The sequence below is a fragment of the Capnocytophaga sp. oral taxon 878 genome, assembly GCF_002999135.1.
In the GTDB taxonomy this organism is placed as follows: Bacteria; Bacteroidota; Bacteroidia; order Flavobacteriales; family Flavobacteriaceae; genus Capnocytophaga.
This window is the reverse complement of the sequence record NZ_CP027229.1, coordinates 1,947,672-1,997,500: the sequence shown is the minus strand read 5'-3', so window position 1 is coordinate 1,997,500 and position 49,829 is coordinate 1,947,672. Positions and strand designations below refer to the sequence as shown.

The following is a 49,829-nucleotide window of genomic DNA, read 5'->3' as shown; positions in this document are numbered from 1 at the left end:
CTCTTGAGACATCGGGAGGGGGAGATAAGGATACTATTGAAAAGTCTTTTTTTAATAAAAGTGTAGCGGATAGTATTATTCTTAAAAAGGCAAAAGAGGACACTCTTTTTGAGCTTGTAGAGCGCTTTCGGGGGACTGATTTGGACTTTGAAGTAACTACTAAAGCTGATTCGCCTTATGAGACAAAATCGGTGGTGAAGGTTAGGAAATTCTTTGATGATACGGACTATTACGCTATTATTTATACTGATATTATGGGGCTTAATGCTATAGATGTTTATCAGTTGAAGGAAAGGAATATAGTACATAAGGTTACATCGGAATGGGGGCTGGCTTTTTCTTCGGATACTATTTTTGATGTGAATGGTGATGGAACTAAGGATTTTTTGGTGAATTACTATCCTCTTTCGGGATGTTGTAGGAGGAATTGTTATGCTATTTATCTTTCGCCTGCTACTACAAAGAAACTGATTACAGAGGCTATTGATTTGGTAAATCCTACTTTTTATCCTGAGGAGAAGATGGTAAGGGGGGTAGAGTATGGGCATCCTGGTGAGGCGGGGCTTTATAAATACCGCTGGAAAGGTGAGAAATTGGATACTGTAGAGTATATTTATCCTGATAAAACTACTAAAGGAAAGACGTTTATTAAGACTGCTAAAGAGGCTTATTTACCTGATAGGAGTGAGGGGTTGCCTATAAAGGCTCTTCCTAAAGAATATGAAATGGTAGAGGAATTGGATTGGTTTCTTCTGTATGGTAAAGGTGTTTTTGATGAGCGTTAAAACGGGTTATGATGTATATTTAATATTATAAAACTCCCCAAGACTTTGTGCTTTGGGGAGTTTTTTTAACTATAAGGTTTGCTTTTTATCGGTTACATTTTTGGGTAGGTCTGTAACTGTGAGGGTGAGAACACTGCCTGTGATACTGCTTTGGGCAGTGGTGGCTGTGTAGGCGTACTGAATTCCTTCTTTTGTTGCTTCGCCTTCCTCAATGAGGGTACCGTTACTTTGGTGAAGGGCTACCTTGACTGATTGCACTGAGAAATCATCGAGGAGGGTGAAGTAGAGCTTGTTACCGATAGCCCCGTGGTAGTGGCTTACATCTATGTGATGTACTACTGGTGGGGTGAGATAATCGGTGATGGCGGCATTATAGGCGCTCATTAGCTTTCTTTTTACCTTGGGTGCTGCCTGATAGAGTGCTTTTTGAGCAGGGGAAGCAAGTACTGTTTTGGCGTATAATACTGCCTCTTGGAACTTACTACGTAGCTTGAGTTGCTTTTCGGTAGGTTGTGCCTGTGTAGGGCGTGGAAAGCGTGCTACGATTGTTTTTTTGCCGCGTTGGCGGAATACGATGGTTTTGCCGACTTCGCCGCGGAAGTCCATTGTTAAGATGTTTAAACTTTTAGCCATTTTTTTAATTTAATTTAGGGGGTAATGGGAAAGAAGCAAGGGGCGGTGCGCGCATTGTTGCCTATTACTTGTTGGCCATTACCTTTGTTTGACGGTGCAAAGTTGCGGCGTTTTTGGTTTGTGGACAAATAGTTGTACCACGGTGGAACAGCGTTGTAAACCTAGAGAAGGATAGTTGCCTAATTATCAATTAACAATTACTAATAAGATAAATAGAAGAATCTTTTCAGGTTGGACGAGTAGAGTTGGCAAAAGTAAAAGAGAATGGAAAACTTTGCTAAATATGAGGTAAAGTTTTGTAACTATTTATTTTTTTAAAGTCTTTACAAGAATTTTTTTATCAACATTTTAATAAAAGAATCTAAATTTTTCCCTTCTTTAATTATTGTTTGAGGAATAACGCCTCTATAATCTCCAGAGATAGAGATTTCATTTTCTTTATCTTTTACGGATAATATTCCCTTTAAAATAGGTTCTATTTTACTACCAATATTAGAAAGGATAGAAATTCTATCAAATATCTCATTTATATCAGAAACCTTATATCTTTCTTCTGTGCCAACTTTATAATTAGTCATATCTACACAACAAAGAGAATATTTTGTTTGATTTTCAACAGCTCTTTCCATTTGTAAAGAACTCATAGTGATTGAATTTCTACTATCCCAACGAGATTTTACTTCAATATAGTAGATAATCTCACCTTTGTATTTTATAGTAATATCTTGACCACCTTGCTCTTCTTGTACCTTTACTTCAAATGTTTTTAAATCAACTTTAATTTCTTCTCTTACTAATTTTTCTATATGTGTTCCTATTGTTTTTTTAAATAGAAAGTCATTTTTTTTATACTCTTCTTCTTCTAATAATTGAGTGCCTAATTCAATTATTTTTTCAAAATTATCTTTTTTAGATAATTTACCTAATAGAGATATTTTATCTGGTTTTAATCCTATGATAGAGAATAAATCTTCTTTTGTTTCACTATCTGAAATACGATCTAACATTATTGAAGCTTTTTTGCTTTCAATAATAGGGAAATATTTTTTCCATTCGGGATTATCTGAAATGAGTTTTATAATTTCTAAGATCTGTTTAATATAAGGTGATTGATTAATATTAGTATTATCTTGTATCTTGAGTAAACTTTCTATTTCTTGACCCAAACTTTCAGAAGTTTTTTCTTCTTTATGAGGTAGAAAATCTTTAAAGTCATTATGTATTAAAAAATTTCTAATGGGATATTTAGGTGTATCAGAATTATTCTTAAAGATCTCGTCATATAAGTCTTTTAGTTTTTCAGATATATTATTATCAATTTTCAAGTTAGTTCCTGTGCATAAATCAAATTGCTGATTAGGAAATATTTTAAAAGTGGAAATAATATCTTTAAAATCAGAATAAGTATATGCGCCAGACTCAGATAACTTAGTTAGAAAGTTAAAATTTGATTTTATCCACTCATTATTTTTTTTATTTAACTCGTATATAAAATTGCGTAGTAAACATTTTAGAGCTGTTAGCCACCAGTTAGAACCATCATCAGAAAGATTTCTAATATTTATAATAGGTTGCTTTAAGCCAAAAAAATCATTTATAATAGATAGTAAATCTGCCCGTATCCCTTTTGATGTATCAGGGAAAATAGAACAATATTTTATCATAGCACTTAAAGTTTCAGAAGCTAACGGAAAATTGTTTTCTGATTTGTAGTTTTCAGCAATTTTAGCATTTATATCTTTTACAAAATCTTTTCGTTCATACGAATCTAAATTGAGTTCGAATTTAAAATCTTTTGCTAAGAATTTTTTTGATATATCAGGGATTATAACATTAGCAATATCTATTAATACATCATCAATGTATAAGCACGATTTTAATTGTGATTGCTGACAAAAATCATTCTTGATATTGGGTAGTATTTTATATTGATTGAAAATCTCTGTGTGATTATACTTATTTAAATATGTATAGAAGTTTTTTAAATCTTCTTTCGTTTCTTCATAGAAACTAAGTGTCTTAGATTTTTCAATCTCCTTGGCTATTGAAGTAATGTCTATGAAGTTTAGTGTTGTATCTTCCCATTCTGTAATATACTTTGTCCACTCTTTTACAATGTGCTTTTGAGGAATTTTATTTTTCCAAAACAAATTAACAATAGTATAGATCGAATTGAAATAAGCGTCATCTTTCAGTAATTCTTCACTAAAGAAAAAAGTATCTTTAGGGCATTTTTTTTCTTCATTAGTTTCTACTATAGGATAAGATTTGAAATTATTTACCCATTTTTCTTTTAGCTCTTTAAAATATACAGAGAGTATAGAGTTATTAGGTATATTGGTGTTGAAGTTGATTTTTGATAATAAATGTATGTTGTCTATTTCATTACATTGTTCTTTTATGAAATTGCTAATTATATCAAATGCTAAGTCTAATATATCTTTGTTATTGGCTTCTTTTTCCTGTGTTTGGTCGTTATTGCTTTTTAAATGTATTCCATCTCTTGGTTCTGTTGGCGCAAATAGTTTCGAATGAACAATAAAATTAAAACCAAAGTTTTCTGTACCTATTAGAGGATAGTATAGAAATAATTTAGCCAATTTCGGATCAAAAGAAATAGCTTTATTGGGATTTTCTAATGGGAGAATTACTGTTAGTTTGTTTTCTGTATCAGATATAGAGTAGATTCTTTGTTCTATACTATTAATCAGAATGGGAGTAATTTTTATTGTATTCTCAAAGTATTCTCTGTTTTTTTGGAATATCGTTTCCTTTTTGTTTTTATCAATTACAGTAACTTTTATCAATTTGTCATTCAAAGACATTACGTAAGGTAGCGCTAAGTTTAGCTCATCAATTACCTTTTCTATATTTTCTTTTTCTAAATTAGTAGTTGCTAAATATTTAAATGTAGTAAATTTAGATGGTTCTTCTTTGGCATCATTTATATCAATTAAGTCAAAAGCTTTTTCTTGTTGTATTATTAGTTTTTCAATTAATTCGTCAGAATCTTTTGCTGTTCTATCTATTTCAAAATCATCAAAACAGACATAATCCTTCTCTTTTTTTAAAGAACCTGATAGTAATATTTTCTTTCCAAAAGAATGTGTAGTTATAAAACCTGTTCCATATTGTCCTACTTCATCATCATTATTTTGAAAACTTTTTGAACTTACTTGTTTTATTAAACTATTTAATGTAGTTGTAGTAAAGGGTTTCCCATTATGTTGAAAAATAAGAGATTTATCAGTAATAGATATAATGATTTCACAATTCTCAGAAACATCAACTGCATTTTGGAGTAGCTCCCAGATAGCTCTTTTAGCATCACTTTCATTTAACTTTTCAAAACCTTGAATAAGTTTGTTTGCATGTTGCTTCATATCTATACGTGCAGCTTCCTTTTTTGCTTTTTCTTTTGCTTCACTCATAGTTTTAAGAAGTTTTAATTGTGGGATAAGAATGTATTTTTAAATACTATGTTTATTTGTTGCCTCGGATTACGCTTAGGGTTTGCTGGGTGATTCCTAAAAGGGAGGCGATGTGCCCTAAGGGGGCGCGAAGAAGAATTTGAGGATAGTTTTTTAGTAGTAAATTATAACGTTCTTGGGCGGTTTGAAATTTGAGAGTGTAGAGTCGTTCGGTGAGTGATTTGATAGCTGAAACGAGTAATAAGCGCATTAATCGCTCGAGTTCTTGGTGCTCATTGACTACGCGCTCTACCTCGGGGAAAGTGGCTACCCATACGGTGCTTTCTTCTAAGGCTTCTAAAAAGAAGGGTGAGGGCTGACCATAATAAATGTTTTCGACTGGTAAATAGAACATCTTTTCCATAAAGAAATTATGGGTGATGTCTTTTTTTTTCTTGGTGTAATAGGCGCGTAACAATCCTTCCTCTACATAAAACAGTTTTTGCGAGTGGCTTTTTGCTTTTAGTAGTAGGTCGTATTTTTTTACCTCTTGGCGTACAAAGAGATTGTGTACCAAGGGGGAGAGTGTTTCTGTAGGGATATGGGTTTCGGCGTTTAGATACGCGACTAATTCCATTGTGCTATTGCATATTTTTAGCTTCGATGCTTAGGGTAGCGTGAGGTACGGCCATTAGTCGGCGTTTATCAATTAACTTACCGGTTACGCGGCATATTCCGTAGGTTTTGTTTTCGATACGGATAAGGGCGTTTTTGAGGTCGCGTATGAACTTTTCTTGGCGTATAGCAAGGGCTGTATTTTCCTCTTTACTAGTGACTTTAGAACCTTCTTCAAAGGCTTTGAAGGTAGGCGCAGTGTCGTCGGTGCCATTGTTGGCGGTGTTCATATACGAGCTTCGGATGAGCTCAAGGTCGTGTTGAGCCTTTTTTATTTTTTCTTCGATAAGAGCTTTGAACTCTTCTAAATCTTTGTCGGAATAGCGTACTCTGATTTCGTCCATAGTTGTTAGTATGTTAGTTATTAAGTTATTAGATAATGTATCTTTGTTTTTGGGGCGTAAAGATACGATAATTTTTGAAAAGTGCAAAATTTTTTAGGGGTGTATGTTAGGGGACAGGTGGAGATGTAATGTGGGGGGAGGGTGCGTACTGGGTGAGGTAAGAGGTAAGAGAGGGTGGGAGGGGTTAATTTAATTTGGCTATTTCGGTGAAAAACAGTACTTTTGCAAAAATAGATAGATTGGTTTAACAGGTTGGACTGATGAATGAGGGTCTGACGCTTTAACTTTTAAAAATAAAATGAAATTCAATATAGTTTCGGATTTTGCGCCTACGGGCGATCAGCCAGAGGCAATAAAGCAGCTGGTAAAGGGTATTGAACGTGATGAGAAATACCAAGTATTACTGGGTGTTACGGGCTCGGGGAAGACTTTTACTATTGCTAATGTGGTGGAAAAGATTCAGCGTCCGACGCTTGTATTGGCACATAATAAAACTCTTGCGGCGCAGCTGTATTCGGAGTTTAAGGCTTTTTTCCCAAATAATGCTGTGGAATACTTTGTATCGTACTATGATTACTACCAACCGGAGGCTTATATTCCTACAACGGGTACGTATATTGAGAAAGACCTTTCGATAAATGATGAGATAGAAAAGCTGCGGCTGAGTACCACTTCGGCATTGCTTTCGGGGCGTAGGGATGTGCTGGTGGTTGCCTCGGTATCGTGCCTTTACGGTATTGGGAACCCTATTGAGTTTCAGAAAAACGTAATTAGCATTAAGCAAGGGGATGTGCTACCGCGTACTAAACTGATGCACAGGCTAGTGCAGAGTCTTTACGCTCGTACTACGGCTGACTTTAAACACGGTAACTTCAGGATAAAAGGAGATGTATTAGATGTGTTCCCGGGGTATGATGACAATGCTTTTCGGATTCATTTTTTTGGTGATGAAATTGAAGAGATAGAGCAGTTTGACCCTATGACAAACAGGATATTAGACCACTATGAGACGCTTAATATTTACCCTGCTAATATGTTTGTTACATCGCCAGATATATTGCAAAAAGCGATATGGAACATACAACAAGACTTGGTGAAGCAGGTAGAGTTTTTTGAGGCTTCGGGTAAGGGGCTTGAGGCTAAGCGGCTGAAAGAGCGCACGGAATTTGACTTGGAGATGATACGAGAACTGGGTTACTGCTCGGGTATTGAGAACTACTCACGCTATTTGGACGGTAGAGAAGCCGGTACGCGTCCGTTCTGCCTTATAGATTATTTTCCTGATGATTTTTTGATGGTGATAGATGAGAGCCACGTAACGGTATCGCAGGTGCATGCTATGTACGGAGGAGACCGCAGTAGGAAAGAGAACCTTGTGGAATACGGATTTAGGTTACCTGCGGCTATGGATAACCGTCCGCTGAAATTTGAAGAGTTTGAGGCGCTGCAAAACCAAGTGATTTACGTGAGTGCTACGCCGGCAGATTACGAGCTACAACAGACAGGAGGAGCTTATGTGGAGCAAGTGATACGCCCTACGGGCTTATTAGACCCAGAAATAGAGGTGCGCCCAAGCAATAACCAGATAGATGACTTGGTGGAAGAGATCCATCTAAGGGTAGAGAAAGATGAGCGGGTGCTAGTGACAACCCTTACCAAGCGGATGGCAGAGGAGCTAAGTAAATATCTTGCGCGCATAGGGGTGCGATGCCGCTATATTCACAGTGATGTAGATACCTTGGAGCGAGTGGAGATTATGCAAGACCTGCGCAAAGGGCTTTTTGATGTGCTTATAGGGGTGAACCTTCTGCGTGAGGGGTTGGACTTGCCAGAGGTATCACTTGTGGCGATTTTGGATGCTGATAAGGAAGGTTTCTTACGTTCGACACGTTCGCTAATCCAAACGGTGGGACGTGCCGCGCGTAACGTGAACGGGAAAGCGATAATGTATGCCGACAAGATAACCGATAGTATGCAGCGTACCATAGACGATACGAACTACCGGAGAGAAAAACAAATGAACTACAACAAGGCTCATAACATAGAGCCTAAACCGCTACAAAAGAAGATAGAGAATAGTTTGGCTAAAAGTGTGATAAGTGAGGTGCATTACGACCCTACTTTTGCTAATAGACAGGCGGCAGAGGAAGAGGCTAAGTACTACACTGATGAACAGATACAAAAAGAGATACAACGCTATAAAAAACTAATGACTGAGGCCGCTACAAGTCTTGATTTTGAGAAGGCAGCAAGCTATAGGAATGAACTCAGGAAATGGGAAGGGCTTTTAGGTAGGAGTTAGGGGATAGGAGATAGGGGGTAGGAGATAGGGTGTAGGAGTTAGGGGATAGGGGTGAGAAAAATAGGCAGGAAATGCGAAAAGAGTGAGAAAAATGTAAGAATTGGGGGATTTTGTTGCGGATTTGGCAAAGTGAAAGATTAGGTATTTAGAGGCTGATTATCAGGTAGCTAAGGCTTATACTTCGTTTATAGTTCGTTTATCCTTCGTTATTCGTTCGTTTAAAGTAGGTAATAGATAAGAGATAAGAGGTGAGAGGGCAGGGGTGTAATGGGTTGATTATCAGTTGAAAGGAGTTAGTAGATAGGGAATAGGGTGGGGGAAGGGATTTTTGCATTATTCGCAATTTGGGGAAGAGGTAAGAGGTAAAAGATAAAAGATAAAAGGGGGGATGTGATAAATTTGGAGGCAGGGCAGATGTTTCCCCAATATATAATTGTGGAATTTGAACTTATTGTAGGGCAAAAGAATAGGAAGGGTTTGGGCTGAGAAGGAGAGGTGAAGATTTTGGTAATTCGGGGAAAAGTATTAATTTTGCTTTTCGTAGGGGGAAGGTGTTGTTATGAGATTAGTAATGAAAGCAATACCGACTTTGTAGAGAATAGAAAAGGACTGTTTTAGGGAGCAGATGCAAGAGGGAGAGGAGGATTAAAACAGGCAGAAATTGGTAAATTAAACGTGATATTTTAAAACTTATAAATTGAAAAAATTAGTACTTCTTTCAATATTATCAGGCGCATTATTGGCAGGATCGTGGGTGACCTACGGATTTGCAGCGCTGATATTTATAGCCTTAGTGCCCTTATTACTGGTAGAGGCAAAGATTAGGCAAGACTATAAGCATACTAAGCGCAAGGTATTCGTCCTTAGTTATTTAGCTTTTTTGGTATGGAATATTCCTACAACTTGGTGGATATGGTATTCGACCGAAGTGGGGGCTGTATTTGCCATACTTGCTAATACCTTGCTGATGAGTATTACCTTCCTTCTATATCACATAGTGGCCAAAAGGATGCAGCGCAAAGTGGCTCTCATCTTCTTGGCAGTGATATGGATTTCATTTGAGAAGTTTCACCTTACATGGGATGTATCGTGGCCTTGGCTGAACCTTGGTAATGTGTTCTCGGAGCAAGTTACGTGGATACAATGGTATGAGTATACGGGGACTTTTGGCGGTACTTTGTGGGTTTGGATAGTGAATATTGTTGCTTTTTTGGCTGTAGATAGCTATCTGAAGACTAAAAACAGGAAGCTATTGGCGCAAAAAGTAGGCGTAATGATGCTTTTGGTGGCTGTTCCTATTACTATTTCTTATTTTATATACGCTAACTATACTGAAAAGGGCAAGAAGACTGTAACTGCTATCGTTTTGCAGCCTAATATCGACCCTTATGATGCTAAATATGCCCTTACCAATACTCAAGTTGCAGACTTGTTGGTAGAACTTTCGGCAAAAAAGATGGATAAGGATGTAAACTTTATCATTACACCAGAGACTGTTTTTGCTGATAATATCAAACTACACGAGTTGTCGGAAAAGATAGAAATACAGCAGTTACGCGCTTTTACGGCTCGGTATCCGCAGTTGAATTGGGTAGTAGGTACGGCAATGATTGATTTTGTGACAGATAAAGCACTCACGACTTCGCAGAGTAATTATCTGCCCAAGTACGGGATATGGTATAACGATTACAATTCGGCATTTTTGCTAAATGGAGAGACACAGGAGCTTCCCTTATACCATAAAAGCAAGCTGGTAGTAGCGGTAGAGAATTTTCCTTATCAGCAAATATTAAAACCTATTTTGGGAGAAACGCTTATCAACTTAGGAGGGACAGTAGCCCTTAAAACGACTCAGGCAGAAAGGACTGCTTTTGCGGGAGTACATACCGAAGGGAAAGCGGCGCCTATTATTTGTTACGAAAGTATTTATGGGGAGTTTGTGACTGATTACATAAAGAAAGGAGCGAACTTTTTGGCGGTACTTACCAATGATGCTTGGTGGCGTAATACCCAAGGACACAAGCAGTTACTTAGTTATACGCGTTTGCGTGCTATAGAAACCCGTAGGAGTGTAGCCCGCAGTGCCAATACGGGTATTTCAGGCTTTATTAATAGTAGAGGAGATGTGCTAGAAACATTGCCATACGACACGCAAGGCAGCTTAAAAGGTACTATTGCGCTGAACGAAGAGATTACCTTTTATGTGGCAATGGGAGATTATATAGCCCGCATTAGTTATTTTTTGAGTTTTTTTATCTTCTTATATGCAGTATTGCGCAAACGTAATAGTTTTTAGCATAGAGAAGCTTTAGAGAGCCTCAGTTTATAAATAACAGAGGTTAAACCGTTAAATTATTCTTAATTAGTTATTAAATTTTAGCTAAATAACATAAGGGAGATTTTGAGGTAAAAGAAGGTTTTTGAAATTGAAAAATATTGATAATAAGGGTATTAAGATTGTGGCATTATTTTTGTTTTAAGAGATTGATAACATAGGGAGAGGGATGAGTTATGACCTGTATTTGGCTGTAATAGTAGTTTTTTGTACTTTTGTGCGATTTATAGAGTTCAAAAGCAAGACTCTCAGTAACAATGTAGCAATGTTTTTTTTAATTTTGAAAAGAAAAAATGAAAGTAAAAAGTTATTTTATTCATAGTTTTCTCACGGTATTGGCCTGTGTAGCAATGCTTAGCAGTGGATATGCCCAAACACAAGGGAGGCTATCGGCGGCTAAGTTAGGCTTCCAAGGCTATGCTTGTCCGCGTGCCACTTTTAATAGTTTTACTTTGTCTATTTCGTGGACGCCACCTTTTGCGAATGCAGATAACAAATTCATTGTAGAATTATCGGATTCAAATGGTGAGTTTGGTGCGAATCCTACAGTATTGCAAACAGTTAGCAATAAGAATTTCACTAGTACTGTGCCAGTAAGTTTTAGTTTTCCAAACAATACACAAGGCAAAAAGTACAAAATACGTGTGCGTAGTACAAGTCCGGCGCAAGAGAAAATAGCGACTTGGGAAATAGATAACGGAGGCGGCAATAAGCAAACAGGTGAAGAGATAGAGGTTTATTATCAGGCAATTAGTTCACGTATTACAGTAGCTCCTACTAATGTAACACTTTGTCCTGGACATACACAAGAAGTGAAGGTAGTGCCATCGACTAATAACCCTAAGCCAGATAATTACAAATATAAATGGTTCAAACAAAAACCAGCAGGCTCGACAGGAAGTGATGAGCTGTTGGCAGAAGATGCTGCGCCTACTTTTACGGTAAGTGAAGGAGGAGTATATTATGCAGTTGTAGATTATGGTACTAAATGTTCGGGCTCAACTAATGCACGTTCAGCTAATATTACCGTAGTAATGTCGGGTAACCAAACGGTTACTTTAAGTAGTTCGGCTACGGCAGTTTGTACTAATGAGAATATAACCCTTACAGCTACGCCTCCTATATCGGGCAGTAAATATTATTGGTATAGAGGAACAACCAAGTTAGGAGAAACAGATGTAAATACTTATACAGTTTTGGCCCCTGACAACTTGGCTGGTGAATATTATGTGCAAGTGGGTAGTGGAGGTAATTGTGATGTAAAATCAAATAAGGTAAAAATAACCCGATCAGATAATATAACTGCAAGTATAAGCACTACAGGAGGTAATGTGTTAATGCCAGGGAAAACACGTGTTTTCACGGCAAGTACTACAGCCCAAGCTCCTACTTATAAATGGTTTAAAGATGGTAATGAGATAAGCGGAGAGACAGGAGCAACTTATACGGCTAATGCAGCAGGTAAGTATAAAGTAGAAGTAACACAAGGAGGTAGCTGTGCAGCTACAGTTACTTCACCTGAACACGAACTTACGCAGCCAGATAACTTCAAGGTGAGTATTAAAACTAAGAGTGCTTATGAAGACTGTGTTTATGACAGAATAACTCTTACAGTAGATAAAATTACTGCTCAGGTAGGGAGTAATGAACTAATAGTAGACCCTTCGGACTACTCGTTCTTTACTTTCCAATGGCAGGCAAACACTACAGGAACCTATGCTAATGTAGGTACTAATACTCACGAGATTACTCTTGATAAAGCTCTTGATAATGGTAAATATCAATTAAATACTACGGCTCCTAACTATGGTGCTATACCAACATCTAATGAAATAAGTGTTTTGTTGAAAGATACTAATGCATTACGCATTAATGGAGGAACAACAGAATTAGAATACTGTGAAGGCTCGGTTACTCTTACTATAACTACGGGAGCTAATGCCTCATCGACCTATACTTGGTATAAGGATAATGTGCAAATAGCAAAAGGAGTGGGACTTACTAGTTATAATACAGATACATCGGGGGTATTTCACGTAAGTGTAGATGCTAACAATGGTGGTTGCCCAGCAACTTCAAGTTCGATAGTGGTTAAAAAAAACACTGTAGTAGCGCGCTGGGTGGAAGATATTAAGAGTAAGGAAATATTTTTTGTAGGGAAAACTAATGTGTTGCAAGTATCTACTAATATCGAGACACCTACTATTGAATGGACAAAGAATGGCATTGTACTTACTGGTGAGACTGGTAGGAGCCTTAATATTACTACAGCACCTACTTCGGTGGATATTTATCAGGCAAAAGTTACTGATATGGGTACTTGTGGAAAAACTATTACCCTTCCACCTGTCTATTTTGAAACAATAGCTGATATACAGAGCTTGAAAGTAGGTACTTTAGCTGTATCGGCAGCTGATTGTGAAACACGTTCGGCAACTACACTTGAATTGCAACGTATTGTAGTAAAACTAAGCAGTACAGGTGAAGAAGTAGAAGTTAAGAAAGCTGATTTCCGTTACTTTAGTTTGCAATGGACAAAAGATGGTAATGACTTAATAGGCGAAACAGATTCCAAGTTGGTAGTATCACGTGAAGGGAATTCTGACTCGGCTAAATATGCTGTGCGAGTAATATATAACACGACTATTATTAAGGTATCTGACCCTAAAGTGATAGCTTTCACTCCAATTCCTGATTTTGAAATATCAACCAGTGAAGGTACTAAAGGTACTGCCTTTTTATGTACAGGAGGTACTATTACTCTGACAGTAGCTGCTGATAGCTTTGACCCTACCTCATCGGTAGCAGATAGTTTTTCATATCGTTGGTACAAAGTAACTAGTGCAAACTACCATAATGATACCTTTTTAAATAGTGAATTACCTACAGTGGTAATTAACGAAATAGGTGAGTACTATTTAGAGATTAACAATGGAGGTTGCCCTAAACGCGCTCATATAAAGATAGAGAACTATCGTACTGGACAGTTAAAAATAGTACAGATTACAACAGCAGGTACAAAAGGTAGAGAGATAACCCAACATAGTTCGGCACGTGAGCGAAAGATTGATGTGAATGTAGGTCAGCAGTTGGTAGCTGAGGGAGGTAATAACTTTGTATGGGTTAAGCCAGATGGTACCTCATTCTATGGTAATACATTAAATATTACTTCAAAAGATATGATGGGTGCTTACACTCTGAAAGAAGAATCATGTGCATCCGCAGGTACTAATGAGTTGCCTTTTGAGCTTAATGTATTCGAGGTAAAAGCTATTCCTAATATTGTAACTCCTAATGGAGATGGTATTAATGACACTTGGTTAATACCTGATGAGTATTGCAAAGCTGGTGTGAGGGTAACTATCTATTCGCAAGAAGGGAAAGAAATATTTTCGACCACTAATTACCAAAATAACTGGCCAGATGTTAATGCTTATAAAGAGTTAGGCAAACGTTCATTGTTCTTCATTTATGTAATTGAAGGCGATGGAGTAGAAAAGCAGAAAGGAGTAGTTACCTTACTAAAATAGCATACAATGAAGAGAATACTATACATATTAATAATTGTGTTAGCTTTGGGCAGCAATGCTTTGTGGGCACAAAGTGAAGGGAACTACTTACCTTATGAATTGCCAGGGCATACGGCTGTGAAGTACAATACTTACCTAATGAACCCAGCTTTTCCTATTTTTGGAAAGAATGAGCAACAAATTACGTTTTTTCATAAAAACCAATGGATGGGGTTCAAGGAAGATAAATTTAATACCTTTGGCTTATCATACGGTAAGAAATGGGGAGGTGATGCTGGTAAGAAAAATGTATTGGATGATGGAAACAATATGTTTCACGTAATGGTGTTCCAGCGTACAGCCTCGATATTTGCAAATACAGGTGTGCTGGGGAACTATGTGCACCAAGTAGAAGTATCGGATGATAATTTTTTGCGATTGGGTATTAATGCTGTTTTTGCTAGAAGTAGTATTGATAAAGGGAGAGTTCGCACTAATGTGAATGACCCTTTGATAGAGAATGCTAAAGGAGCTAGTATGGTTAATATACAGCCTGGTTTTGATATTAACTTTGGTAAACTACATTTTGGTATTACTGCTGAAAACTTATTAGATTATTCATTTTCGGCAGGGGAAATGGCAGTGCCTTTTAACGAAAAATCGTTTACAACTCATGCTATGTACCGCCATTATTTGGATAGTAATAGTGACTTTTTGGAGGATGCTGTATTCACTGTTTTGGCTAAAGGCAAAAAGAGCAAGGATAATTTTCAATTGGGCGGGCACTTAATGCTTGACGCTAAAATGGGATGGGCTTATGCTGGTTATGACCAAAAATATGGTGCTTTTGGAGGCTTAGGCTTTAATATAGGGACTCATTTTAGTGTGGGATTTGGCTATGAACAAAGTATAGCTAATTATGTAGCTGAGTTGGGAGGTAGCTATGATGTAGTATTATCATACCAATTTGGAGGCAAACACCATATTAAGCCACCTAAAGCTCCATCGACTCCGCCTTCGGCTCCGCCAACTCCACCAACTCCGCCACAACCTAAACCAACAGTGGCAACGCCAACAACTACTACTGCTACACCTACGACACCACCACAACCGCCTAAGAAGAAGACGGTGCTCCAGGAGTTGGAAGGGCGTATGAGCTTGGTAGTAGACAATATAGCTAACTCGGGTATTCCTGAAGGACACTATGTGGTAGTAGGGGTGTATAAAAACCCTAGAGGAGCTTTTGAAATGCTGAATAAGATTAAACAAATGGGCATTAAAGCCTTTACCTTTAAGCATCCGGAAAACTTAATGACTTATATTTATATTGAGAAACCTTTTCCTACCCGAGGAGAAGCTGGAGAAGCCTTGATTAACTTGTTACGCAAACCAGAGTTCTATAACTCAAAAGTTTGGGTACTGAAAGTAGGAAAATAGATTTTTCATAAAATTAGTATTTTATATTTGCAAAGGGCTGTTAAAGTTTCGGCTTTAACAGCTCTTTATTTTTTATTGAATATTTAAAAAGGGCTTATGTGCTTGCTATAGAGGAAATAAGCGCTTATAAATTCGAATAATATGATGATAAAACGTTTTAGAACATTTGGCGTAGCAGTTTTGATGCTGTTACTATTACAGGCTTGTGGTACGAGCCATACGCGCTATGCTAAGCATAGAACTACTTCTAAAAAGGTGGCAAAAACTTCGGTTGGTACTGTAAAAGTAGGGGCTTTTAAGAGTAATGTGGCTGCTAGCTATTACCACGATAAATTTAACGGGAGAAAGACTGCCAGTGGGGCTGTTTTCAGCAATAATAATCTTACTACGGCTCACCCTTCTTTGCCTTTTGGTACCCAACTAAGAGTGACTAATAGGGTGAATGGTAAGCAGGTGGTAGTGACAGTTACCGATAGAGGTCCTTTTACCAAAGGACGTGAGCTTGACCTTAGCAAACGTGCTTTTATGAGTATTACGGATGATAAAAATAAGGGGGTGCTGCAGGTGGATATTGAAATTTTGAAGTAAGAATTTTCAGAGGAGGAAAGAGATAAGAAATAACAGGTAAAAAGCTGATTGTGAGAGAAGGATGATTATCCTTCTCTCATTTTTTTATGTTTGGAGGGATACTTGGTTGCAACTATTGGAGTAGCTAAGAGGTAAGAAGGGCTTGGGGGAGGTGTGGGGAGAAAATTGGGTGATGATGAGAATTATGAGCCTTTTTGCTTTTTTTGTTGTGAATTTAGCAAAGAGAGGGTAGGGAGGTGGGGTGCTTGATAATCAGCAGGGTAAGGGTTATCCTTCGTTTATATTTCGTTTATCCTTCGTTATAGGTTCGTTTAAAGTAGGTAAGAGATAAGAGGTAAGGGGTAAGAGAGTGGGGTGTAATGGGCTGATTATTAGGTAAGAGGTAAAAGGTAAGAAGTAAGAGAGTGGAGGTGTTTTTTTTTGAGATATTGGCAATGAAAATGCGAAATAGATGAGAATTCTTTATTTTAAGGGGTATGGTATAGGGGAGTATGAGCTTATTTAGCTGTTGGGGCTTGCTGATTGTGTTCTTCTTTTCAAGATAGGTGTAATGGAGATTTTTCTGACGGAGGGAATGTGTTGTATTTGAGCTGTTTTTGTTAATAGGCGTACTGTTTTTTTATTTTGGTTTCGGGGGAGAGACAGAAGGTGTATAGGCATATCAAGAAGAACCACTCTAAGGGTTTCATTAGTATGTAGGTGAGGTTGGAAGCCCAGGTGCTTTTTATTTTCTTGGAGAGGTCATAGCCGTACTTGTCATAATTGCGGCGGATGAAGCGATGTAGGGTAGGGGAGAGGTCGGTTATGAGTTCTTCAAAGGCATTGGCTATTTGCAGTTGCCGGTTAACGATGATGGGCTGTCCTGCTCTTTTTCCGTATCGAAGGGGTTTCACTAAAGAAGGGCTTCCGCAGGCGGCGACGGTGCATAAATAATGGCTTTGATGAGGGAGGTGAGGTGGGTGGCTGTGCTTGGAGAATGCCCACGTGGTGGTTTCGGTGAGTCCTTTGCTTATGGAGTTATATTCTTGCCCAAGAAGCATAAGTATAAGGGTGATTATGACAAAGACAGGGAGCACTAAAATTATGGATAGCAAGAAGGTTTTGCCTATATTGGTTTCGATGTGGTTGAGGGTTTGTGCAGCTATGCCTATTCCGATTATAAGGCTGAAGAGGGGGAAGAAAAGCATAATGTTATTGGCTAATTGAGCGATAAGTAAGCCATTGAAAATGAATCCTATATATAATATGCATAGTGCAATAGCTAAGGGTATTGGGGGGATGGAGGCTTTGCGTATCCAAAGGGTATAGAGGGCTATTTGATATAGGAAAAAGAATGTGATGTAGGTGAGTGAATGTTTTGAGGCTATGAATTTATAACCGGTATCAAGCGGGTCGATAGGCTGGGTATAATCGGCAGAATGGGTGTAGAAAAAGAGGCAGAACCACAGGAAAGATAACAAGTAGAACCCTGCGATGATTATTTGCCATAAGGGTGCTTTGTGAAGGCGGTGTATATATATGCCTATGATGAAAAAGGCTGCTATAAAGAGTATTAAGATGAAAGGAGCTATCATTTAATTATTTTTTAGGCTGTGAAATGAGATTGGCTACTTGGCTTAGTATTATAGCAGTGGCGGTGGCTACATTTAGGCTTTCGGTGGCTTGGTGCTTGCTGAATTGGGGGATGGTTATGGCGTGGTTGGAAAGCTGTTGTATTTGGGCAGAAATGCCATTGGCTTCATTGCCCATAACAATCACACAATCGGTAGGGAAGGGGGTAGTGTAGAGGTTTTCGCCCTGTAAAGTGGTAACATATATGGGTAAGGAACAAGTAGCGAAGAAACCTGCTAAAGGCAGGTAATGTACCTTGACGCGGGAGAGAGACCCCATAGTGGCTTGTACTACCTTTGGATTGTAACAATCGACAGTTTGGGTGTTGCAAATGATTGTTTCGATACCAAACCAGTCGGCAAGGCGTATGATAGTTCCGAGGTTGCCAGGGTCTTGGATATTGTCTAATGCTAAGATGATGCCTTCTTGAAGAATGCCTTGTAGAGGGGGTTGATGAAATACTGCGAGTCCTTCATCGGGGTTTTGGAGGAGGCTAATTTTCTTTAATTCTTCGGCAGAGATAGGGATGAAAGATTGCTTAGGGAGTTCATTACTAAATATTTCGGTGGCAGCTATAAGTTCGGGTTTGTATCCTGCGCGGAGGAATTCGAGGATGCTTTTTTTCCCTTCTACCAAAAAGAGTTTAAGCTCATTTCGGTATTTTTTTTGTTGTAATTTTTGAATTAATTTTGTTTGATTTTTGCTAAGCATAAAAATATTTGTAATTTTGAGCCCTAAAATAAGAGCTTGTGAGATACTATTTTATTAAAATATTAATTATCAGTATACTATGTGTATTTGTTATAGGGTGTGATGCTACTAAGCGCGTGCCTGAGGGGCGGCATTTGCTTAAAGAAAATACAGTACAAGTGAATGGTATTAAGACTGATGATGCAAAGATAAACAATTTTGTGATACAAAAGCCGAATTCATATATTTTAGGGATGCCGCTAAGTTTGTATATTTATAATTTAGCTAATCCTAAATCGGAACAGGAATTTGCTTTTTGGCTTGATAAACATCCGAGATGGCATCATTTTTTGACTAAGGTTTTATCGGAAAAGCAAGTAGGTAGGTTACAGAAATCGTTTTTAGTATCGGGTATAGACCATCAGTTACAGAAGATAGGCGAGGCTCCTGCAGTGCTTGATACCGCTAAGGTGCGCCGTACAACAAAGCAGCTGGGAGCATATTACCGCAGTATAGGGTATTTTAATACAAAAGTAACGGATAGTATTTTTGTTTTGCCACAAGAAAATAAGCGGCTTGCAGAGGTGAAATATTATATCACTTCGGGAGAGCAATATAAGATTGATAGTTTGAAAACACGAATTACTTCACCTGAAATTGATTCGATATACAAGTTACATTTAGGCAAAACGCTGTTGAAGTCAGGGAATCCTTACAGACTTACAGATTTTAGTGCAGAGAGAGCACGGCTGTATGAGTTGTTTAGGAATAATGGTTTTTATACTTTTCAGCAGAGTTCTATCAACTTTGAAATAGTACGAGATACAGTAGCGGCGCAAAAAGACCCTTATCTGCAAGTTACTACAGATATAGGAGACCTTGTAGAGCGTGATGGAGATGTGATTACAACTAAAAAATACAAAGTACACCGCATTAATAAAGTACGATTATATACTGATTATGAGAATGGAATGGATAAATCTGCACTAGACTCATTGGAGTATCGTGGGATGTTAATTTATTATAAAGGGAAATTGCGTTATCGACCTCGTGTGCTAGCTAATGCTACGAGCTTGAAAGCAGGACAAATATACTCGGATATAGAGCGTGGTAATACTTATAGGCAGTTTAATAACTTGAGAGTATTTCGTTATCCGAATATGGAATTTAAGTATCCACCTAAAGATACTTTGCAGAATAGATTAGATGCGAATATTTATTTATCGTCATTAGATAAGTTTTCATTGCGACTTACAAATGAAATTAAAAGGTCGGAAATTGAGGCTATAGGTTTTGGTGTAGGTACGTCATTTGCTGCACGTAATGTGTTTGGAGGAGCTGAAACTTTAGAATTGAACTTGCAAGGTACTTTTGCTTCGCAACCTACACTGAAGGATACACGTTTTTTTAATACATCAGAAGTTAGTGGTGATTTACGTTTTATATTTCCTTCCATTCTTTTTCCTTTAAATACGCGGAAGCTAATACCTTATTATATGACTCCACAGACTATATTACAGGGAGGTATGAGTTATCAAACAAATATAGGTCTTGATAAGCGCACTACATCAGGGGTATTACGTTATGTGTGGAACCCACGTAACCAAAAGAATAAAGTTATTTTTGATTTGGCAAATGTACAATATGTAAATAATATTAATCCTAATAACTTCTTTAGGGTATACCAAAGTACCTATGAACGGTTAAATGATATAGCTAAAAAATACAGCTTAAGTACTGATTATGTAGATAACAAGGGGAATTTAACACCTTCAAAAGGAGCTATCAATTTTGTCAAAGATATATTAGATAGACAAATCACTTTACAAACAGAAGATTTAATACCTTTTTTAGGTATTTTAGAACGCTATAATCGCCTTACAAAAAATGACTTTATAGTATCAACTAGTTTTACATATATCATCAATAGTAAATCACAATTTTTTGAGCGTAATTTCTCTCAATTTCGTATTAAAGCAGAAACAGCAGGAGGACTGCTTAATCTCTTAGCAGCCGCTAAGAGTAATATAGTGAAAACAGATAATAATAAAAATAAGATTTTTGGAGTAGAATATGCTCAATACGCTAAAGGTGAGTTAGACTTTATTAAGCACTGGCCTATAGGGAAAGAGAGTTCAATTGCATTTAGGTCATTTTTTGGTATAGCTATTCCTTATGGAAATTCTGATAATATACCTTTCTCTCAAAGTTACTTTGCAGGAGGTACTACTGATAATAGAGGTTGGAAAGCATACCGTTTAGGACCAGGCTCAAGCCCTTCTATGTTAGATTATAATGAAGCAAATATGAAAATAGCACTAAATTTGGAATATCGTTTTCCTATTATAGGGGCTTTTAAAGGCGCTTTATTTACCGATGTAGGTAATATATGGAATGTTGCCGATAATACAGAACTTGAAGTTTATAAGTTTAAGAATTTATCATCATTAAAAGATGTAGGACTAAGCACCGGATTTGGCTTGCGCTATGATTTTAACTTCTTTGTAATACGTTTAGATATGGGTATCCCTACCTATGATCCTTCCGAGTCCGAGGGCAGTCGTTGGATAAAGAAATTTAAAATTAGTGATACAGTCTTTAACTTCGGTATAAATTATCCTTTTTAAAAGGGCAGATCATCTTCCTCAATCCAACTCGCGTATTTTGGGTAGTTCTCCGCAATGCGTTGTATCATAGCACGTTGTTCTTCACTCACATCTTTGATTTTTTTAGCAGGAACGCCAGCATAAAGGCTACCACTTTTAATATGTGTATTAGGGGATACTACAGCTCCTGCAGCTACAATACTACCACTTTCCACCACACACCCATCCATTACAATGCTTCCCATACCAATAAGCACATTATCTTCAATAGTGCAACCATGTACAATAGCATTATGCCCTACCGATACATTACTTCCAATAACAGTAGGATGAGTATTATAAGTACCATGAATTACCACTCCGTCTTGAATATTCGTATTATTACCTATCCTAATACTATTCACATCACCACGAATAACAGCATTATACCATACAGTACAATTATCTCCTAATTGCACATCCCCTGTAAGGGTCACATTTTCAGCAAGAAAGCAACCTTTCCCAAAGGCAGGTTGCTTCCCATTAACTCGTTTTAGTAACATTTCTTCAGTTTGTCTATTATATCTTGTAAGCCATTCATCTTAATCTCAAAGGCAGTAGCCAAAAGCATCCCCAACTTACCTTTCGGGAAGCCCTGAGAGCTAAACCACTCCAAATAGTATGAGGGCAAATCAGCTATCATAGTACCTTTATATTTTCCATAAGGCATTGGGGTAGTGATTATTTCTTTCAGAATTTCAGGATTCATAATAGCTTAGTCTTTCCCAAAAGGCATAATATACTCTTCTATCCCAATCTTCTAATTCGCTAGCTTCACACGTTTTTTCTCTTCATTCCTCTCAATCTTATGATTAGGGCGTGTCCACTTAGGGTTCTCTCCCAAAGAATGATACTGTGAGTCCTCAGCTTCTACAGTTTGAGGTTGAGGGTGCGTCTCAAAAGGCTTCTGAATACGCATTCCTAATACCCCCAACATTTGCATATCCTCATTAATATCAGGGTTAGGTGTTGTAAGTAACTTATCCCCAGCAAAAATAGAATTAGCACCAGCAAAAAAGCATAAAGCCTGACCCTCTTGACTCATCTGAGTCCTACCTGCCGAAAGGCGTACTTGTGACTGCGGCATTACTATACGTGCCGTCGCTACCATACGCACCATTTCAAAAATATCTACCGGCTTACAGTCTTCCAAAGGAGTCCCCTCTACCGGCACCAACGCATTAATAGGAACCGATTCAGGTTGCGGATTAAGGGTCGACAAAGCCACCAGCATCCCTGCACGGTCTTCCAAAGCCTCTCCCATACCAATAATACCACCACTGCACACCGTAATATTCGTCTTGCGTACATTATCAATCGTCTTTAAGCGGTCTTCATAACTACGCGTCGAAATAATCTCTTTGTAATACTCTTCCGATGTATCAAGGTTATGATTATAAGCGTACAACCCCGCCTCAGCCAAACGCTGCGCTTGGTTTTCAGTAAGCATACCAAGGGTACAACACACCTCCATATCAAGTTTATTGATCGTGCGCACCATCTCCAATACCTGTTCAAACTCAGGACCATCCTTCACATTACGCCAAGCAGCCCCCATACACACACGCGATGCCCCAGCCGATTTCGCCCTCAATGCCTGTGCCTTCACATGAGTCACACTCATCATATCAGCATTCTCTATCTTCACCTCAGTCTCATAACGAGCCGATTGCGGACAGTAAGCACAATCCTCCGAGCATCCCCCAGTCTTAATCGATAGCAAAGTCGATACCTGTACCGAGTTAGGATCATGATACTTCCGGTGTAAGGTCGCCGCCTCGTATAATAACTCCATTAAAGGTTTATTATAAATCGCCATAACCTCTTCTTTTGTCCAATTATGGCGCGTTTCAGCCTTGTTGCAGCTGCAAGTATGTTGAGATTCACACATAGTTTTTCCTTCTTTATTTCGGCGGCAAAGGTAAGAAACTTTTCTTAATTAGCAATCCCCCACACACAATTAATTAGCCCCATCACACCCCAAACACCATCCACACCCCACCCACCCCAAATCCACCAACCAACTCCCCCCAATAATATGCACACCCTAATGCAAACAACCCCTTAGCTTGAACGAACGAATAACGAAGGATAAACGAACTATAAACGAAGGATAGTCTGCGAGCTGGCACAGCTCAGTATGTCGCGAAGGATAGTAGCCACCACCACCATCTCCCTAAGCATCAATAAAAAAAAGAGAAGAACAACTGTTCCCCTCTCACTATCACATTTTTATCTCTTATCTCTTATCTCTTATCTCTTATCTCTTACCTCCAAACAATGCCTCCCTTCTTTAAATCTGTAACTCACATCCAACTGATAAGCATCCCCAATCGATTTTACAATCGCCAACCCCAAACCAGTAGAGTTAGCATCCTGCTCACCCTTATGAAAACGCTTAAAAATACGCTCCACATCCAAAGGCAAATGATCCTGTGAAGAATTCTGCACCTCAAACCGATCACCCCTAATCACAACCTTTATTTCACCCCCCTTAGAGTTATATTTTATAGCATTACGCACCAAGTTAGAAATAAGTATCGCAGCCAAATCCTTATTCATTTCCACCCTGAAATCCTGCAAAGCATCCACCTCCACCCTCAGCTCCTTATACTCAATAAGGTCAGTCAAGTCATCCAAAATAGCCGTAATAAGCCCCTGGAACGATACACTCTCAGTCTCCTTATACTGGTGATTTTCAATCCTTGTAAGCATCAATAACGATTTGTTCAGATGAGTCATCCGCGTCAGTGATTGCTTTATCTGGCTAAGTTGCAGCAGCTGCCCCTCACTAAGCCCCTCATCAGTCATCAGCAGCTCCAGTTTGCCAAGCGTAATAGCCAAAGGCGTCTGAAGCTCGTGCGAAGCATTCTCAATAAAAGCCTTCTGCTCGTCAAACATCACCTCATTTCTCAGCCACATCTGCTGTATATTCTGGTGCAGAATATTAAACTCCATCACATCCGTAGTAATAGGCTCTAATTGCTGCCTACTCCCCACCTTATACTGCCTAATAGCAGTTATTATAGCCTGAAAAGGCCTCCATATCTTCCTTATAAGCAGCAAGTTAATAAGATAAGTCGAAAGCACCAAAACAGCATACAGCACCCCAAGGGCTATAGCCAAATTCAGCAGCACATCATCGTCCAAAAGCTCCTTACTATAACTCTCCTCCTCATAAATAACCTCTTCATAAATATAGATGCCCACCATTAACGTCCAAATAATTAAGATAAGCAAAAAAGCCAGAGTAAGGTACCTCAGCGTATAGTTTTTCAGTGATATTTTCATTATCTTACACCAATTTGTACCCAATGCCATACACCGCTTGGAAGTCAATTTCGGCTTGGGCTGTTTTAAGTTTTTTACGAAGATTTTTAATCTGTGAATAGATGAAGTCAAGGCTATCCACTTGGTCAATATAATCACCCCATACAGCCTCAGCAAGAGTTGTTTTCTCCACCAAGCGCTCAGGGCGAATTATAAAATAATACAATAAGTCATATTCTTTGCGGTTTAAGTTCAGCAGCACATCACCTACTTTCACAGTACGAGTCTCAGGGTACAAGCATACATTCTTAAGCTGTATAACCTCTTCCCCCTGTTGGTTCTTCCGCCTAATGATTGATTTCACCCTTGCCAGAAGTTCCGAAAGATGGAACGGCTTAGCCAGATAGTCATCCGCCCCCTTCTCTAAGCCCAAAACCTTATCATCTACCGAGTCTTTCGCCGATACAATAATCACCGAATGCTTTTTCTTCATAGCCTTCAGCTCATCAAGCAGCTGCATACCACTCCCACCCGGCAGCATAATATCCAGCAATACACAATCGTAATCATAATCTGCAAGTTTTGATAACCCCAAATGATAATCTTTAGCTGTTTCTACCAAAAAATGTTCCTGTTCAAAAAACTGACGCAAAGTAAGCCGCAACTCCTTCTCGTCCTCTATAATTAGTATTTTCAAAACCTTACTCCTTATCTAATTTCTTATCTCTTATCTAATCTTATACCCCACTCCTACCGAAAAACTCAAATACACACTCGTAGCATCCTTAAAGTCAAGGTACGGATTATAACTATCACTGCTAATATCACTAATACTCCCCGAAAACCTACCATCAGCCATAAAAATCCACTTCCTCGTCTCCCACATCACACCTCCACCTAAGTGAAAAACCAACTGTGTCGAGTTAAAATACCTACTAATATCCGTCCTAGCACTCTTTTGTCTTTCCGAATAAGTAGCTCTCATCAAGAACTTAGGGCCTACACCTATCTGCCCAAATCCCCTAAAAGGATTATTCCCTTGTATATGAAGTAGCATTGGCATTTCAATACTATTAAATCTGATAAAGTGTCTATCACCTCGTTCTAAGTTTTCATTTTCCCTTTGAAAAGAAATAGCCTCTTGCTTATACATAAGTTCAGGCTGAAAAGCAAAATGTGAAGCAAATCGCACATTAGCAAATACCCCTACATTAGGCAGTATAAGTTCAGGAAAGTACTCTACATTATAATTCCCCCCCGATTTTACATTAGCAAAAACATTAAAGGTAAGAAAAGGGTCATTCCCCTTCACTCCTATAGCCGTTTGTCCATAGCCTATAGTTGCAAGGCTGGCCACTACCAAAGTAATAAAAAACTGTTTCATAAATAGTATATTTTAGTTATAAAAAAAAATTGACAATTAATAATTAACACCAATATGTTAATCCTTAATTGTCAATCATTTAAAAAAAAATAATTGTTTTATTAGAATTTGTATGCTATTTTAATACCAAGGTTAGGCTCTATAGCCCAGAATTTACTATCATCTTTCACACCTTTACCAAAGTTACGTGCAATATTAGCATAAGGGGCAATAACAAAAGTATCGTTGTAATTCCATTGGTAACCAGCTCCAATACCTACGATAAAGCTATCCAAGCTAGTTTCAGTATTGTCAGCATATTTAAATTTACCAAAACGTTGTTTAATAAAAGGATTTACATACGGTCCTGAATTGCCATCCAAATCAAAATAATAGTTATAACCTAACTTCACACTGTTAGCACTGTACTTTTCACCATTCTTTTTAGTGAAGAAAGAGAATCTATCATTTATAAAAATCTCTCCCTCAATTGATTGATTGAAAGCAAAAAAGTGTTCATACCCCAATTCTACTGAGGCTAACCATATAACATTAAGCACGTTAAGGTTTACTTGGTGCTTAGGAAAATCGTCCTGTGCAAAAGTCTTCACTGATGCAAAAAGGAGCATAGCGGCTAAAATAATTCTTTTCATTAGTCTTCTTAGTTTAAAAATAAGTGCAAAGATACTACTTTTGAGTAAATATGCAAAAAAAATCACAAAAAAGTTACGATAAGCCGCTTATTACACCCTCATCATCTATGTCCATACCCTCAGCAGCTGGTACACTGGGTAGTCCTGGCATGCGCACCGTATCCCCCAGTATCGGAATTACAAATCCAGCCCCCGAAGCAAATTCAAACTCTCTTACCGTTACTTCAAAATCACTAGGCCGTGCCAATAATTTCTCATTATCACTAAGTGATTTTGGTGTCTTTACCATACAGATAGGCAATTTGTCAAAGCCTAATTTCTTTATCTGTTTTAGTTCACTTATAGCTCTATTACTGTAATGCACCTTCTTAGCGCCATATATCTTAGTAGCTACGGTATCTATCTTCTCTTCTATACTTGCCTCATTGCTATACAAAGGTTCAAAGTGGCTTTCACCGCTCTCAGCTATAGCTATTACAGCGTGAGCAAGTTCCTCAGTACCTTTACCTCCTTCACTAAAACCTTTGCTCACAATAGCTTGCACACCTTTTTTAGCACATATCTCTTTTATGTAGGCTATTTCTTCCTCGCTATCGTTAGGGAAATAGTTGATAGCTACTACAGCTTTAAGCCCGAATAGTTGTACATTCTCAATATGTTTTTCCAAATTGGCAATACCCAGTTTCACTTTTTCCAAGTCAGGAGTATTGTATGCTTCCTTTTTAGCTCCTCCGTGATGTCGCAAGGCACGGATAGTAGCCACAATCACTACTGCATCAGGAGCCAACCCTGCCGAGGTACATTTTATATTCAAAAACTTCTCTGCCCCAAGGTCTGCCCCAAAACCAGCTTCGGTAACTACATACTCTCCCAATGATAATCCCATCTTGGTAGCCAGAACAGTATTTGTACCTTGTGCAATACTAGCAAACGGACCGCCGTGTAGTATAGCAGGGTTATTCTCAAGGGTCTGTACAAGGTTAGGTTTAATAGCCTCTTTTAGTAGCAGAGCCATAGCTCCTACCACCTTCAGGTCTCTTGCAAACACAGGAGTCCCATCAAATTTCTTCCCTACATAAATGTTCCCTATACGCCTTTTCAAGTCCGAAAAACTCTCCGATAGGCATAGTATAGCCATAATCTCCGAGGCCGGTGTAATATTAAATCCATCTTCACGAGGTACACCGTGGGTATGTCCTCCAAGGCCTACTACTATATGGCGTAGCGCACGGTCATTCATATCCATTACCCGTTTCCATACTACAGTACGTGGGTCTATACCTATGCTGTGTGTCTTGCTATGTATGTTATTATCTATTACAGCTGCCAATAGGTTATTAGCCTTCTCAACAGCCGAAAAGTCTCCCGTAAAATGCAAATTAATATCTTCCATAGGCACTACTTGTGAGTATCCTCCACCAGCGGCTCCTCCTTTTATTCCAAATACAGGCCCTAATGAAGGCTCACGCAGTACAGCTATAGATTTTTTACCTATCCTATTCAGTCCTTCTGTAAGTCCTATGCTCACTGTAGTTTTACCTTCTCCTGCAGGGGTAGGGGTAATGGCAGTAACAAGCACCAGCTTGCTCTTTTTCATCTTCTCAACATTGATGAGGTCTAACAGAAGTTTCGCCTTATATTTACCATAAGGGTCAATATCGTCCTCATTAATATTCAGCTTCTTAGCCACCTCTTTAATAGGAAGCATCTGTGCCTTTTGGGCAATTTCTAAGTCAGTCATATAACAATTAATAATTAGCAATTATCATTTACTATTTCTTTCCCCCAAACACTATACAAGTAGGCTTATCTACATTAATATTTATCAAGGTATCTGTCAGCATTCCACTTGTCTCATCTCGCCTAAAAACTTGTATTTTATTATCATCACGGCAGGCTACCAGCAGGTATTTACCATTGGGGGTAATTGCAAAATTGCGGGGGTGTACACCCGTCTCTTGGTATCCTACTTTCTTTAAAGTTCCTTTCTTAGGGTCTACAGCAAAGATGGCAATACCATCTTTCTTCAGCCTATGTGAGGTATATAAGAAACGCCCATCAGGACTAATATGTATATCAGCACTGCCGCGCCCTCCGCCTTCATCTGCCATTATCCGTTGTACTTCTTTCAGTTTGCCATTCTTATAGCGCAGCACCACACATTCGCCTCCTAATTCATTTATAAGATAAGCATAACGCCCATCTTTACTAAAGGTAAGATGCCGTGGCCCTTCCCCATTGCTCATACGATACGCAACTTTTATATCATTCAGTATTTTAACACCTTGGGGGGCTTTCCTTTCTTTATAACGAAATCTATACACACAGTTTTTCCCTAAATCAGTAACCAGCACATATCGCCCCTCAGGGGTAGGGATAATACAATGGATATGAGATACACTTCCGTGCGAAGCCTCTATGAAAGCTATGTGTTGCACCTCCGCTCCCAATCTCCTTTCAGCATCTAATCCGAAAACACTGATATCGCCTCCCGTATAGTTAGCTGTGATCACGTAGTTATTATCACTTACTATATGGCAAGGGTCGGCACCTGCCTGTGGCAAGGCTTCTTTAGGAACAGTACTTTGAAAAACAGGCTTACTCCAAACCATCCTGTAATCTTTCAAGTCAAATGAATAAGCTCCCTGCCTCCCATCACTGTATTCACTCACAGCATACAGCCTATTCCCATCGGCCGATAGCGTCAAGAACGAAGGGTTTCCAGCCGCTATTACATCCAATAACTCAAACTTCCCATCTTCCTGATTAAAATGATAACTATAAATCCCTTCCGATTTTCCTCCTTCTGTATAAGTGCCTACAAACATCGTCAGGCTATCACCCTTCCAATGTTGCCCAAAGGTATGCCAACTCAGCATCCATAGCACCCCAAATATAACACTGCGTATTTTCATTATTTACTCTAATTATTGTCTAAACTCTCTCTCCCTTACCTCCCCAACACATTAAGAATACTGCCAAAAACCAGCCCTTATTTCTCCCGTTTGGTTATGTTTGTACAGGTAAAGTGCCCCGTAAGCAAACACATATTGTTTAATATTCCCTTCATCTTCCTCACAATCTAAATATCCCTCCTCATTAATTACCACAAAAAATGAATAGTCATCTCTTTCTATTTTCTCCCAGTAAAAAAGTTTGTTCTGTATAAAGAAGGGCTCCCCACCTACTTGTATAAAAGTAAAATCATCTTCCTCTCCTTTACTCCTGTATTCACTTACCGATAAAATAGCCTCACCTATCTCCTCCAATCGCAAGTCCTTCCTATTGCCCATCTCCGAAAAATCATGTTCAATAACCCTTGTCGCCATATCAGGATAAATACTGTGGTCTATACGCTCGTCAAAGTCCTTAGGTGTAATAACCGATAGCATCTTCTCCGGTTTATCTGGGTGTACAAAAGTAATGTAAAAACCATACCCCTGCGGTATCTCATCTTCAATAATTAAGGGCGGACATCCACCCAACCGACCCTTAATTTCAGGGTTATAAGCAATACAATCAGCAAACCGTGCCGCCATAGTAATCCAACTTTAATAATTAGGTCGCAAAGATAATAAATAATTAGTAATAACCAATGAGCCCATAGCAAAAAAACACACACCTCAACACCTCCCTATCTCTCCCACCTACCTTTTATGATTTTTTCATCTATTTTTCATTTTTATTGCCAATCTTTCAATTTTTCCTCCCTACACCCTCTTACCTCTCACCTCCTATCTCTTACCTAATAATCAGCCCATTACACCCCACTCTCTCACCTCCTATCTCTTGTCTTTTACCTACCTTAAACGAACCTATAACGAAGGATAAACGAACTGTAAACGAAGGATAGTCGTCACCCACCTGATTTCCAATCACTTCACACCCAACCCCTCCCTTTGCCAAATTCGCAACCAAACTGCCAAATCATTGCATTTTCCTCATCTCCCTTCTCCTCTTTTGCCAATAAAAAACCACAGTGTTCGCATTAAAAAGAACAACATAATGATGCCCTCCAATGCAAACGCCGTGGCGTGTAATAATTGTATGATAATGAAAGGATGTTTATATCCAAAAGCAATCCCTATCCCCCAACGCCTACTTCCCCCAATCTAACTCCTAAAATCCCTAAAAAATCCAATAGTACGTTCTATCTGCTTTTTCAGGCTACTCTCTTCCCCTTCAGCCATAAAGCTGAGGTAATCCTCAAAAAGCTCCGAATGCCTCTTAAGCTCCTTCTTTTTCCATAATGAAGTAGCCAAAATAAGCTCAATAGCCAATATCTTCTCTATATTCTTCACTACTTGCTCACATTTAATAGCCGAACTGCCTCCCATCCCCTTAATATCTATCGTCTTTTCAAATAAAATAGGGCTTTCTATACTCGCAGGGGTCGATAACCTACGGTTTTCATTCAATATACCCTCAATAATACGCTGGAAAATAGGATAATCCACCTCCATCTCACTCTCTTGCTCTATATTGGTAAGCAGGTAAAACACTCGTCGCTCTGCTATATTACCTAGGCTCGTAAGTGTAATGGCAAGAAAATCCATCGCCAATGATAGCGGTAAGGTATGTGAGTTACCCCCAAAAATAATCTCTTTAGTTTCTGGGAAAAGAATAGGATTATCAGTAACCGAGTTCATCTCCGTCTTAATCACCTTGCGTATCGCCCCTATCGATTCACGCACCGCACCGTGTATTTGCGGTATCGATGCAAAAGCCTCTGGCATAGCTGGAAAAGCCTCTGGGTGCTTCGCTACACTGCTGTCTTTCAGTAAGCAGCGCAAGTGCTCTGCCGTCTCTATCAGCCCCTTATGCGGGCGCACCACTTGCATAGCTTCCGAAAAAGCCGATAAGTTCCCCCCAAACACTTGGGTCGAAACCGAGGCTACAAAGTCCGCCCACTCCACTATCCGTAATGATTTTGCAAGATTGTACACCCCATAAGCAGTAGTCAGCTGCGTGCCATTTAGCAGCGCATCAGCCTCACGCAGCTCCAAGCTCAGTGGCTCCCAGCCATATTTAGCTTCCAGCTCCTGTGCCGAATAGATTTTGTGCTGCACACACACCTCCCCCTCACCAAAAAGTGGCAAAGCAAGGTGCGCCAGCGCAATCCTCTCATCAGGTATATCTTTGGAGTACACCACCGGTAGCACTCCCTTGTTGTAAAAGTCTATAAGCCGTTGCACCAACGCCAAGCGCACCCCGCTAAAACCGTATGAAAAAGATTGTATCTTTAAAAAAAGCATCAGCCTTACAATCTCATTAGGAATGCGCTCCCCTATACCACAAGCGTAATGCCGCAACATATCCTGTTGCTTCTCATCCAGTTCCGCTATCTTCAGATTCCCATTTTCGTCAAAAAAACTATCATCAATCAGTTTGTGTAAGTCCGCCGTATGGTTTTTAATATGCTCGTCCAAAAACCTGTGACAAGTCTCTATATTGTTCACCGCTTCTTCCGATAGCCTTAGCTGCGTATCTTCCTCAATAATGGCAATAAGCTGCTCCAGTAAGAGGACATCGTTCGAGATGTAGTGTTCCATAAAAGGTTATATTATTGGTTACAAATGTAAATTATAAATCATAGTCAATTTAAAATAGCAGCCAATGCACCCAAGCATCACGCCCTATTTAGTATCCATATCGCTCCCCCCAAAGTTTCTTTAAGTGTTCACGCAGCGCATTCTCTCGCGGGTTGTCCGAAGGCTCATAAAAAGTCTCCCCCTGTAACTCATCAGGTAAATAATCCTGATAAGCAAAGTTCTCTTCATAGTCGTGAGCGTATTGGTAGTCTTTCCCATAGCCCAGTTCTTTCATCAGTTTAGTAGGGGCATTGCGCAGGTGTATAGGTACCGATAGGTCTCCCGTTTGTTTCACTACCTGTTGTGCCTTGTTTATAGCCTTATAGCTCGCATTGCTCTTCGCCGATGATGCCAGATATATAGCACACTGGCTCAGTATAATACGCGCTTCAGGGTAGCCAATAGTAGTAACCGCTTGGAAGGTGTTATTAGCCAAAATCATAGCCGTAGGGTTTGCATTCCCTATATCTTCCGAAGCCAAAATAAGCATACGGCGCGCAATAAATTTCACATCTTCACCCCCTTCTATCATTCGTGCCAACCAGTATACAGCCCCATTAGGGTCACTCCCCCTTATCGATTTGATAAAGGCCGAAATAATATCGTAATGCTGCTCACCGGTTTTGTCATATAGTACAGTATTTTTTTGTACAAGGTGCAGCACACTCTCATTGGTAATCACCACCGGTTGTCCTTCAGGGGTAGCGTTTACAATAAGTTCAAAAGTATTAAGTAATTTGCGTCCATCTCCCCCCGATAGGCGCAAAAGGGCTTCAGTCTCTTGCAGTTCTATAGGCTTAGTCTTTAGCACCACATCTTGGCGTATAGCATTCTGCAATAGCTCTTCCAAGTCTTTGCGTTCAAAAGCTTTTAGTATATACACTTGGCAGCGTGATAATAACGCCGGAATTACCTCAAAGCTCGGGTTTTCAGTAGTCGCCCCTATAAGCGTAATCCAGCCTTTCTCTACCGCTTGCAGTAGTGAGTCTTGTTGTGTTTTGTTAAAACGGTGAATTTCATCAATGAATACAATGGGGTTTTGTGTACTGAAGAGTCCCCCACTTTGTTTGCTTTGCTCAATTACCTCTCGCACCTCCTTAATCCCCGAACTGATAGCACTCAGGGTATAAAAAGCTCGCTTGCTTTGGTGTGCAATAATATTTGCTAAGGTAGTCTTGCCTGTACCTGGTGGTCCCCAGAAGATAAGAGAGGGTAATAACCCACGCTCTATTTGTTGGCGCAAAGCGCCTTGCGCACCTACCAAGTGTTCTTGCCCCACATATTGTGCTAAAGTAGTGGGACGCATACGTTCTGCTAAAGGAGAATTCATTATTATAACAATTAAGTTAGTATGTAATCAGCTCTTGTCTTCTAGTTATCTATCTATCTTGTGATATTAGCCCCCGAAGCCGAGCCTACTCCTACTACCTCATCATAAAGGGCTCCAGGAGCACGATAGTACACAAGTACAAGGTAGGTGTTTTCTGTTTGGTAAAAGTTACCTCCTATCTCGTTAAAATCAATAGTATTACCTGCTTTAGTAGCAAACTTGTAGTTGTAAAAACCCTGTTTAAGAAGTATTTTCCCCTTAAAAAGCCCATCACTCTCATCATAAGTAAGTTTGTAGGCATCAGTAAGCTCATAATTACTGAACTTCCCATACACATACACTTCCTTATTCCAAAAAGATGATTTACCTTCTATGGCAAAATGTACCAAAGTGTAATCAGCTTCATTAGCAGCCTTGTTGCCATTTAGGGTAGTAACCAAAAAGTCGCCATTAATATCAGGGTAATAAGTATAAACGTTGTTAGCCCTACTCACATTGGTAAATAGGTAGCTATTCACCCATTTATCACGATAAAGCCGTGATATCCCCGAAGCAGGCACCCTTATGTCTTTACTGTCAAAGTAAAAATACTCATTCCCTCCCCAAAAAGCCGTTTCTCGGTCATAGCGGTACACAAGGTCATTACCCATTACGTATTGGGGTTTAGGGGCAGTAATAGCAGTATCCCAGCGGTAGTTTTGTAGTATAGCTACTTTCACTGCCACATTAGGGTTATCAAGTCTAAAATCTTTCTGCTTAATAGTGAATTGCACCACTTGTTGGGTATCAAAATACTGCAAATCCCTAGCGCGTTTCACTTCGGCCAGTACATTTACTTGTGGGGTATATATTACAAAGCGACGTGAGAAGAGTTCAGTACCATAACTATCAGTAATACTAATAATATAATTGCCGCTAAGGGTAAGTTGGGTAAGTTCATTGGGTAAGGTAAGTTGGTAGTGTGAATAGCTTTGCAGCGTACCGTATGAGTTGCTTTCCGGTTGCAGCGGCTGGTTATCTATCCCTTTAAGGTATTCACTCTTTAATAAGCTTGAAACCGACCAGTCTGCATTGCAATGCGTAATTTTGTAGTAATAAGTCTCCTCATTGCCCCCAAGGTCGTCAAATTCTAAGCTAAAACGCTCATTGCGCCTCACAATAGGAAATTGGTTTTTATCATTTCCTTCAGCCTTGAAGATAATTGTTTTAATATAATCCGGTGGCGTTTTCTCTACCAGCGGTTGTGCTTGCATTGCCAAAGGAAGCAGAAGTAAAAAGAGGATTTTTTTCATAATATATAGTGTTTATTTTTGTGTGTTTCAAAACTCTCTCACAAGTCACTCACATTCTCACACCGATAAATCTCTATTAACAGTTCTAAAGTGTACAAAATGGCAACTTGCGCTCTTGTATCAAAACATCAATGCTTATAATATCGTTATTCATTTTTGATTTTTACACCGTTTTTGTAATATATCTTAGTAGGTTGCATATCATTATCAGGACCTTCAATAAGCCAAACACCGTGTGGTTTGTCCTGTTTATAGTACCCGCTCTCTATAATACTTGTATCATAGGAGTACCTCCAAAAACCGTGTTTTTTCCCATTCTTATAATATCCTTGTACTCCCTTTGAAAAAGTAGACTCTGAATAGTATCCGTGCAATTTTCCATTCTTGTAATTCTCTACTTTTTCTATAATTAACTTTTCAGTATAGGCTCTAAAAGTAAGCAGGGTATATGTGTTTTTCCCTGTTACAGTTTTTACAACCAATTCGGTTAGCTTTCCTTGTTTTGTTTTAAAACCATATTGGTTAGTATCTACTGTTATAGTATCTCCAGCATCAGGATAATACCTATGATATTGTTCCTTAAAATCTTGTCCAAAGGTGTTCAGATATATGAATAAAGATAAGATGTAACATATGTTATACTGCATAGTATATTTTGAATAATATTTTAGTTATTCTTTCAATTTTTCAACTACTACTTGCTGGTAGATTTCACCTTTTACAAAAATCGAAAAAACTAAAGCCGTTGCTATTACATCTCTTTTAATATGTAGCTTTTTCTCTTTACCCATTCGCTCTATAAAAGCGGCGTTTTTCTCTAAAACAACTGCCGGCAAAGAATCTTTTTCTTGTATAAATAAGTAAGCTGTAGTATCCATCCCTTTTTTGCGATAATAGTTATGTACTTTCCTCTTTATTTTTTTAGGCAGAAAGCGGGCTACTGTATCTAAAAGGAAAAAATTATCTCCTTTCTCTCCATAAGGATAAAAACTCGCTTTAAATTCTTTTCGGGTATAATGAATAGAATCTATTTTATAAATATCTATATCAGTATAAGTGTAATAATCAGTATAACAAGATTTACAAGCATAAGTATTATCTGTAAAAGTAATGCAATGTTTTTCTTGTGAGTACAAGAAAAAGGAATAAAAGTATATAAAGGCAATAAGGTATTTCACTTTATAATTTGTCATTTATCAATAGGTTTTACATCCTTAATATAGATAACATCTTTTTGTCCTTTTGTCGAAATAAAAGTGTATTGTATAGCCGAAAAAAGGTAAGTCTGATTAGGATGTATCTTTTTATGCATTAGTTTCAAAGCCCGAAAATAGAACTCATTCTCTTCTTGGCATAAATGGAAACTTTGCCGTACTTTTCCTGTTATTCTTTCAAATCTTCTATTTCCTAATATTTTTATAGCACCATCATAATCTTCTATCAGTATAGGGGTAGGTTTGCTTATCACAGGATCCATACGGTCAAGAAATTGCTGAGCAGTAGCTATAAAAGAAAACGTTCGGGTTGAATAGGAAAGCATATCTCCTTCTAATTTTAAAGCAGGATGATCCCGAAATCTTTCACCATTAGTAGCTGTTACCCATTGCTCTCTTAGGCTACGATCATAATTTTCAGTGTTTTGTGCCAAAACACTTATATTGAAAACGGAAAATAGTATTTTTACCCAAAATCTCATTTGTCTATTACCATAAAGTTATAATAGTCTCCTGTACTAAGTTCTAATATTTTAAAAACTTTAACCTTTAAAAGAACATTCAGTTGTTCATCACCCTACTGATACCTTCACTACCTATGCTCTATTTTTCTCCAAACTTATCCTTATAGGTATAATCTTGGTCTAAAACAATCCTTCGGAAAGTTTCAGGATTATATTCACATACTTCCCATAAAGTTATAAAGTCTTTAGTTTTATCATCTTGAATTTTTATTTCATATATGAGATACATAGAGACATCTTCTTTTGTATTGAGATAGTACTGATAGGCTTTTTGATAGTTTTCTTCTGAAAAAGTCCCAAAGCAGGAATCGCCTACAAAAAGTTTATCTTCTACTAAAAATAATTCCTTTTTGCTATCACCAAAGACATCAATCTCATAATACTTTTCTCTTTCTGCCTTTCTTACTTCTGTACAGCAAGACGATAAGAAAAGTATCGTCAAAAGAAACATTAATCTGTTTTTTATGGCTGATGAGGCGGTCATAATGTAAATATATATTGAAAACTTAGCAAAAGGTCGTAGCACGACTCGCTATTAGAGACTTTGGCAAAGTGTAGTGATGCTCATCGTTTTAGTTATCAGACAAGTAGGACTTGTCGGACGAATCAATTGCAAATAAATAAGTTTATTTTTATGTGGGCGAATTACCTCACATACTCAGCTGCGCCAGCTCGCTGACTTTACCCCTACGGGGTTTTCATCACTATGGTATCGCCAGAGAGATAGAAAATAGTGTCATTCTTTTCCTCTTTTATATAGCTAATGTACTTTTTGTCAGTAAATAGCGTGTCAACCTGCAAACTATTTAATAAAGCGCTATCACTTTTTAGTTCTGATAGGGTGTATTCCAAAAAACCATTGACTCTATTGTACAAAACTTTTTTCAACTTTCCTTTCTTATCATAGTATGAAATCGTTTTGATATTCAATTTTCCGTAATCGCTTTCTATAAATCCCATTGGGTTATAGCTGTATTTTTCAGTTACTCTTTCAGTAGAAATAATTTGAAAATCAGTGTTTTTGACACTGCAATTTGCGAATAGCAAACCGATAATTACACGAATCTTGTTAAGTGCTTCATTTGATATAACGTGAGTTTGATGTAAGGATAATCATTCTTTTATAAACTCATAATGTTTCATTATCAGATATTCTTCCTTGTTTTTTGGTTTGCTCGTCCATTCATCTTTTCTGAGAAAATAGTGAATTGCTTTTGTATCGGGGAATTTATCAGAAGAGGCTAGAAAATCAGCTGCTTTATACGATATTTTTGCATATTCCATTATAGCAAGAGTATCGTTGTCTGTTTGTTTACTATTTGCAGGCACTCGTTCATTGATTCTATAAAACCCAGAAACCGTTAAAGAGTCATTAGGTGCTATATCAAAAATAGCATAACTATATCGCCCTTCTGCTGTATTGCTGCCATTAAAAAACACAAAAGAACAACTTTTGCCTCTATTTTCAAATAAATCATACCAAAATACTATAGGCACACTTAATATTTCAGCATAACTATACAAGGGATAGCGTTGTTTTTTGTATTCCAAATAATAATGAGGGTACTTTTCATTCACTGTTAGCGTTACTAAATCTTCTTCACAAGTAGGTTTTTCAGTTGATTTATTATCATATTCTGAGTGCCACGATAAAACTTCACTGATGTAAGTCGTATCTTTAGTTACTTCTTTATTTTGCCCTGAAACTGAAACTGTTTTTTTGCAAGCTATGGCTATGCAAACTAGTAAGAGTATTGTGGATAATCTATAAATCATTTGACTTAAGCACTTTAATTAATAAATGATAGGCATTTTTTCTTTCTTCCAAATTTAACATTTGGTTACCATTAACTACTTTTGTTACAGCTTTTATAATTTCATCTGTTTCCCTGTTATTGCTGTTTTCAATAATTTTATTTATTTTTCTACTATCCCAATACCAACCTCCTACATCAGCTGCTATTTCAATATCTTTTGCTACTAAAGAATAGTCTTCTAATACTTTGGATTTTTTATCATCTCCTATATTAGACTCTGCATATTTTTTATAGTTGCCTTTAAGAGATAGGTGTATAAATCCTCTTCCTCTATAAGGATCATAGCTTGGAGTATATGAATTATCTTTTTCAATTGTACTTGTAAAGTATTGTGTTTCTATAAATATTTGAGCTAAAAAAATGAGCTTTTTCCTCACAAGTATCAATTTTATATTTTCTAAAAATTTTATTTAGATTTTTACTAAAAAATTAAGATTCTCAAAAATACAGAATCTCTCTCCATTACTCAGTACTATATCAATACAAATATCCTCAATTTGATAATGCTTATTTCTCTCTGTAAACAAAGTTAAGCAAGAAAGTAGAAATAGGATCAGGAGCTTTTTATAACAGATAGTGTTTATTTTTTATTTCTCTTTTCTAAGGTTTCTTCAAGGAAAGGCAGATCGCTTTCTATATCATAGTCCAAAAACAATTCAAGAGCTTTTACATCAAGGTATTCTTTAGGAAGTTCTTCTATAGGTTCACCATCTTTTCGTTCGGGGTATTCTCCTTGCTTTTTGGTTCGTATAAAAGTTTTGCCATTAGTGGTATAATCAGGGTAGATGTATTCCACTACTTCTATTTTATTACCTACCCATTTCTTTTTATATAGTCCTGCCACTCCCGGAATTTCTGTTTCTACCCCTCGTATTACGCCTTCTTTGGGATAAAAAGTAACGTTTTTAAACTTATAAGGAGTAGAAAAGGTTTCAGTTTTAGGGTCAAATAGGTAGATGTAGGAAGGGTCATAATTGATGCTCAAATCATTTATCCCATCACCATTAACATCAAATATAGAGTCTTGTAAGGCAAAGTCTTCTATATATAATAATTTCTTTCTAAAAGTGCGCTTACCTTCTATTTTATACACTTCAATGAACTTCACTCCTTGCAAAGGTCCTACTTCAATACCATCAATATGAAGCAAAGCATAAGGTTGGTTGTTAAAAAACTTACCTGCTTTAATAAAGGTTTCAGCCATTGAAGAGCTGTCTTTGAATATGTATTTGTACTGCAAATCTTCTCCTTTATAAAGTGAATCAACCTTTTCTAGTGCATCTTTTATAACAGATCCAAAATAAGGGTCAATATCTTCCTTGCTCCACCCCCCAGCTACAGTTATATTAACGCTCTCTTGCAAAACAGTTATATCTTGTTCATCACTTGTATTTTTAGTTTCACAAGCCACTAAACAAAATCCAATAAAGTATATGTAAAGAAATTTTTTCATATTTTCTGAATCTAATTAATAGAAAAACTTACTAAGAGCATAGGTAATCTTATTTGTGTTGATATAAAACTTTATTTCCAACTAATGTTACTTTTGCTTTATTTTCATAGAAATGATTTATATTCTCTCCTCATAATACAAATATTCTCAGTCTAATATTGCTTATTTTTATCAATAAAGGAAGTTAAGTAAGGGAGTTGAGGTAAGAAGGGGAGTTATCTCATAATGGATAGTGTTTATTTTCTGTCTTTTAAGATTAATTCAAGGAAAGGCAATTCGCCACCCCATTCTTCATATCGCAAGAACCAATCTTTCTGGTCACGGTATTCTTCAGGGACTTTTTTGAGAAGTTCCCCCTCTTTTCGTTCAGGATATTTACTTGGAGTTTTAGTCCGTATAAAGGTTTTGCCTTTGGTAGTGTAATCAGGGTAGATGTATTCTATATCTTCTGTTTTATCGCTTTTATCGCCTACCCATTTCATCTTGTACAAACCTGATATTCCTCCAAAACCTGCCTCTACTCCTCGTATTATTTTTTCTTTGGGGTAAAAAGTAGCGTTATCAAACTGGTAAGCAGTAGAAAATTTTTCGGTTTTAGGGTCGAACAGATAAATATAGATAATGCTGGAACCAAAAGCACCTGTTGTCCACCAATCTATATTAAAATCATTGATACCATCGCCGTTGGCATCGAAGATAGAATCGTGTACGGCATAAGTGAAGTCTTGTATATACGAGAGTTTCTTTCTAAAAGTGCGGTTTTTTTCTATTTTGTACACTTCTACTAACGATTCTATTATCCCATCATCAATATGAACCACTACATAGGGTTGGTTGTTAAAGAACTTACCTGCTTTGATAGTAGTTTTTGCTATGCTGTCTTGAGAAGTGTAAGAGTATAGCCAATTTTCTTCTCCTTTGTAAAGAGAATCCACCTTTTGCAGGGCATCTTTCACAATAGCAACAAGCTCAGGGGTAGGATCATCAGTTACCTCGTTTTCAAAATTGAAAGAAGTGAGCGTTTTAATGCTATCCTGCAGGATAGTAATGCCTTCTTTTTCTTGTTTATCCGTTGTGGAGGTATTTTTACAAGCGGATAAAGCTAAGAGAGTGAATGTTATGTAAAGAAATTTTTTCATATTTTGAGAATTTACGAATTTATGAATTTGCTAATTAAGTGAGTCGGCAGTCCCATTACATTATTATAAGATCCTTCAATAGCAGTTACCCCTATATGCCCTATCCATTCTTGTATGCCATAAGCCCCTGCTTTGTCAAAAGGCTTATATTTTTCAATGTAGTGTGTTATTTCCTTATCATTGAGTTCTCTAAAAGTTACTTTAGTAACACAATGATGTGTTTCTTTAGCTTCATTAGTAGTAAAACATACCGAGGTAATCACTTCGTGCGTCTTGCCAGAGAGTGAACGTAACATCGCAAAGGCATCGGCAGCATCTTTTGGCTTGCCAAGAGCTTTGCACTCGTGCCACACAAGGGTATCTGAAGTCAGCAGCACGCAGTTAGGAGGTATTTCTCCTGCAAAAGGCGTTGCTTTCAGCTCCGCCAAATAATCAGTAATTTGCTCGCGCTGCAAATGGGAAGGATAGGTCTCTTCTACTGGTTTAATCACTACTTCGTAGGGTATATCCAATTCTTTTAAAAATTGCTGCCTACGCGGTGACCCCGAGGCTAATATAATTTTTTTCATTCAATGATTTTTTTCAGTAGTATTGTTTTTTAATTAGGTAAAAGCACCCTATTTATAGCTTCCCCCTACTGATTAATATAAAACTTCTGTCCCGAATAAGGCTTCATATATTCGTGTTCAAGACTCTTTTCTAGCATCTGCTGTTCAAGGTCACAGCGGTACACTTCACCTTTTAGGTATTTTTCAATCATTAGCGAGGCTATGGGCCCAGCTACACGGGCACCGTAGTAACCATTCTCCACAAATACAGCAATTGCTATTTTGGGGTCTTCCACAGGTGCAAAAGCTACAAATATTGAGTGGTCTGTAAGTTGCATTCGCTTCCCATTTACCCTGATGAAGTTCTCAGCAGTTCCGGTCTTAGCAGCTATATTTATCCCATCTATTTGGGTGCGACGTGCAGTACCTGCCAAGTATGCCATATTCATCCCTTTAATTACAGGGTCAAAGTGCTTAGAGTCTATAGTAGTATGCTTAGGTACGGTATATTCTTCAAAAGGGGTTTGTTTGTTATCTATCTTTTTTACAATATGAGGGGTGTAGAAATAGCCTTTATTGGCAATAGCAGCCATTACATTAGCCAATTGTATAGGGGTAGTAAGTATCTCACCTTGCCCAATAGCGTTAGAAATATTAGTAGTACCGCTCCATCTATTAGCTCCGTATACCTTGTCGTACAAAGCAGTGTTAGGCACTTTTCCAGCACGTCCTGTAGGTAAGTCCGATCCCAGAAATCCTCCCAACCCAAAACTGCGTACGTGCGCATTCCATTTGTCCATGCCTACTGCCGAGGTGCTTTTCATATCAATAGCACGTTTATAGGTATTAGCAAAATATGCATTACATGATAATGCTATGCCATATAATAGGTCATTAGAGCCTCGTCCGCAGTGGCAACGCATAATATGTCCACCATAACGATAACCTCCACCACACCCAAATACACTTTGTGGGGTAATTACGCCTTCTTGTAGTCCAATAAGGGCATTTACTACTTTAAAAGGTGATCCAGGAGGATATTCTGCTAGCAGAGTCCGGTCGTAAAGAGGCTTAGCTATCGAGTCATTGTAAAGGGCAGTATAGTTCTTAGAGCGGTCACGCCCTACTAATAAAGCAGGATCAAATGAAGGTGCCGATACCAAAGCAAGTAACTCACCAGTTTTAGGTTCAATAGCCACAATACCACCGTGCTTTTTCTGCATCAGCAGTTCGCCATAAGCCTGCAAACCTATATCTATTGTTAGCTGCAAAGGCTGCCCCATAATAGGAAGGGTATCTAAAGCACCGTTTTTATACCGCTCAATAGCAGCATTGTGCTTGTCTTTTTGGAAGTATTGTACCCCTTTCTTTCCCCGCAAAAATTCTTCGTATTGTTTCTCTACTCCGCTGCGTCCTATCAGTTCCCCTGCAAGGTAGTAAGGGTTTTTCTTCAGCTCCCATTCGTTCACCTCGCTTATGTATCCCAGCACGTTGCCAGCATTATGAGTAAGATAGCTGCGTAACATACGTTTCTGTATGTAAAAACCTTCAAACTTGCGCAGCTTTTCTTGTAACACAGCATAATCATCTTTTGATAGCTGATGCACTATTACCGAAGGTTTCTTGCGTGAGTAGTCACGGGCTTTTTGTAGTCGTTGTTTAAAATCTTCTTTGCTAAGTTCCAGTAGGCTACTCAGTTCAAGGGTATCCAGATGTTTTACCTCAGCAGGTATTACCATCACATCATAAGCCGGCTGGTTGGATACCAATAGCTCCCCGTTGCGGTCGTAAATATAACCGCGCTCAGGGTAATCGTATACTGTTTCAATAGCTATGTTATCAATGCCCGAAGTATTCTCATCGTGAAACACTATCTGCAAAAAGAACAACCGTAACAGTATTACAACCGCTGTGATGATAATTATAGATGGTAATAGGTATTTTCTCATTTCTTTTTCCCGCTAAACAAGTAAATGAATAGCACACACACTATAATAGTGAACACCGATGCCCCTACAATTTTCACTAAGGTAAGTAACAAATGATTGAAGTTAAATACCTCCAAAAAGTAGAACAATAGGTGGTGTAACACTACCATCATTGTGGTATAGCTAAGTACTTTGGTAAAAGGATACATAAATAAATCTAATTCCTGATACTCAAAATTCTTGCCAAAAACAATATGTAGTATAGGCGATCGCAAATAAGCTATAAATACACTACACGCAGCGTGCAACCCACCAGTATTAGAAAAAATATCTATACAAAGCCCTAAGAAGAACGCCAATAGCAGGTAAGGGGTTTTATTCTCTCTATAAGGTGCTACCAACAAAAAAACAATATAGATCATCGGGTTTACATAACCCCAATAAGCTATATTGTTGAAGATAAGCCCCTGCAAGAGCACCAACAACACAAACAAAAATGTATTCTTTACTAGTGGGTGATTCATTTAGGGTTCTGTTTTTCTAATTCATTAATCGCCTTACGGTCGGTATCCTCTATAATATACACGTAATCAAGGCTCGCCATATCAGCAAAAAGAAGCACATCTATCAAGAAAGTATTATCTAGCTTGCTCTTCTCAAAATGCACTATCTTGCCCACAGGCAAACCCTTCGGAAAGATGTTGGACATCCCTCCCGTTACTATTGTATCGCCATTCTGTATAGGTACTATATTAGGCACTTCCAGTAGTTGTACTACATTCACTTGTTTGGTATCCCAGCGCAATGATCCAAAATGCCCCGTGCGCTTTACCATTACGTTCAGTGCCGATTGGGTGTTCAGCACGCTTTGTACTGTTGCAAAGCGTCCCGATGTGTTTTCTACAATTCCTACTATCCCTCGCGGCGAAACAACTCCCATATCCTGCTTCACTCCATCGGCAGTACCTTTATCAATAGTCAGATAATTCTTGTTCAGCCTATAACTATTTTTAATTACATTAGCTTTGAACACCTTATACTTCACACTATCAGCTTTCACAAAGGCCAACGAGTCCGCCAATGGCACTTGTTTCAAGGCTTGTTCCAATAGCAGCACTTGTTTGTGTAACTGCCTATTCTCTTCCGCCAAATGCTCATTCTCACTGCGCAAATGAAAGTATCCCGACCAGTAGTTGCCAAAAGCATACAACTTGCCAGTTACATCATTTGCCGAGTTGATATAAACACTCTGAGGGTAATAATTACTTCTGAAAACCAAACCAATAGCCACTATAAACAGCCCCAAGAACACAAAAAAGTCCCTCGTCCGTATAAAGAATTGTATGATTTGATTCATCTTCTATCTCTTACCGCTTTTCTCTTACTTAAGTAAAATACTTTTGAATTTATTAATATTCTTCAGCGTAATCCCAGTACCACGCACTACGGCACGTAATGGGTCTTCAGCCACATACACAGGTAAGTCTGTTTTTAGTGAAATACGCTTGTCCAAACCGCGTAGCATAGCACCACCACCGGCCATATAAATACCAGTGTTATAGATATCAGCAGCCAGCTCAGGCGGGGTTTGTGATAAGGTCTCCATAATCGCATCCTCTATACGAAGGATTGATTTATCCAGTGCCTTCACCATTTCACGGTACGATACCTGCACCTGCTTTGGTTTCCCAGTAAGCAAGTCACGGCCTTGTACCATAATATCTTCTGGCGGAGCGTCCAAATCTTCTGTCGCTGCACCCACTGTAATCTTTATATTCTCAGCAGTACTTTCGCCTACATACAGGTTGTGTTGCGTACGCATATAGTGTACAATATCCGAGTTGAATATATCCCCCGCAATCTTAACCGATTTGTCGCACACTATCCCACCAAGGGCAATCACAGCTATTTCAGTCGTACCACCCCCTATATCAATAATCATATTACCTTTAGGCTGCATAATATCCAGTCCTATACCTACAGCCGCAGCCATAGGCTCGTGTACAAGGTAAATATCCTTACCGTTCACTCGCTCGCATGATTCCCTTACAGCACGTGTCTCCACCTCCGTAATGCCCGAAGGGATACACACTACCATACGCAATGAAGGTGAAAAGAAGCGTTTCTTAAGCGCCGGGATACTCTTAATGAGCATGCTAATCATCTGTTCCGATGCATCAAAATCCGCAATTACACCATCTTTCAAGGGGCGTATAGTACTGATGCTCGGGTGTGTCTTCCCTTGCATTAACCGCGCCTCTTGCCCTACGGCTATAATCTTTTTAGTCGTCCTATCCAATGCTACTATCGACGGACTATCCACCACCACTCTATCATTATGGATAATAAGCGTATTAGCTGTACCCAAGTCAATAGCTATTTCTTCTGTCAAGAAATCAAAAAAACCCATATTTCTAATTGCTATTTAAAAATCTTATAAAATCAGTTTAAGTGTAAAACACTTCTATTCGTGGGCGCAAAAGTACAAAAAAATATTAATTGGCAATGAATATTTTAGTAAAAAATGGTCAAATGCATCAAATATTTACAACACCCTCATTTAACCATTTCCATCCCTCCCCCAAAACCTAAAAACCGCCCCTATATAATCTCCTACCTCTTATCTTTTGCCAAATACTCATTTTTATTGCGAATAATTCAAAAATCACCACCCCCCATTTCACTTTTTTACAAAAACCGCAACCCCTTCATAACCAGCTTATTCTCCTATCAAGCCCACCCCAGCTACCATACAGCTATCCCCTAAGATGAACGAACCTATAACGAAGGATAAACGAACTATAAACGAAAGATAAACATTACTTCACTGATTATCAGCCCTTTCATTTCCCAACCTTCCCTTTGCCAAATTCGCAACAAAATCCCCAAAACATTGCATTTTCTTCATTTTCACCAAGCCCTACCACCACCCTAATACTAACCCCATAAATACCCCTACACAGCCCCTCCATCCCCCTCAAATGAGTCACATTCACACATTTTTTTGTTAATTGTCAATTGTAAATTATTTTATATCTTTGTCCCCATAGAGAAAATTCAATCGTTATAGGGGTATAACATTAAATTAAAAAACGTATGAAAGATTTTGTATTGATTTTTCGTTTGAACAACATCGCTGATTTCAAACCTACTCCCGAGCAAATGCAAGAACGTATGAATTGGCTTGCGGGTATCGCTTCACAAAACAAATTAGCCGACAAAGGCAATACCCTTTTGCCTATAGCAGGCAGTGCCAAAACTATCAAAGCCGATAAGGTTGTAACCGATGGACCTTTTACCGAAATTAAAGAGTTTATCAGTGGCTATGTAGTAGTGAAAGCCGAAAACATTGATGAAGCAGTAGAAATGGCTAAAGCTAACCCTATTTTTGAACAAGTAGGAGGTAGCATCGAAGTGCGTGAAGTGCTAAAAAGAGATTAAAATGCCTCACTCACAACTTTTATCCGATTTATTTCGAAAAGAATACGCTAAAATGGTGGCAGTCTTATGTCGCCATTTTGGCTTTTCTCATTTGGAAATCGCTGAAGATATTGTAAGTGATACTTTCCTAAAAGCCTATGAATTGTGGGAAAATGAGCCCTTGCCTCCCAACCCTACTGCGTGGCTTTATACCGTCGCCAAAAACAAAGCTAAAGACTATGAAAAACACGTAGCTATATTTGAAGATAAAGTAAAAAAGGCACTTACACCTACTGAAAAAAGCGAAGAACTTACTTTTGAAACTTCTGAAATAAACGACAGTCAGTTAGAAATGCTTTTCAATATCTGCGACCCTTCTATTTCTGTAGAGTCACAAATAAGTTTGGCTTTGCAAATACTCTGTGGTTTTACAGTCGAAGAGATTGCCAATGCCCTACTCACCCATACCGAAACGATAAAAAAACGACTTCTTAGGGCTAAAAGCAAGCTCAGAGAGCACCATTTTCAAATCAAAACCGTAAGCCCAACCGATATACAAACCCGATTAGAAACCGTATTGCGCTGTTTGTACTTATTTTTCAATGAAGGCTATTTTTCCGAAACCAACAATCAATTCATACGAAAGGAGTTCTGCAAAGAAGCCTTGCGCCTTACGCTCTTACTTGCCGAACACCCCCAAACTGATACCCCCCAAGTGAATGCTCTTTTATCACTAATGTGTTTCCAAAGTTCCAGACTTGAAGCTCGTATCAATACCACAGGTGAAAACACTCTTTATGAACAACAAGATAAAAGCAAATGGGATAAAGAACTTATACACAGAGGCAACTATTACTTAGTAAAAGCCTGCGAAGGATCACAAATCTCTAAATATCACTTGGAAGCAGGTATTGCCTATTGGCATACTACCCCCACCGATGAAAACAAGTGGGAGTATATTCTCCGCTTATATAACCAACTAATTATCATCGAATATTCTTCTGTAATAGCCTTAAATAGGACTTTTACTTACGGAAAGGTATACGGCAAAGAAAAAGCTATTGTCGAGGCTGAAAAATTAGGACTGCAAAACAATCGTTACTACCACGAGTTGTTGGGATATTTATATACCCATATCAATAACCAAAAAGCTATTGCTCACTACCAAAAAGCGATTACTCTCTCTAAATCACCCAACGAGCGCGCTACACTGCAAAAACAGATAGAACAATTAGTGAAATAAGATTTCAACAATCCAAGCCCCACACCATTTCAGACTACTCAAAAAAGACGAAAATGAAACGGTGTCAAATTGTCACCAGTTCAAATTAGAAGCCACTGATACTAAAACTCAATTCGGGTGCACTCTTATACCACCTACAAAAGCTAAAAACTACCTTAAAATTCAGAAGTCGTAGCACAACAAGCTATAAAAAAATCCCCCCAATTTGCTGATTCCCTCATTTGCTAATTTGCTAATTCCCTCATTTGCTAATTTTCTCATTTGCTAATTAGCAAATTATTACTATCTTTGCCAACAAAAACCTTAGAACGTTATGTTAAAAAACATCACTCTTATCATTGCTATCTTGCTCACTTCTTTAGCGCAAGCACAAAAAGAAACTTCAACCCGTCATATCGATATCCTCGCTTATGACTCTGATGGGGGACTTTATTTTTATGCTCAAAAACAGAAAGACAAGTTTTTAGAGTTAGAATTTGAGTCTCAAGAAGATGAAAATCTAGATACCGATACCGAAGTCTACGATCTCAAATTGGTTGATTATGATGAGGAGTATTTAGAGACCCTGAGCGAGATAAAAGAGGACGATAAGAAAATTATCTACCTCAAAGATATCCAACGCACTACCCCCAGCGATTTTGTAGGCAAAATCTTTAAAACACTTCCTCCTATCTATGACCAGAATACTCAAACAATTGTCAAGATACTTAACCCTTACTTGGCTCTGTTATGTGATATAGATACAGAAGAAAAAAAACTTTATCAAAGAAAAGATTATTATGCACTACACACTATCCATCTAAAAAAAGGGCGAAACATTTACCTCTTGAGTGATGGAGAAAATATCGAGGGTTTTATAGTACCCTTAAAAGATAAAACCTTGTTTTTAACCGACAGAGAGACAACCATACTTGCGCCAACTCAATACCCTTCCTCCTATAGTGATGATTTTATCGATTATGAGCCAGAAGAGCATCTCATACTTCGCCCCAAAGGCAAGCGTTATGAGCTTATGAATACCTATAAAGAAAAAGTGCTTTCAGGCAGATACGATACAATCTATTATAACAAATTTGGCATTATAACCAGAAGAGGGAGCAAATTTGAACTCTATGATAGTTACTTACAAAAAAAATCGTTCAAAGAGATGCGCAGTGCTTATTTCTACCGCGATGGCATTGAAATGCTTAACAAGCAAGGGGCAGCATATTACACAATAGATGGCGAACGTATAGAAAAATTCCCAAGAATCAGTTACTCACTCTGCGGAACAGTATATGAAAGTCGTTATTCATTGAAAAAAGACCCTGAAAAATCAGAACACCCACATTATATGCTTTATGGTTTTGGAGGCTTTGCTTCAGAGTTCGAAGCCGAAAAACGAAACTATCTTTCTGATAGAAGTGCCGATGAAACACTTTCTTTCATTAATGGTAGTAGGTATTTTGAATGGGATGATAATGACTTTTTTGTCGATAACATTTACCATCACCCAGAGCTTATACGTGTGCAACGCGGGAACAAATACGGACTGTTCAAATACAATTATCAAAAGATTTCAGAAAAAGAATTATATATTGAAGGAATAGAGGAGGATAAAGAAAACGAAGAAGAAAATATTTTTAAACGCAATGTGCGCAAATATCCTTCAGCACATCTCATAGGAAAAGAACAGCTCCCTATCATCTACGATAATATTCAGCAACATAAGGATGGACTTATCTATTTCTACAAAGATAATAAGATAGGTATCTACCCCCAGCATAAAAAGGTTATATACGAAAAAATAGACCCCCAAACTCACTCTTTCTATCAGATTGTAAAGAAAGGTAAAAAAGGTTATCTAGACATCAGAACAATGAAAGAGTATTTCTAACTAGCTTTATACTCCAAGATTACAATAATTAAGCCCTAGCGCAACAAGCAAGTTGCAGCACAATAGCAATAAAAAACTCCCCATAGTGCAAGCAGCCTATGCACCTCGCATCACCACGAGTTTTTGTTAATTCTTAATTGTTTAGTACCTTTGTAACTTGAAAACATATCATCATCTGAAATGAAAAAAGAAGCTGTCAAATTA

At 38.2% G+C, this 49,829-nt stretch carries 44 protein-coding genes (2 of these 44 cut by a window edge); 11 read left to right on the top strand and 33 right to left on the bottom strand.

Annotated features, from left to right (window positions below; all coding sequences use genetic code 11):
- Window positions 1–785, top strand: partial view of a hypothetical protein gene (locus C4H12_RS08970; RefSeq protein WP_254424742.1) — the 3' portion only. Its footprint begins 79 nt before the window's first position; the window shows 785 of its 864 coding nt (coding positions 80–864); the start codon falls outside the window, past its left edge; its stop codon occupies window positions 783–785.
- Window positions 786–854: 69 nt separating this feature from the next.
- Here the strand turns inward: C4H12_RS08970 and C4H12_RS08965 are convergent, their stop codons facing one another.
- The 4 genes from C4H12_RS08965 to C4H12_RS08950 all read right to left on the bottom strand — a co-directional run bounded on the left by C4H12_RS08965 (window position 855) and on the right by C4H12_RS08950 (window position 5,847).
- Complete coding sequence (locus tag C4H12_RS08965; RefSeq protein WP_106098616.1) at window positions 855–1,418, bottom strand: hypothetical protein; 564 nt, start codon at window positions 1,416–1,418, stop codon at window positions 855–857.
- Window positions 1,419–1,741: 323 nt separating this feature from the next.
- Window positions 1,742–4,849, bottom strand: a complete 3,108-nt coding sequence (locus tag C4H12_RS08960; RefSeq protein WP_106098615.1) for a sacsin N-terminal ATP-binding-like domain-containing protein — start codon at window positions 4,847–4,849, stop codon at window positions 1,742–1,744.
- 52 nt (window positions 4,850–4,901) lie between these two features.
- Window positions 4,902–5,465, bottom strand: a complete 564-nt coding sequence (locus C4H12_RS08955) for a Crp/Fnr family transcriptional regulator (protein WP_106098614.1) — start codon at window positions 5,463–5,465, stop codon at window positions 4,902–4,904.
- Window positions 5,466–5,469: 4 nt separating this feature from the next.
- Window positions 5,470–5,847, bottom strand: coding sequence for a TraR/DksA C4-type zinc finger protein (locus C4H12_RS08950; protein ID WP_106098613.1), 378 nt, complete (start codon window positions 5,845–5,847; stop codon window positions 5,470–5,472).
- Window positions 5,848–6,145: 298 nt separating this feature from the next.
- On the opposite strand from C4H12_RS08950, the gene uvrB reads away from it, so the two are divergent.
- The 5 genes from uvrB (at window position 6,146) to C4H12_RS08925 (ending at window position 16,018) form a co-directional block, all read left to right on the top strand.
- Window positions 6,146–8,149, top strand: a complete 2,004-nt coding sequence (uvrB, locus tag C4H12_RS08945) for an excinuclease ABC subunit UvrB (protein ID WP_106098612.1) — start codon at window positions 6,146–6,148, stop codon at window positions 8,147–8,149.
- A 697-nt stretch (window positions 8,150–8,846) separates the two neighbouring features.
- Window positions 8,847–10,445, top strand: a complete 1,599-nt coding sequence (gene lnt / locus C4H12_RS08940; RefSeq protein ID WP_106098611.1) for an apolipoprotein N-acyltransferase — start codon at window positions 8,847–8,849, stop codon at window positions 10,443–10,445.
- A 332-nt stretch (window positions 10,446–10,777) separates the two neighbouring features.
- Entirely contained in the window at window positions 10,778–14,014 is a 3,237-nt protein-coding gene (locus C4H12_RS08935; protein ID WP_106098610.1) for a gliding motility-associated C-terminal domain-containing protein, read from the top strand.
- A gap of 6 nt (window positions 14,015–14,020) precedes the next feature.
- Window positions 14,021–15,430: a PorP/SprF family type IX secretion system membrane protein gene (locus C4H12_RS08930; RefSeq protein WP_106098609.1), complete on the top strand. Its 1,410-nt coding sequence runs from the start codon at window positions 14,021–14,023 to the stop codon at window positions 15,428–15,430.
- Between the two features lie 144 nt (window positions 15,431–15,574).
- Complete coding sequence (locus C4H12_RS08925; RefSeq protein ID WP_106099459.1) at window positions 15,575–16,018, top strand: septal ring lytic transglycosylase RlpA family protein; 444 nt, start codon at window positions 15,575–15,577, stop codon at window positions 16,016–16,018.
- A gap of 599 nt (window positions 16,019–16,617) precedes the next feature.
- Here C4H12_RS08925 and C4H12_RS08920 read toward each other — a convergent pair.
- Complete coding sequence (locus tag C4H12_RS08920; protein ID WP_106098608.1) at window positions 16,618–17,592, bottom strand: DUF6688 family protein; 975 nt, start codon at window positions 17,590–17,592, stop codon at window positions 16,618–16,620.
- Window positions 17,593–17,596: 4 nt separating this feature from the next.
- Window positions 17,597–18,340, bottom strand: coding sequence for an RNA methyltransferase (locus tag C4H12_RS08915; RefSeq protein ID WP_106098607.1), 744 nt, complete (start codon window positions 18,338–18,340; stop codon window positions 17,597–17,599).
- 38 nt (window positions 18,341–18,378) lie between these two features.
- Here C4H12_RS08915 and C4H12_RS08910 point away from each other — a divergent pair, with 38 nt between their 5' ends.
- Complete coding sequence (locus C4H12_RS08910) at window positions 18,379–20,946, top strand: BamA/TamA family outer membrane protein (protein ID WP_371514459.1); 2,568 nt, start codon at window positions 18,379–18,381, stop codon at window positions 20,944–20,946.
- Here the strand turns inward: C4H12_RS08910 and C4H12_RS08905 are convergent.
- From C4H12_RS08905 to C4H12_RS08775, 27 genes are all read right to left on the bottom strand, one after another.
- Complete coding sequence (locus C4H12_RS08905) at window positions 20,943–21,467, bottom strand: gamma carbonic anhydrase family protein (RefSeq protein WP_106098606.1); 525 nt, start codon at window positions 21,465–21,467, stop codon at window positions 20,943–20,945. The genes C4H12_RS08910 and C4H12_RS08905 overlap by 4 nt on opposite strands.
- Window positions 21,458–21,673, bottom strand: coding sequence for a DUF3820 family protein (locus C4H12_RS08900; protein WP_106098605.1), 216 nt, complete (start codon window positions 21,671–21,673; stop codon window positions 21,458–21,460). Before C4H12_RS08900 ends, C4H12_RS08905 begins: the two co-directional genes overlap by 10 nt.
- A gap of 51 nt (window positions 21,674–21,724) precedes the next feature.
- Complete coding sequence (bioB, locus tag C4H12_RS08895; RefSeq protein ID WP_106098604.1) at window positions 21,725–22,855, bottom strand: biotin synthase BioB; 1,131 nt, start codon at window positions 22,853–22,855, stop codon at window positions 21,725–21,727.
- 362 nt (window positions 22,856–23,217) lie between these two features.
- The gene (locus C4H12_RS08890; protein WP_106098603.1) at window positions 23,218–24,255 is read right to left on the bottom strand and encodes a cell wall metabolism sensor histidine kinase WalK; all 1,038 of its coding nucleotides are present in this window, start codon (window positions 24,253–24,255) and stop codon (window positions 23,218–23,220) included.
- A 4-nt stretch (window positions 24,256–24,259) separates the two neighbouring features.
- Window positions 24,260–24,931, bottom strand: coding sequence for a response regulator transcription factor (locus C4H12_RS08885; protein WP_106098602.1), 672 nt, complete (start codon window positions 24,929–24,931; stop codon window positions 24,260–24,262).
- A gap of 30 nt (window positions 24,932–24,961) precedes the next feature.
- Window positions 24,962–25,618, bottom strand: a complete 657-nt coding sequence (locus C4H12_RS08880) for a porin family protein (RefSeq protein WP_106098601.1) — start codon at window positions 25,616–25,618, stop codon at window positions 24,962–24,964.
- Between the two features lie 101 nt (window positions 25,619–25,719).
- Window positions 25,720–26,250, bottom strand: coding sequence for a DUF3575 domain-containing protein (locus C4H12_RS08875; RefSeq protein ID WP_106098600.1), 531 nt, complete (start codon window positions 26,248–26,250; stop codon window positions 25,720–25,722).
- A 73-nt stretch (window positions 26,251–26,323) separates the two neighbouring features.
- Window positions 26,324–27,991: a formate--tetrahydrofolate ligase gene (locus C4H12_RS08870; protein ID WP_106098599.1), complete on the bottom strand. Its 1,668-nt coding sequence runs from the start codon at window positions 27,989–27,991 to the stop codon at window positions 26,324–26,326.
- Between the two features lie 31 nt (window positions 27,992–28,022).
- Window positions 28,023–29,168 (bottom strand): lactonase family protein, encoded by a 1,146-nt coding sequence (locus tag C4H12_RS08865; RefSeq protein ID WP_106098598.1) that lies wholly within the window; start codon window positions 29,166–29,168, stop codon window positions 28,023–28,025.
- A gap of 48 nt (window positions 29,169–29,216) precedes the next feature.
- Window positions 29,217–29,789: a hypothetical protein gene (locus C4H12_RS08860; protein ID WP_106098597.1), complete on the bottom strand. Its 573-nt coding sequence runs from the start codon at window positions 29,787–29,789 to the stop codon at window positions 29,217–29,219.
- Between the two features lie 573 nt (window positions 29,790–30,362).
- A complete protein-coding gene (locus tag C4H12_RS08855; protein WP_106098596.1) occupies window positions 30,363–31,802 on the bottom strand; it encodes an aromatic amino acid ammonia-lyase in 1,440 nt (479 codons plus the stop codon).
- An 88-nt stretch (window positions 31,803–31,890) separates the two neighbouring features.
- Window positions 31,891–33,171, bottom strand: a complete 1,281-nt coding sequence (locus C4H12_RS08850; protein WP_106098595.1) for a replication-associated recombination protein A — start codon at window positions 33,169–33,171, stop codon at window positions 31,891–31,893.
- Between the two features lie 53 nt (window positions 33,172–33,224).
- Window positions 33,225–34,463 (bottom strand): DUF5103 domain-containing protein, encoded by a 1,239-nt coding sequence (locus C4H12_RS08845; RefSeq protein ID WP_106098594.1) that lies wholly within the window; start codon window positions 34,461–34,463, stop codon window positions 33,225–33,227.
- A gap of 146 nt (window positions 34,464–34,609) precedes the next feature.
- Window positions 34,610–35,110 (bottom strand): hypothetical protein, encoded by a 501-nt coding sequence (locus tag C4H12_RS08840; RefSeq protein WP_106098593.1) that lies wholly within the window; start codon window positions 35,108–35,110, stop codon window positions 34,610–34,612.
- Window positions 35,111–35,134: 24 nt separating this feature from the next.
- Window positions 35,135–35,656, bottom strand: coding sequence for a hypothetical protein (locus tag C4H12_RS08835; protein WP_106098592.1), 522 nt, complete (start codon window positions 35,654–35,656; stop codon window positions 35,135–35,137).
- Window positions 35,653–36,159, bottom strand: coding sequence for a hypothetical protein (locus tag C4H12_RS08830; RefSeq protein ID WP_106098591.1), 507 nt, complete (start codon window positions 36,157–36,159; stop codon window positions 35,653–35,655). Before C4H12_RS08830 ends, C4H12_RS08835 begins: the two co-directional genes overlap by 4 nt.
- 121 nt (window positions 36,160–36,280) lie before the next feature.
- On the bottom strand, window positions 36,281–36,685 hold the full coding sequence (locus C4H12_RS08825; RefSeq protein WP_106098590.1) for a hypothetical protein: 405 nt from the start codon (window positions 36,683–36,685) through the stop codon (window positions 36,281–36,283).
- A 203-nt stretch (window positions 36,686–36,888) separates the two neighbouring features.
- Complete coding sequence (locus tag C4H12_RS08820; protein ID WP_254424741.1) at window positions 36,889–37,161, bottom strand: hypothetical protein; 273 nt, start codon at window positions 37,159–37,161, stop codon at window positions 36,889–36,891.
- A gap of 153 nt (window positions 37,162–37,314) precedes the next feature.
- Complete coding sequence (locus C4H12_RS08815; protein WP_106098588.1) at window positions 37,315–37,977, bottom strand: hypothetical protein; 663 nt, start codon at window positions 37,975–37,977, stop codon at window positions 37,315–37,317.
- A complete protein-coding gene (locus C4H12_RS08810; RefSeq protein WP_129588226.1) occupies window positions 37,967–38,395 on the bottom strand; it encodes a hypothetical protein in 429 nt (142 codons plus the stop codon). Before C4H12_RS08810 ends, C4H12_RS08815 begins: the two co-directional genes overlap by 11 nt.
- A 203-nt stretch (window positions 38,396–38,598) precedes the next feature.
- The gene (locus C4H12_RS08805; protein WP_106098586.1) at window positions 38,599–39,471 is read right to left on the bottom strand and encodes a hypothetical protein; all 873 of its coding nucleotides are present in this window, start codon (window positions 39,469–39,471) and stop codon (window positions 38,599–38,601) included.
- Window positions 39,472–39,707: 236 nt separating this feature from the next.
- A complete protein-coding gene (locus C4H12_RS08800) occupies window positions 39,708–40,610 on the bottom strand; it encodes a hypothetical protein (protein ID WP_106098585.1) in 903 nt (300 codons plus the stop codon).
- 11 nt (window positions 40,611–40,621) lie between these two features.
- On the bottom strand, window positions 40,622–41,179 hold the full coding sequence (locus tag C4H12_RS08795; protein WP_106098584.1) for a Maf-like protein: 558 nt from the start codon (window positions 41,177–41,179) through the stop codon (window positions 40,622–40,624).
- A 65-nt stretch (window positions 41,180–41,244) separates the two neighbouring features.
- Window positions 41,245–43,107, bottom strand: coding sequence for a penicillin-binding protein 2 (mrdA, locus tag C4H12_RS08790; protein ID WP_106098583.1), 1,863 nt, complete (start codon window positions 43,105–43,107; stop codon window positions 41,245–41,247).
- Window positions 43,104–43,610 (bottom strand): rod shape-determining protein MreD, encoded by a 507-nt coding sequence (locus C4H12_RS08785; RefSeq protein WP_106098582.1) that lies wholly within the window; start codon window positions 43,608–43,610, stop codon window positions 43,104–43,106. The genes mrdA and C4H12_RS08785 overlap by 4 nt, the downstream gene beginning before the upstream one ends.
- On the bottom strand, window positions 43,607–44,443 hold the full coding sequence (gene mreC / locus C4H12_RS08780; protein ID WP_106098581.1) for a rod shape-determining protein MreC: 837 nt from the start codon (window positions 44,441–44,443) through the stop codon (window positions 43,607–43,609). The genes C4H12_RS08785 and mreC overlap by 4 nt, the downstream gene beginning before the upstream one ends.
- A gap of 24 nt (window positions 44,444–44,467) precedes the next feature.
- A complete protein-coding gene (locus C4H12_RS08775) occupies window positions 44,468–45,496 on the bottom strand; it encodes a rod shape-determining protein (RefSeq protein WP_106098580.1) in 1,029 nt (342 codons plus the stop codon).
- A gap of 686 nt (window positions 45,497–46,182) precedes the next feature.
- Here C4H12_RS08775 and C4H12_RS08770 point away from each other — a divergent pair.
- The 4 genes from C4H12_RS08770 to C4H12_RS08755 all read left to right on the top strand — a co-directional run.
- Window positions 46,183–46,527, top strand: a complete 345-nt coding sequence (locus C4H12_RS08770) for a YciI family protein (protein WP_002666814.1) — start codon at window positions 46,183–46,185, stop codon at window positions 46,525–46,527.
- Between the two features lies 1 nt (window position 46,528).
- Window positions 46,529–47,749: an RNA polymerase sigma factor gene (locus tag C4H12_RS08765; RefSeq protein WP_106098579.1), complete on the top strand. Its 1,221-nt coding sequence runs from the start codon at window positions 46,529–46,531 to the stop codon at window positions 47,747–47,749.
- A gap of 313 nt (window positions 47,750–48,062) precedes the next feature.
- Complete coding sequence (locus tag C4H12_RS08760) at window positions 48,063–49,625, top strand: hypothetical protein (RefSeq protein WP_106098578.1); 1,563 nt, start codon at window positions 48,063–48,065, stop codon at window positions 49,623–49,625.
- 180 nt (window positions 49,626–49,805) lie between these two features.
- On the top strand, window positions 49,806–49,829 hold the start of the coding sequence (locus tag C4H12_RS08755) for a Bro-N domain-containing protein (protein ID WP_254424740.1). The gene runs 672 nt beyond the window's last position; 24 of the gene's 696 nt are visible here — the first part of the coding sequence; the start codon lies at window positions 49,806–49,808; its stop codon lies beyond the right edge, outside the window.

Bases quoted from the DNA above. Each gene is read 5' to 3' on its own strand.
- C4H12_RS08900 (WP_106098605.1), bottom strand. From the start codon at position 21,673: ATGAATCCTGAAATTCTGAAAGAAATAATCACTACCCCAATGCCTTAT.
- C4H12_RS08960 (WP_106098615.1), bottom strand. From the start codon at position 4,849: ATGAGTGAAGCAAAAGAAAAAGCAAAAAAGGAAGCTGCACGTATAGAT.
- C4H12_RS08875 (WP_106098600.1), bottom strand. From the start codon at position 26,250: ATGAAAAGAATTATTTTAGCCGCTATGCTCCTTTTTGCATCAGTGAAG.
- C4H12_RS08860 (WP_106098597.1), bottom strand. From the start codon at position 29,789: ATGGCGGCACGGTTTGCTGATTGTATTGCTTATAACCCTGAAATTAAG.
- C4H12_RS08800 (WP_106098585.1), bottom strand. From the start codon at position 40,610: ATGAAAAAATTTCTTTACATAACATTCACTCTCTTAGCTTTATCCGCT.
- C4H12_RS08850 (WP_106098595.1), bottom strand. From the start codon at position 33,171: ATGAATTCTCCTTTAGCAGAACGTATGCGTCCCACTACTTTAGCACAA.
- C4H12_RS08760 (WP_106098578.1), top strand. From the start codon at position 48,063: ATGTTAAAAAACATCACTCTTATCATTGCTATCTTGCTCACTTCTTTA.
- C4H12_RS08855 (WP_106098596.1), bottom strand. From the start codon at position 31,802: ATGGAACACTACATCTCGAACGATGTCCTCTTACTGGAGCAGCTTATT.
- C4H12_RS08825 (WP_106098590.1), bottom strand. From the start codon at position 36,685: ATGACCGCCTCATCAGCCATAAAAAACAGATTAATGTTTCTTTTGACG.
- C4H12_RS08930 (WP_106098609.1), top strand. From the start codon at position 14,021: ATGAAGAGAATACTATACATATTAATAATTGTGTTAGCTTTGGGCAGC.
- C4H12_RS08805 (WP_106098586.1), bottom strand. From the start codon at position 39,471: ATGAAAAAATTTCTTTACATATACTTTATTGGATTTTGTTTAGTGGCT.
- C4H12_RS08870 (WP_106098599.1), bottom strand. From the start codon at position 27,991: ATGACTGACTTAGAAATTGCCCAAAAGGCACAGATGCTTCCTATTAAA.
- uvrB (WP_106098612.1), top strand. From the start codon at position 6,146: ATGAAATTCAATATAGTTTCGGATTTTGCGCCTACGGGCGATCAGCCA.
- C4H12_RS08785 (WP_106098582.1), bottom strand. From the start codon at position 43,610: ATGAATCACCCACTAGTAAAGAATACATTTTTGTTTGTGTTGTTGGTG.
- C4H12_RS08845 (WP_106098594.1), bottom strand. From the start codon at position 34,463: ATGAAAAAAATCCTCTTTTTACTTCTGCTTCCTTTGGCAATGCAAGCA.
- C4H12_RS08905 (WP_106098606.1), bottom strand. From the start codon at position 21,467: ATGTTACTAAAACGAGTTAATGGGAAGCAACCTGCCTTTGGGAAAGGT.
- C4H12_RS08830 (WP_106098591.1), bottom strand. From the start codon at position 36,159: ATGAGATTTTGGGTAAAAATACTATTTTCCGTTTTCAATATAAGTGTT.
- C4H12_RS08815 (WP_106098588.1), bottom strand. From the start codon at position 37,977: ATGATTTATAGATTATCCACAATACTCTTACTAGTTTGCATAGCCATA.
- mrdA (WP_106098583.1), bottom strand. From the start codon at position 43,107: ATGAGAAAATACCTATTACCATCTATAATTATCATCACAGCGGTTGTA.
- C4H12_RS08890 (WP_106098603.1), bottom strand. From the start codon at position 24,255: ATGAAAATATCACTGAAAAACTATACGCTGAGGTACCTTACTCTGGCT.
- C4H12_RS08950 (WP_106098613.1), bottom strand. From the start codon at position 5,847: ATGGACGAAATCAGAGTACGCTATTCCGACAAAGATTTAGAAGAGTTC.
- C4H12_RS08925 (WP_106099459.1), top strand. From the start codon at position 15,575: ATGATAAAACGTTTTAGAACATTTGGCGTAGCAGTTTTGATGCTGTTA.
- C4H12_RS08770 (WP_002666814.1), top strand. From the start codon at position 46,183: ATGAAAGATTTTGTATTGATTTTTCGTTTGAACAACATCGCTGATTTC.
- C4H12_RS08795 (WP_106098584.1), bottom strand. From the start codon at position 41,179: ATGAAAAAAATTATATTAGCCTCGGGGTCACCGCGTAGGCAGCAATTT.
- C4H12_RS08965 (WP_106098616.1), bottom strand. From the start codon at position 1,418: ATGGCTAAAAGTTTAAACATCTTAACAATGGACTTCCGCGGCGAAGTC.
- C4H12_RS08955 (WP_106098614.1), bottom strand. From the start codon at position 5,465: ATGGAATTAGTCGCGTATCTAAACGCCGAAACCCATATCCCTACAGAA.
- C4H12_RS08765 (WP_106098579.1), top strand. From the start codon at position 46,529: ATGCCTCACTCACAACTTTTATCCGATTTATTTCGAAAAGAATACGCT.
- C4H12_RS08935 (WP_106098610.1), top strand. From the start codon at position 10,778: ATGAAAGTAAAAAGTTATTTTATTCATAGTTTTCTCACGGTATTGGCC.
- C4H12_RS08915 (WP_106098607.1), bottom strand. From the start codon at position 18,340: ATGCTTAGCAAAAATCAAACAAAATTAATTCAAAAATTACAACAAAAA.
- mreC (WP_106098581.1), bottom strand. From the start codon at position 44,443: ATGAATCAAATCATACAATTCTTTATACGGACGAGGGACTTTTTTGTG.
- C4H12_RS08820 (WP_254424741.1), bottom strand. From the start codon at position 37,161: ATGGGATTTATAGAAAGCGATTACGGAAAATTGAATATCAAAACGATT.
- C4H12_RS08920 (WP_106098608.1), bottom strand. From the start codon at position 17,592: ATGATAGCTCCTTTCATCTTAATACTCTTTATAGCAGCCTTTTTCATC.
- C4H12_RS08835 (WP_106098592.1), bottom strand. From the start codon at position 35,656: ATGACAAATTATAAAGTGAAATACCTTATTGCCTTTATATACTTTTAT.
- C4H12_RS08840 (WP_106098593.1), bottom strand. From the start codon at position 35,110: ATGCAGTATAACATATGTTACATCTTATCTTTATTCATATATCTGAAC.
- bioB (WP_106098604.1), bottom strand. From the start codon at position 22,855: ATGTGTGAATCTCAACATACTTGCAGCTGCAACAAGGCTGAAACGCGC.
- C4H12_RS08775 (WP_106098580.1), bottom strand. From the start codon at position 45,496: ATGGGTTTTTTTGATTTCTTGACAGAAGAAATAGCTATTGACTTGGGT.
- C4H12_RS08880 (WP_106098601.1), bottom strand. From the start codon at position 25,618: ATGAAACAGTTTTTTATTACTTTGGTAGTGGCCAGCCTTGCAACTATA.